Raw genomic sequence first — 57,366 nt, forward strand, 5'->3', positions numbered from 1 at the left:
ATACGGTCCCTCGCGATTCTACTTGGATCGCAGCCTTTCGTCGCTTAGCTTTGCATCAGGGACCAGGGGGAGCGACGGTTTCGTATGGCACTCACCAATCAGGAGCAGCTCGTTCTCGAACTGCGCAGTATCGCCGCCTTGCTCCAGGAGGCCGTCGGCCGCCTCGATTGTTGTGGGCAGGATCTGGCCGCGATCCACGTCCAGACCGCGCTCGACGTCCTGCGCGACAAGGGCGGCGATGACGACTGGAGCATGTTGAGGAACTGATGTCAGGACCGGGGGCTGTCCCGGAGGTTGTCGATGTGCTCGGTTTCTGCGGGGGTCGATTTGCGCGAAAGCGCCGCGTTGCGGCCGGGGAAGCGGCCGAAGCGCTCGATTTCTTCGGCATGGCCGGTGGCATAGCCCAATAAATCCTCGGCGAAGTCCCGCAGGGACCGGAAGCGCTCCACGCTCACGGCCTGGATGGCGGGGTCTTCGGCATGCATCAGCGGCATGTAGAAGAACTGGCGCTGCGCAAAGCTGAGGCTCTCGTCCATCCGCGCGGCAATGCCGGTCATCGCGAGTTCCTGCGCCCGAGGATCTCCGGCGAAGGCTTGGGCGGTGTCGCGGTGGATATGGCGGGAAAGCTGGTCGAGCACGATGATCAGCGCCAGGCGGCCCAGCGGCGCCTCGGCCCAATGATCCAGCTCGCCACGCAGGGCCTGGGCGTGAAGCGCGCCGAAACGGTCACGCACGATAGGGTCGAGCCGCGTTCCCGCGGCGAACCAATCCTGCGGGGTGAGTTCGCGAAACCAGAAATCCAGGATGCGGTCCCGATCGCCGCGCGCATCGTCTGCCATGTCGTGCATGCCTTTCATGGACCTTCCTCCGCCCTTCCTAGTGGGCAACGCCGCACATGTCCCGTCGGCTGCACGCCCAGTCGGATCGGAAACTGCTCTAGGGCTGGCCTGCGAGGGCTTCGGCGATGGTGTCGATCTCCGGTTCGGGGATGCGGCGGGCGATGACGGCCATGGGGTCGCGGGGCTTGTGGGCGTCGATCGTGGTCTCTTCACCGCGCCAGGCCCGGAGGCGGGCGGCGAGGTAGTCGGCCCGCTGGCCGGCGAGGCGCGGGGCGCTCTTGCCGGGGGCGTGGCAATCGCGGCAGGCGGGAAGCTGCCGTTCCGGCAGGCCGCGTGCGAGGATCGGGTGACTTTCGGGCAGGGGCCTGCTGCTCAGGCCCGGTTGCCCGGCGAAGTATCGGGCGGCTTCGCGCATCTCCGCTTCGGTCATGTCGCTGACGGCGGCCTGCATCACCGCGCCGTGACGCTTGCCGGAAGCGAAATCGCGCAGGGAGGTGAGCAGGTAGCCCTCCTGCTGCCCGGCCAGCACCGGGATGTCGCCCTGTCCGCGACCGAGGCCGTCGGCGCCGTGGCAGCCGGTGCAGCGGGCCAGACCTGCCGGACCATGCGGCGCGGGGGCGACGAGCGCGCGATATCGCGCGGCGCTCATGCCCGGCAACTGGCGCAGGAAGCCGACCATGCGGCGCACCTCGTCGGGACGGTCGCCGGTGGGCCAGGCGGGCATGCCGGTGTATTTCACCCCGTGGCGCACGATCCAGAACAGCTCGCGGTCGCTGTATTCGCCGACCGTTTCGGCCAGATCGGGCGCTGGCGGGCTGGCGGCCTGCATGACCGGCGAACGGGGCACGCCCGGCGCTCCGTGGCAGACCTTGCAGGCCTGGTCGAAGTGCCCGGCGGCGCTGATCAGGGCGCGGTCGTCCCGCACCGTTTCCGGGGTCTGGAAGCTGCTATAGGTCCGCGCCGAGTTCTGCATGGTCCAGTGCAGGAACCAGTCGGTAATCGCCCAGTGGCCGGACGACGCCGCGATCGGGAACAGCCCCGACCAGGCAAAGCCCAGGCCCAGAAGGGGGATGGCGAGCAGGCCCAGGAGGAGCCGCTTCCAGGTCAGTCTAATCGTCATGTCGCGGTATCCGGCTCGGTTTTCAGCAGTCCGGCGAGCAGGGCGAGTCCGCCGAGCAGGTAGCTGGCCCCGCCGATCACCAGCATCACCACGCCGCCGAGCTGCTGGTCGGCAAGGGCGTCGAGGCCGAAGGGAGCGGCGTGGTGGTGGCCTCCCATGCCGTGGGCGATGTCATAGAGCGGGCGGGGCGCGAGGCCGATCAATACGCCAAGCAGGGTCATATGCATCGAGGTGAGCAGCAGCGCGCCGATCCCGGCCGCGCGGTGCGGGGTATGGATCACGGCGCTCCAGAGCAGCAGCCCGGCGGCGAGGAACGTGGCGTGCTCGGCGGCGGCGAGCGCCAGCACTTCGTTCGCCGCGCGGCGCAGCGCGGGCAGGTGCCAGGACCAGACGGCGACCAGTTCCACCAGCATCATCGCCATGGGCGTCACCCGTCGAGGCCAGCGTCTGGCGGGATCCCACGGCGTTCCCGCCAGCGCGAACGCCAGCAGCGGCGCTGCCACCGCAACGGCGATCATGTGGCCGGTCATGTGGCCGGTCATGCCCATCGAGGAGACGGCCCAGCCCAGCGGCAGCAGCACGAGGGCGACAAGGAGCGCGGCCTGTTTCACCGGCAATCCCCGATGAAAACCACCGGCAGCGCGGTAAACAGCACGCCCACGAAGCTGAGGCCCGCCAGCAACAGCGTGGACTTCGCCAGGAAGCGCAGGCGGTCTATATCGGTGCCCTGCTCGTGCGGCGGCTCATCGCCGGGCGTGCCGGCCTGGCGGTGGGCGATCCAGCCCGAGAGGGCGATGGCCGCCAGCGCCAGCACGGTCCCCGCCACGAAGAGCGTGGGAAACTCCGCGAAGAAGCCCGCCTTGGCGCAGGACACCGCCGCCCAAAGGTACGAAAACAGGAAATGGCCCGCCCAGACCGTGGGCGGCACGATCAGCGTCCAGAGCGTGACTTGCAGCCGTTCGTGCCACTTGCGCTTCTCGTCGCTCATGCCACCTCCGGGAACAGGCCGATGGTGGCATAGGCGACCACGGCGGTCAGCGCGAAGAAGTGCATGTAGACCGTGACGTTGCGGATATCGGCGTCGTGATGGGGCGTCATCCGCCCGGCAAGACTGCGAGCCAGCACATAGGCCTGCATGATCGCGGCGACGGCGGCGTGGACGCACGTCCAGATCGCCAGGGTCCAGACGATCGCCGGATAGCTGTGCGCAGTCGGGTCCATGCCCGAGAGCCATGGGCCGGCGAGGCCCGCCGGGACGCCCGCGAGGCTCGCCGCGAGGCCGAGCAGCAGGAGCAGCCGGGCCACGGCCACGCCGCCTCTCGCATGGATTTCGCGCGCTGCGACGGTGGCGAGCCACCCTGCGACGCCGAGGGCCAGCGCCACCAGCGGCCAGGCGACGCCGGGCGCGGTGGCCATCTCGGGCGGTGGGAAGGCCTCGTGCCGGGTCCAGAAGAAGAAGTAGCCGAACACCAGCCCGGAAAACGCGGTGGCATCCGCCATCATGGTGATGAACATCGCCCACCACCCCGGCGAGGCCCTGCCCGAAATGTAGAGCGGCAGTTCCATGCCGTGGCCGATCGGCTTGCAGGGCTTCTCCGGAATTTCCGCCGTGCCCGTCCAGAGCCACCAGAGCACCATGCCCAGCGTCGCCACGCCGCAGACCAGCGCCAGCCAGTAAAGGTGATAGGTCGTCAGGATGAACACCCCGCCCAGCGCCAGCGCCGTCAGCATCGGTTTCCAGCTCGGCGTGCCGAGGCGGATGACGGAAACGGGCCGGGCATCGAGCACCGAGGTGATGATCGTCTCGCGCCGCCCTTCCTCGGCATCGGGCAGGAAGTAGCGGCCTTCGTCCACCTTGGCCACGAAGTCTTCCTGGTCCCAGATCGGATAGCGGCTTTCGATCAGGGGGATCGAGCGGATGCCCCAGTCTTCGTCCTCCGGGTGGGCGAGCCATTCCAGCGTGCCGGCGCCCCATGGATTGCGCGGGGCGCGCTGGCGCCAGGGCGAACGGGCGAGGTCCAGCACGATCACCGCCACGCCGGCGGCGATGATGAAGGAACCGATCGTGGAGGCCATGTTCAGCCCGCCCAGGCCGAGATCCGCCGGATAGGTGAAGACCCGGCGCGGCATGCCTTCCAGCCCCGACAGGTGCATGGGGAAGAAGCACAAGTTGGCGCCGACGAAGACCAGCCAGAAGGCGATGCGGCCAAGCCGGTCGGACAGTTTCTTGCCGGTGACCAGCGGCCAGTAATAGTAGAGCCCGGCGAACAGCGGCATCAGCGTGCCGCCGATCAGCACGTAGTGCAGGTGGGCGACGACGAAGTAGGTGTCATGCGCCTGCCAGTCGAACGGTGCGAGCGCCACCATCACGCCCGTCAGCCCGCCGATCACAAAGATCGCCAGGCTTCCCGTGGCATAGAGCAGCGGCGTGGACCAGACCACGCGGCCCGCCCAGAGCGTGACGATGAAGACGAAGATCTGCACCGCCGTGGGGATCGCCACCGCCTCCGACGCGGCCGAGAAGAAGCCGAGGCTGATCTTCGGCAGGCCGGTGGCGAACATGTGGTGGACCCAGAGCCCGAACGAGAGGAACGCCGTCCCCACCGCCGCCAGCACGATCCACGGATAGCCCAGCAGGTGGCGCCGCGCGAACGTGGGCACCAGCATCGCGAACAACGCGATCGAGGGCAGGAAGACGATGTAGACCTCGGGATGGCCGAAGATCCAGAACAGGTGCTGCCACAACAGCGGATCGCCACCGCGCGATGCGTCGAAGAAGGGCCAGTCCAGCAGGCGCTCCATCTCGAACAGCACGTCTCCGGCGATCAGCGGGGGGAAGGCGAACAGGATCATCACCGCCACCACCAGGATGTACCAGGCGTAGAGCGGCATCAGGTTGAGCCGCATCCCCGGCGGGCGGCACTTGAGCACGCCCACGATCAGTTCGACGGCGGCGGCCACCGAAGACACCTCGATGAACGAGAGCCCGAGCATCCAGATGTCCGCGCCCAGGCCCGACAGGTCCGTGCGCGTGGTCAGCGGCGGATACATGAACCAGCCCCCGTCCGGCGCGGCGTCGAAGAAGATCGATCCGGATACGAACACGCCGCCGATCAGGAACGACCAATAGCCGAAGGCGGAAAGGCGCGGGAACGGCAGGTCGCGCGCGCCCAGCAGTTGCGGCAGCAGGATGATCGAGACTGCCTCGAACATCGGCACCGCGAACAGGAACATCATCACCGAGCCGTGCAGGGTGAACAGCTGGTTGAAGGTGCCGGGGCCGACCAGGTCGTTGTCCGGCACCGCCAGCTGGGTGCGCATGATCAGCGCCAGCACGCCCGCGAAGAGCATGAAGGCGAAGGCGGTCAGCACGTACCACTGGCCGACCCGGTTGTTGTTGGTATCGCTCCAGCGCAGGAACAGGCCCTTGGGCGGTGCCCAGACCGCGCGCAGGCGTTGCTCCTGCGCGGCGCGCAAGGCGGGATCGTCCTGGTCGTGCAGGCTCATCGGCCCTCCTCCGGAGCGGGTTGTTTCAGCCAGCGGGCCAGCGCGAGCGCCTCTTCCCGCGACAGATGCGCATAGGCGGGCATTCGCGCGCCGGGCTTGAAGCGATGGGGGTCGCGGATGAAGGCGGCGGTGTTCGCCACCGTCGGCGCGAGGATGCCCGCGCCTAGCGTCAGGCGTTCGCCGTAGCGGGTGAGATCCGGGCCGATATCAGCGGAAGCACCGCCAACGGTGTGGCAGCTTGCGCAGCCCTCGCGCGCGAAAAGCGCGGCGCCGGGGGCGCCTGTGCGGGTGGGCGGCGTGCGGGACGCGGCAAGCCAACGGTCGAAGGCGGCGGGCTCCATGGCGATCACGTCGAAGGCCATCAGCGCGTGGCTCAGCCCGCAGAATTCCGCGCAGACGCCGCGATAGGTGCCGGGCTTCTCTGCCTTGACCACCAGACGGTTGGTACGGCCGGGGATCATGTCCATCTTGCCCGCCAGGCCGGGGATCCAGAAGCTGTGCACCACGTCCCTGGCGGTGAGTTCGAACACCACGGTGCGGCCGACCGGCAGACGCACCTCGTTGGCGGATAGAAGGGGCTCCCCGCCGTCCTCGTAGCGCACGCGCCACCAGAACTGCTCGCCCTCCACATGGATGCGCAAGTCACCTTTATCGGCTGGCAGCGGGCGCATCGCAGGAAGCGCCCAGATCAGCAGCCCGGTTAGCACCACGGTGGGAAAAATCGCGCCGAGCCAGAGCACGAGGCGCATGCCGCCTGCGTGGCTCAGCCTGCCTTCGGGCGCGCGGGCGGCGACGACATAGATGGCCGCGACGCCCAGCGCGATCGCCAGGCCGCCGATTGCCAGCACGATGGTCAGGCCCAGCGTGGAACGCGCTTCCAGGCCGAAGGGCGCCAGCGCGGATTGATGCGCGTTGCAACCGGCCAGCGCCAGCGTCCAGACGGCAATGTATTTTCGCAAAATGCCCGTTTCCCCTGACACGTCCGCAAGCAACGCATCAGGGACGGGGCGGTTCACGACATTCGACGGTTTGCCGCGTTACAAATGGTTGCTGTTTACCCGCTCAGCGATCGGGCGCAGGTCGCGCGCCGCCCACGCCGCCGGTCGCAGCGGTATCGGCGCCGGGGTTCAGGCGCTCGTCCTCCTTGTCGGGATGAAGCTCGGCTTCCCTGGCGCGGGCGGGGTTTTCATCCGGCACGCCCCTGGGGGGCTTTCCCTGCGTGTTGGTCCAGCGCCCATCCGGCGTGGAGGCGGTTCCGGTGACGTTGCGCGAATCTTCGGGTTCGTATTCGGCCATGATCCTTCTCCTTCGCCTTTAGAAGGCGCCGGCCGCCCGATGCGTTCCCGAGACTGTGCGGATCGACGGCCGGGTGATGAACCAATCCTGCCTGCGGGGCGTTGGCATGCCGTGGCACGAAGAAGGAACCCGAGATGAGCGACAAGACACGCGAAGTGAAGGGCGCTGCCCAGGTCATGAAAGGCTATGCCAAGCGGCTGGTGGGCGAACTCACCGGCCGCCCGGACCTCGTTGTCAAGGGCGAGGAGGACCAAACCGAGGCCCTGCGCGATGTCCGAGAGGCGCGGGCGAAAGACGCGGAATGATGAGGAACGGATAAGGCCTGAAACGAAGCGGGCCGGCGACCGGCGCGAGGCGCCAGGGTCGCCGGCCCTGCCAACGGCCGTTACTGGCGCAGGCTGTCAGGGACGATGCCGCCGTTCTTCGCAAGACTGTCCATCACGGCGCGATGGAGGGCGATGTTCTGTTCCGCCGAACCGTGCTCTGCCGCGTGGACGCCCAGTTCGTCCGCCAGTTCCTTGCGCGCGGCGAGGCTGGAATCGAGGTCGAGCAGCTTGAGCAGATCGACGATGGAGCTTTTGTAGTTGCCGCCGTGGTCCGCCTTCATCGACGCCATTTCCTCCAGCACCGCGCCCACGTCCACGGGTTCGGCCGCCGGTTGCGGCGCCGGGGCAGCGGCTGCGGGAGTAGGCGTGGTAGCGGCTGGGGCGGCGGGGGATGGCGCCGGTGCGGGTGCCGCTTTCGCCTTGTTGCGATGGAACACCTTGTCGAAGATATTTCCGAGGATTCCCATAGTCATGCTCCTGACAGGAGGGGACGCTCCGCGATCCGGGCGATCGGGAGCAGTCTGTCCGGGAACGCGCGGCGCATAAGTTGGTTCACGCTTGTGCATAGTGAGGAAGAGGATTTCACCATGAAGCACCGGGTACTACTCGCCGTCTCCGTCGCAGCGCTGGCACTGTCGGCCTGCAAGAAGGAAGCTCCCGCCACCACCGACACCGCGACGGCCCCCGCAACCGGGGTGATGCCCGGCGCCTATCCGGGCACGGACGGCACGTTGGCCACCGCAACCCAGAGCCCGGCCCAGGTCTTCGCCAACGCCGCCGCCGCCAGCGATGCCTTCGAGATCGAGACGTCCAAGCTCGCCATAGCCAAGGCGCAGTCTCCGGACGTGAAGCGCTTCGCAGAAAAGATGATCGATGCGCACACCCAGTCCACGGCGAAGCTGAAGGGCGTGACCGACAAGCTCTCGCCCACGATCACGCCTGACGCCGGTCTCAGCGAAGCGCAACAGCAGAAGCTGGATGCCCTGAAGAACCTGACGGGCGCCGATTTCGACAAGGCCTATGCCTCGGCACAAGTGGATGGGCACCAGATGACGCTCGACAAGCTGAAGGACTATGCCGCGAACGGCGATTCTGCGCCGCTCCAAGCCTTCGCCAAGGAGCTGATTCCAACCGTCACCGCCCATCTCAACATGGCGAAGTCGCTCTAGGACCGTCCGAGCGGCATATATGAAGGGCGCGGCCTGCCCGGCCGCGCCCCTCCGTCCGAGCCCGGCGCCTGTCGCAATGCCGCCATAAAGCAGGGCTAGGCAGGGCCGAAGAGATTTGTCTGCTGCGTTTCCCGCAATTCTGCTAGAGTATCCTCCGTGAGCACCGCGATTCCCCACGACTTCCGCATCGGCGTCGATGCTGCCGACATCGACTTCATGGGGCATGTCAACAATGCCAGCTACCTGAAATGGGTGCAGGACGCCGTTCTGGATCACTGGCGCGCCATCGCGCCGTCCGAAGTGGTGGGCCAGCATCTCTGGGTCGCGCTCAAGCACGAGATCACCTATCGCAAGCCCACGTTCCTGGGCGATGACGTGATCGCCACCGTGCTTCTGGAAAAAGTGCAGGGCGCCCGCGCCTTCTACGAAACCGTCATCAAGCGGGGCGAGGAAGTGCTGGCGGAAGTGAAGTCCAGCTGGTGCTGCCTGGACGCCGCCACTCTCAGGCCGGCCCGCCTGGCGCGCGACGTGATCGACCACTTCTTCGGCAACGACGGCTGACGGAAGCGCCCTGAGCGAGCGGGGCGGAAGCTCCAGCGCTTGGGCTATCTGTTCACCCGTGGTATCAACGCGCCATGTTTCTTGCCGCCGTTCTGCTTGCCGCCGCTACCCCTACGGTGTCCTCGTCCATCAAGGCGCACTCGGATCGCCCCATCGGCGAGGTGGCGGCCTGCGTGGAGACGGAGTTCGATAACGTGGGTGTCAGCGAGAACCTTTCGACCGACGCCGGTCGCAAGGTGGATTTCCGGCTCAAGAAGCAGGGCGATACGCCCACCACGGCGCTGATGTCGTTCGAAGCCCGCCATGACGGAACGCTGGTCCTCTATGGCTTCGGAGACTGGCAGAACGCGGTGGAACCGATGTGGAAGACCCTCGCGCGCGAGTGCTTCCCGGAACTGCAAGCTACCACAAAACCACGCTAATCAGTCTCGCGCAGCGCGCCGAGCACGAGCCTTCGGTAAGTCCTGTCGCGCAGGCCCTCAGGCGTCGCGAGTCCCATGCGGGACAGGGCCTCCTCTTCCGCCGCCGTTGGCACGGCGGCGAGGCCGCGCGCGGCCAGGGAGACGAGCGTTCCGGGGCTGCCGGCGCTTTCTGCCAGGTATTGCAGGGCAGGCAGCAGCCGCTGTTCCACCGGGGTGAAGTCGGTTCCGAACGGATAGGCCGGGAAGTCCGCGCGTGGCAGGGTCTTGCCGATCCGCTCGGGCAGATTGTTTTCCCACTCGGGCGGGATGCGCCAGTCGGGACCGATCTTTCCGGCCGCCCGCGCGCTATCGAGCAGTTCGTGCTGGAAGCGGCTGTCGGCAATGGCGATCAGGCGCTGGACGACGCGTTCGTCGCTCATGCCGCGCAAGTCCGCCACGCCGTATTCGGTGACCACCACGTCGCGAAGGTGGCGCGGGATCGTCTCGTGGCCATAGCGCCAGACGATGTTCGATCGCAGCGTCCCTTCGTGCAGGCGGGTGGCGGGCAGGGTGATGATCGAGCGCGCGCCTTCCAGCTCCAGCGCCTGGGCCACGAAGTTGTATTGGCCGCCCACCCCGCTGACCACGCGGCCGTCCTCCAGGGCATCGGAAATGGTGGCGCCCAGCAGGGTCACCATCATCGCGCTGTTGACGAAGCGGGCGTCGACGCGCGCCGCACGCTTGGCCTGCTCGTCGCCGTAGAGCGCGTTGACGTAGGAGATTTCGCGCATGTGGATGCGCCCTCGGGTGGCTTCGTCCATGTCGCGCAGCGCGGCATAAAAGGCGCGCGGGCCGACGAAGAAGCCGCCGTGAAGCACCGCGCCCTCGACTTCGCGCTTGACGATTCCTTCCCGGATCAGCGCCACGAAGCCGTCCACCAGCATTTCGGTGGGCGCATAGAGCCCGGCGTCGAACGCGCTCCTTTCCACCGGGGGACGGACCTGCCCGGCCACCAGCAAGCCCTCGATGGCGGCGCGGAAACGATCGGGGCGCTGCTGGCGCAAGATCAGTGCATGCGCCACGGCATCGCCGATCTCGCCGATGCCGATCTGAAGCGAGCCGCCGTCGCGCACCAGCGAGGCGACATGGACGCCGATCGCGTGCTGCGCGGGGCTGACGGGCTGCTTGGGCGGGCCGAACAGGGGAAAGCGGGTCTCCGCGCTGTCGAGCATCATCGCGAAGGCATCCGCGCTGAGGTCAGCCGGACCGGTCATGAACGGCAGCTCGTCGTTCACCTGGCCGATCAGCAGGAAGTCGGCCTTGCCTGCCTCCCGCTCACGCAGGAGATCCAGCGTCATGTCGCTGTTGCAGCTCAGGCTGAAGCGATCGCCCCGCCGCGCCACGATCTGGGCGATCACGTTCACGCCCTGGTCGAGGAGATAGCGCACGGCATGGGTATAGTTGGCCGAGATGTAGCTGCGCTGTGCCTCGGGCGTGCCAAGGCGAGAGCCCGCCTGGAAGAAGAACTCGTTGACCTCGACGTTGGGCGGCAGTTCGCTTGCGCGCTGGGCGGCGGCATAGGCGAATTCGGGATAGCCGCCCATGGTGCGTTCGAACACCGGCTCCAGGAAGCGGCGTTCGAGGTCGGAATGGAGGGCGGGCGGCTCCAGCGTGAGCGCGGTGAATATCCGCAGCCGGATCGCCGGATCCCGCCGCGCGCGCTCGAACAGGGCATTGGCGACATGGGGCGACTTGCCCAGCCCCAGCGGCAGGCCCAGCACGATCCGGCCATCGGTAGCGGCAATGATCCGGTCCGCGACCTCTTCCGGATCGGTGAGGTGTGCCGTCACTTCAGCGTGTCCCACCCCGCGTCCGGCTCGAACCGCGCGCCATGCTGGCGGGCAAGTTCGGAAAGTGCCGCCACCACCGCGTCCACGCCGCGCTCGCGGGCGTAGTGCAGGGGGCCGCCCCGGAACGGCGCGAAGCCGGTGCCGAAGATCATGGCGGCATCGATCGCGTCCGGATCGTCGTTCACGCCTTCGCGCAGCACGGCGACGGCGGTGTTGACCATCGGCAGTACCAGGCGGTCGGCCAGAGCGGGATCGGGCGCATCGGCATCCTTTTTCGGGTGCGCTTTCACGGGCTTGCCGTCGCGCCAGACATAGATGCCCTTGCCGGTCTTCTTGCCGAGTTCGCCTGCCTCGACCTTGTCCTTCAGCCATTGCGGCGCATCGGGCAGCGGCCAGCCGAGTTCGCGCTTCAGCATCTCGGCAACGGCCAGTCCGATGTCGAGGCCCACCTGGTCGGCCAGTTCGAGCGGACCGACCGGCATGCCGAAATCGGTTGCCGCCTTGTCGATGACTTCGGGCGCAAGGCCCTCGTCCATCAGGGTCAGGGCTTCGGTCAGGTAGGGCGTGAGCACCCGGTTGACGATGAAGCCCGGCGCGCTCTTCGCGGGGACGGGCAGCTTGCCGATCCGGCCCACGAAAGCGCGCGCCTGCGCGGCGACATCCGCATCGGTGCCGTCATGGCTGACCACTTCGACCAGATCGAGCCGCGAGACCGGATTGAAGAAGTGGATACCGACCAGCCGCTCGGGCCGCCGCAGCCCTTCGCGCAGTTCGGCCAGCGGGATCGACGAGGTGTTGGTGGCCAGGATCGCGCCTTGCTTCATGCGCGGTTCGGCATCGGCATAGAGCTTGCGCTTGAGATCCGCCTTTTCCGGCGCGGCTTCGATGATCAGGTCGGCGCTGGTCACGCCCTGGCCCTCGGGATCGGGGATGAGCCGGTCCAGCGCGTCGCGGATCTTCAGCCGGTCGCCATGGGCGATCTTCTCGTAGAGCGCGGCGGCGCGGCCCACGGCCTTGCCGATCACGTCCGCCTTTACGTCCGACAGGCTGGTGCGCAGGCCCTTCCACGCGCACCACGCCGCGATGTCCCCGCCCATGGCGCCCGCGCCGATGACGTGGACTTGTGAAATCCCGGCGTCTTTCCCGGCCAGTTCCTTCAGCTTCTGGCGCAGGAAGAACACGCGGATCAGGTTCTGGGCGGTGTCCGTCTGCATGAGCCGCGCGAAGGAGGCGATCTCCGCCTGCTTCATCGCCGCCATGTCGCCGCCATGCTCTTCCCAGAGGTCGATCAGGGCATAGGGGGCGGGATAGTGCCGCGAAGGCGCGCGGCCTTCGGCCTGCACGCGCATCTGCCGCGCGGCAAGGCGGCGGGCGGGCGCGCTGTCCTTGATCCTGCCGACCAGCCCTTGCCGCGCCTGCTCCAGATCGCCGTTCACGGCCGCCGCAATGGCCGCTTCGACATGGCGCTCTGGAACCACCGCATCGACAAGGCCCATGCGTTTCGCCTGCCGGTCATGGATCGACTTGCCGGTGAGCATTGCGCTCATGGCCTCGATCGGGTCGCAGAGATGGGTGAAGCGCGCGGTGCCGCCAAGGCCGGGATGAAGGCCGATCTGCACTTCGGGAAAGCCGAAGCGGGTGCCTTCCACGGCGATGCGCTGGGTGCAGGCAAGGGCGATCTCCAGCCCGCCGCCCATGGCATAGCCATGCATGACCGCGATGGTGGGGATGGTAAGCGCCTCCAGCCGGTCCACCACGGCATGGGCCGCCGCGATCCTTTCGCGGATCGCGGCTTCGTCGGTCACGCCGCGAAATTCCGAGATATCCGCACCCGCCAGGAAGCCGTCCCGCTTGGCAGAGCGGATGACCAGCGCTTTCGGCGCGCGCTGCTCGATCCGGTCGAGAATGCGCGCGAATTCCTCCAGCACGGCCTGGGAGAGGGTATTGGTGCCGCTGCCCTGCTGGTCGAGCACGGCCCAGGCCACGCCTGCATCGTCCCGCGCAAAGCGCCAATGGGTGAAGTCTTCGGATGGCTCCGGCGTGGAAACGGGGCCGAGCGTCAGGTCGCGGGCGGCCAGATAGGTCCATGCGGGATCGTTCATCTTGGCCTCCTTCATGCGCGTTCGATCAGCATCGCGCCGCCCTGGCCGCCGCCGATGCATTCGGTGGCGATGCCCCGGCGGCTGCCGAGCCGCTCCATGGCCTGCACCAGATGGAGCGCGATGCGGGCGCCGCTGGCGCCCACCGGATGGCCGAGCGAGATCGCCCCGCCATCGACGTTGATCCGCGTGGGATCGATCGTGCCCGCGGCATTGTCCAGCCCCAGTACTTCTCGGCAGAAACCCTCGTCCTGCCAGGCCGCGAGGCAGGCCAGCACTTGCGCGGCGAAAGCCTCGTTCAGTTCCCAGAGGTCGATCGCGTCGAGCGCCAGATCATGGCGCTTGAGCAGTTCGGTGGAGGCCAGGACCGGACCAAGGCCCATGATCGAGGGATCGAGCGCCGACCACTGGCTGTCGACGATGCGCGCGCGCGGCCTCAGGCCATGCCGCTCCACCGCCGCTTCAGAGGCAAGGATGGTCCAGCAGGCCCCGTCGGTGATCTGCGAGCTGTTGCCCGCCGTCACCTTGCCGTAGGGCCGCTCGAACACGGGCTTGAGCTTGGCCAGCTTGGCGACGTCGCTGTCGGGTCGCACGCCGTCGTCATGGTCGTGGACCGTGCCGTCGCGGGCGAAGGCGGGTTCCAGTTCGCCCTTCAGCCAGCCTTCGGCTTCGGCCCTGGCCAGCCGCTTGTGGCTTTCGACGGCATAGCGATCCGCCGCCTCGCGCGAGATCGAAAAGAGGTGGGCGAGCACTTCGGCGGTCTGGCCCATGCCGAGATCGGTGATCGGATCGGTCAGCCCCCGTTCCAGCCCGACGATCGGCTTCAGGAATTCGGGCCTGAAGTGACTCGCCGCCTTGAGGGCGCCGAGGGGGCCGGACTTGTTGCCCTGCATTTCCGCCAGCCATTCCACCGCGTCCTGCCGGAGCACCAGCGGGGCATGGCTCAGCGCCTCCGCCCCGCCCGCCAGGATCAGGTCGCTGCCGCCGTCCGCGATATAACGGTAGGCGGTGTCCATCGCCTGCATGCCGGAACCGCAGTTGATCTGCACGGTGAAGGCCGTGGTCTGCGTGCCGCAACCCAGGCGCAGCGCGGCGACGCGGGCAGGGTTCGCCTCGTCCGCGATGACGTTGACGCAGCCCAGGATCACCTGGTCGAAGTCCGTTGGCGCGAACGGCTGGCGCAGCAGCAGCGGCCTGCCGCACTGCACGGCAAGATCGACCGGGGTGAAGGGGCCGGGGCCGCCGCGCACTTTCAGGAATGGCGTGCGGGCACCATCGACGATGTAGACCGGGCGGCTCATTCGGCGGGCTCGGCGATGCGAGGGGCGGTCGCGGCTGTACCCGTGCCGTTCCGTCCGGAAAGGTCCAGTTCCTCCGCCGCGAAGTCGTCCACCGCGATTACTTCGGCCACGGCGGCGTCGGCGGCGCGCAGGCTGGCCAGTTCCTCCTCGCTGATCAATCCTTGCTCACGCGCCTTGTCGAGATCCCGGACACGCGCCTTGCGCAGGCGATCGTGGACGGGCTGGGTGGCGACGGTCTGGCGGAACGCTTCGGTCAATCGGCCCACCGCCTCGTCGGCGCCGCCGATATAGACGTTGTCGATCAGTCGCTCGCGCGCGGGGCAGGGTTCCATCAGGATTTCCGCGCATTGGCGGATGGTGCGGTCGGACGGGCCGTTGCGGCCGCGTCCGAAAGGCTGGATGAACAGGCGCAGCATCCAGCCTACCGGGCGCGCCGGGAAGTTGGCGATGATCTCGGCAAAGCGTTGCTCGATGGTGGCGAAGCCGCTTTCCATGCACCAGGCCAGCAGTGGCAGGTCGTCTTCCTGCCGCCCTTCGTCTTCCCAGCGCTTGAGCGCGCCGGACAGGAGATAGAGTTCGGACAGCACGTCGCCCAGCCGGCCGGAAAGCAGTTCGCGCCGCTTGAGTTCGCCGCCCAGCGTGAGGAACGATATGTCGGATACGAAGGCGAAGGCGGCGGCGTAGCGGCTCATCTGGCGATAGTAGCGCGTGGCCTTTCCGGCGCGGGGCGCGGGGGCGAAGGCGCCGCCGCTCCAATTGCGCACGAAGGCGCGTATCGCCGTCTTCAGCGCGTGGCCGACATGCTTCCACAGCACCTGGTCGAAATTGGCCAGCGCCCGCCCGCGATTGGCATCGCCCACCGCGCGGATTTCCTCCAGCAGGTAGGGATGCGATCGAATCGCGCCCTGTCCGAACACCATCAGGCTGCGGGTGAGGATATTGGCGCCCTCCACGGTGATGCCCACCGGAATCGCGCGATACTGGCTGCCCAGATAATTGCGCGGCCCTTCGATGATGGCCTTGCCGCCGTGGACGTCCATGGCATCGTTGATGACCACGCGCATCCGCTCGGTGGCGTGGAGCTTGAGGATCGAGGAGACGACCGCCGGATGGTTGCCCTGGTCCAGCCCCGCGCAAGTCAGCCGCCTTGCGCCGTCCAGTAGATAGGCATTGGCGGCGATCCGGGCGAGGCGTTCCTGAATGCCCTCGAACTTGCCGATCGGCAGGTTGAACTGCGAACGGACGCGGGCATAGGCGCCGGTGGTATGGGCCGCGAAGGCCCCCGCCGCCGCCGAGAGCGAGGGCAGCGAGATGCCGCGCCCGGCCGCGAGCGCGCTCATCAGCATCTTCCAGCCCTGACCGACCCGCTCGGGCCCGCCGATCACGTTGTCGAGCGGGACGAATACGTCATGCCCTTCGTTCGGGCCGTTCTGGAAGCTCTGCATCGAGGGGATGTGGCGGCGGCCGATGGTGACGCCGGGAAGGTCGGTGGGCACCAGCGCCACGGTGATGCCGATGTCCTCCTGGCCGCCCAGCAGGCGCTCGGGGTCGCGCAGCTTGAAGGCAAGGCCCAGGATCGTCGCCACCGGGCCGAGGGTGATGTAGCGCTTGTGCCAGTTGAGGCGGATGCCCAGCACCTCCTCGCCGTTCCATTCGCCCCGGCATACCACGCCCTCGTCGGTCATCGCGGCGGCGTCCGAGCCGGCCTCGGGGCTGGTGAGCCCGAAGGCCGGGACTTCGCGGCCGTCGGCCAGGCGCGGCAGCCAGTGCTGCTGCTGCGCCTCGGTGCCGAAGCGCAGGATCAGTTCGCCCGGCCCGAGCGAGTTGGGCACCATCGCCGTCACCGCCGCCGAGACCGAGCGCGTGGCGATCTTGCGCACGATCTCGCTATGGGCGAAGTTCGAGAAGCCGAGGCCGCCGTACTCCGTGGGGATGATGATGCCGAAGAACTTCTCGCGCTTCAGGTAATCCCAGGCTTCCGGCGGCAGGTCGCGGGTTTCCGAGGTCATGCGCCAGTCGTCGATCATGGCGCAGAGGATGTCGACCGGGCCTTCCAGAAAGGCGCGTTCGTCGTCGGTGAGCGTGGCGGGCGGCATGGCCAGCAATTGCTCCCAATCCGGATTGCCGGTGAACAGCGCGGCGTCCCACCAGGTATTGCCGGCGTCGATCGCCTCGTTCTCGGTGGCCGAGAGCGCGGGCAGGGCCGACTGGACGAGCGAGAGGACCGGCCGGGTCAGGATCTCGCGGCGGGCGGCGGTCATGATATTCGTGGGGGCGGACATCTATCGGCTCCTTCTCCTGCGGGGGACAACGCCTCTCCGCCGGAAATTGCTCCCGGTTAGTTTTTGTGTCGCAGCTCCTCTGGCTTGTGCGCAGCCTTCTTCCCCGACTTTGCGCTCTTGACGATGTATTGCGGGTTGTCCTTGGAAGCCGCGACCTTGTGGCTCTTGATGTGCGTTTCCGAGGTTTGCTTCTTTTCGACGGTGCCGTGGGTGGTACCCTGGCTGGTGTCCCATTCCACCTTGTCGCCCTTGCGGAACTGCTTCGTCATCGCGGCCTCTCCTGCTTGCGGGATATTCGGGGCGAACGCGGCGGGGGGCTCTGGCGTTCCGGGGGCGTTCCGCGCCGGGTATGCGACGACGCTTGCTGGCGCCCCCGGTTTGCGCATATGCCCGCAGGGTCACGACCGGCTCATCCGCTCCGAGGTCTTCCATGTCCCTAGTCAAGAAATCGGCGCTCGCCGCCCGCAAGACCGACGCCAAGAGCGCCCCGGTTGCCGAACCCATCGCTGCCCGCTCTGCCGCGCACACGCCTGCCGCACCCGCCCGCGCGCGGCGGCGCGCGTCCACCGCGCTGGAGCGCATGGACCAGGCGACGCAGGAACTGGCCAGCGGTCTGGCCGAAGCGGCCGGTGCCGCCGCCGAACTTCAGCAGGCCACCGACCATATCTCCAGCTCGGCCGAGGAAGCTGCGGGCGCGGTGCAGGAATCGCTGGGGCTGATCGCCAGCCTGCGCGGCAATTTCCGGGAATCGCGCGAACGTGCGGCGGCGGCGCAGCGGCAGGTCGAACTGGTGCAATCCGGCTTCACCGAAGCGGCCGCGCAGATCGAGGCTTCGGTCTCGGCCATCGTGCTCAATGGCGAACGGCAACTGGGCTCGGTGGCGCTGGTGGAGAAGCTGGAGACGGCCGCCGTGACGATCGTCGCCATCGGCGAGACGGTGGCCGACCTCTCGGACCAGACCGGCATGCTGGCGCTCAACGCGGCGATCGAGGCGGCGCGGGCGGACGAAGCCGGGCGGGGCTTCGCGATCATCGCCGACGAAGTGCGCGAACTGGCCGACGATGCGGAGCGCAACGCGGCCGAGATCCGCGGTTTGGGCGATGGCATCGTCTCCGAAGTCCGCGACGCGGCGGCGCGCATCCGAAGGTCGTCTGCCCTGGCCACGGAACAGGCCGATGGGGGGCGTGCACTGATCCGCGACCTTCAGGCCGCGCGTGAGCGGCTGGCGCTGCTCGTCGAGGGCGCGGAGCAGATCGCGCTCGCCTCGATAGAGGCGGATACGGCTGCAACCGAGGCGGAGAAGGGCGCCGAACAGATCGCCGCCGCCGCCGAGGAGCAGTCCGCCGCTGCCGCCGAGGCGCGGCAGGCGGTGGAGCAACAGGCCGTGTCGCTGGACCAGAGCCAGCAGACGGCCGAGGCGCTTTCGGAACTGGTGGCCCGGTCGTCCGTCGCGCCTGCCGGCAAGACGGATTCCGGCAAAACGGATTCCGGCGAAGTGGCGGAGCAGATCGCGACCGCCGCCGAGGAATTGTCCGCGACGGTGCAGCAGCTTTCGGGCGCCGCCGGCCAGATCCTGGTGGCGGTGGAGCAGATCTCTCGCGGAGCGCAGGTTCAGGGCGCGGCCACTGTGCAGGCCAGCGCGGCGATGACCCAGATCGAGCGATCGGCAACGGCCGCGCAGGCGCGCGCCGAACAGGCCAGCGAGGGCATCCAGGCGGTGATCGCCACGGCGGATACGGGGCGCGATCGCGTGGCCGCGCTGGTGGCGGGCGTGAGCGGCGCGGTGGAGCAGACGCGCGGCGTGCTCGATGCGCTCGGCCGGATCGGGGACATCGGACGTCGGATCGAGAAGATCGGCGACGGCCTTGCCCTGGTGGCGCTCCAGACCAACATGCTGGCCGTGAGCGGGGCGGTGGAAGCCACGCGCGCGGGTAGCGCGGGTCTTGGTTTCTCGACGGTGACGGGCGACATCCGCAAACTGGCGCGCGAGGCGGCGGCCAATGCGCAGGACGTCAAGGATTCGGTGCGCGCGATTCAGGACCAGCTTTCCCTGTTGCGCGGCGATCTCGATCAGATTGCCGCGGCGGGAGAAACAGAGGCCGGGCGGAACCGGGCGATGATCGAGCGTTTCTCCGTCATGGCCGAGAATCTTTCCGAAACCGGGCGCGGCAATGCCGCAATCCTCGATGGGGCGCAGTCGATCCTGATTTCCGTGCGCGAGATCCGCAGCGGCACCGAGCAGATTGCAGAGGCTGCCGAAAGTTCGGCCGGCGCCGCCCGGCAGGCCAGCGTCGCCGCCCGGCAGCAGGCGCAGGCAGCGGAAGAACTGGCCGCCGCCATCGAGGACATCGCCGCGTTGGCCGCCTCGCTCGATACCGCGCGCCCCGGCGCCCTGCGCGAAAATGGGGCCTGACCGGCCTGTGACGGAGCGGGCCGAAGCACGATTTGCGGCTGAATCCGAAGGTGAGGATAGAGTGCTGACCTTCGTCGCGGGCGGTCTGCGCCGGGCGCTTGCCGCGCACCGGGTGCGCGAAATAGCGAGCCTGCCGCGCCTGACGCCGGTGCCTTTCGGTGCGGAGGGCCTGCTTGGGCTGGGCAATTTCCGGGGGCGGATCGTGCCGGTGCTGGCGCTGGACGGCGCCGATGGCGCGGCGGCATCGCGGGTGCTGTTGCTGGATGGCGAAAGGCCGGTCGCGCTGGCCGTGGAGGCGGTGCTGGGCCTGGAGGCTCGCGATGGCGAAACGCTCGATCTGGACGCTCTGCTGGCGGCGTCGTTTCCCGCTCCGGCGCGGCGATCCGCCACCTCAGCGCATCTGTCGGCGGCCGTACAGGAGGCGGGCGAGCAGGAGATGGGGCGCGACGATCGGGTGGCGCTGCTGGCGATGGAGCTTGCAGGACAGCGGTTCGCCCTGCCCGCCAATGAAGTGGAGGCCGTGCTGAAACGCCCCGCAGACCAGGCGGCGGTTCCCGGAGTCCGAGGGTCGGCACTCGGCGCGATCGAGTATCGCGACAGCCTGTTGCCGTTGTTCTCGCTGGCGGCATTGCTCGGCTTCGAAACGCGCCTGAAGGATGCGGGCCGAAAGGGGAACCAGCAGGTCGTCGTCGTGCCGATCGGTGGTGGCAAAGTGGGGCTGGTGGTGGACCGGGTCTGCAATGTCCTACAGGTCGCGCCGGATCGGCTGGAACCCGTGCCGGGCGTGCTGCTGCGCAAGGATGCGGAAGCGGCGATCCGGGCGATCTGCCGCCCCGGCGGCGGCGAACGGCTGATTTCCGTGCTCGATGCCGACCATCTGCTCGATGCGGAGACCACCACGGCGCTGCGGACGCTCGCCCCGGCTCGATCCCTCTCCGACGGCGAAACGCAAGCGGGAGAGCGGCAGTCCTGGCTGGCGTTTCGTGCCGGGGAACACCGGCTGGCCATGCCGCTCGAGGCCGTGGACGGCGTGGCGCGCGTGCCGGTGCTTGCAGCGGTTCCCGATGCGCCCGAATGGCTGGCCGGGCTTGCCAGTCTGCACGGCGCCGCCGTGCCGGTGATCGACCTCTCCGTGCGTCTGGGGAGCCGTGCGAGTGGTGCAGGCGCGAACGACCGGCGCTTGGTGCTCGCCCGCCACGGCGGCGATCCTGCGGGGCTTCTGGTGGACCGGATCGATGGTTTGATCGACCTTTCCCCCCATGCGATCGAGCGTCCCGAGGCGGGCGGCGCGGCGGACGCGACGTTCGAGGGCTACGCCCGCCTGACCGACGACGCGGAAGGGGAAAGGATCGCGCTGCTTGTATCGCCGTGGACGCTGATCGATGCGGCCGGGCGCGCCTTGCTGGCCCGTGCGGAAAAGGCGGCGCGGCCGTGAAGAAGATCAGGTTGCTCATCGTCGACGATTCGGCGCTGATGCGCAAACTGCTGTCTCAGCTGTTCGCGGAGGACGGGGGCTTCGAGGTCGCCGTGGCGCGCGATGGGAACGAGGCGCTGGCGATGCTTGCCGCCTTCGCGCCCGACGTGGTGACGATGGACATCCACATGCCGGAGATGGACGGGCTGGCCTGCCTCGACCGGATCATGGTGCAGCGGCCCTGTCCGGTGGTCATGGTCTCCGCGCTGACGCAGGAGGGCGCGGACGAGACGCTGGAGGCGCTCTCGCTGGGCGCAGTGGATTTCGTGGCGAAACCCGAAGGCCCGATCTCGCTGGAACTGGACCGGATCGCCGATCCGCTGGTGGAAAAGGTCCGCGGCGCCGCTTCCGCCCGGCTGCCGCGCGTGATGCGACTGACGGAGCGGGTGAGGGCGCGGGCCGGAATGGGGCGGGCCGGAACGGAGAGCCGGATCGCGCGAAGGGCGGCGGTGACGGCGCCACGGGCGCAGGGCGCAAAGGCGCAGGGCCCAAAGGCGCAGGGTATAGCGGCCGTGGTGGTGGGCTCTTCCACCGGCGGACCGCCTGCGCTCGATGCCCTGTTGCAACCCCTCCCCGCCGACTTTCCCTGGCCGATCGTGATCGCTCAGCACATGCCGGCCAGCTTTACCGGGCCGCTCGCGCGTCGGCTGGACCGGCAATGCGCGATAGCGGTCGAGGAAGTGACCGGCGCGGTGCCGTTGCGGCCGGGGTGCGTCTATCTTGGCCGGGGCGATGCCGATGTCATCCTGTCGCGGCGCCGCGGCGAGCCGGTGGTGCTTGCGGCGCCCGCCCGCCCCGAACTGCACTGGCATCCCAGCACCGACCGTCTCGTGGATTCGGCCTGCGAAGTGCTGGGGGCCCGCGCGCTGGTGGGGGTGCTGCTGACGGGGATGGGCAACGACGGCGCGCAGGCCATGGCGCGGATGCGGCGGGAAGGTGGCCGGACGATCGCGCAGGATGCCGAAAGTTCGGTGGTTTGGGGCATGCCGGGGGCTCTGGTGGCGCAGGGCGGGGCGGATCTGGTGCTGCCCGTGGACCGGATCGCCGGGCAATTGCTGGACTGGGCGGGCGTCGAGCCGCGCGGCACGACGGAGGAGGAGGCATGACCGGAGCAGGTGCCGACCTGACCCCCGCGTCGGGGCTGGACGAAAGCGACTTCGTCAGGGTCAGCGAACTGCTGCGCGGCTGGACCGGCATGACCTTCGGCCCGAACAAGACCTATTACATCGAGCGGCGCCTGGCCGAACGGATGCGCCGCACCGGCGCGGCCGATACGCGGGCCTACTTCGCGCGGCTGCTCGGCGACGGGGAAGAGCGCCAGAGTCTCATCAACGCGATGACCATCAACGAGACGTACTTCTTTCGCGAGGAGCACCAGTTCGCCGCGCTGGCCAATGCCATCCTGCCGGACCTGGCGCGCACCCGCATCCCCGGCGATCGCATCCGCATCTGGTCGATGCCCTGCGCCACCGGGGAAGAGGCCTATTCCATCGCCATCTGGCTGCTGGAATTCTGGCCGCTGGTGGATGCCTATAATATCGAGATCGTCGGCTCGGACATAGACACCGCCGCGCTGGCTGCGGCCCGGCGCGGCGATTACGGCGAACGGGCGGTGGCCCGCATGCCCGAGCCGTTGCGCTCGGCCTATTTCGAGAGGGCCGGAGCACACTATCGGCTGATCGCGGACTTGCGCGAATCCGTGAGCTTCGCCCCCGCCAACCTGATCGACGCCCGATCCATGGCGGCGCAAGGCGAATTCGACGTGATCCTGTGCCGCAACCTGCTGATCTACTTCGACGAGGCCGGTCGGCAGACGGCGGCAAGCAACCTGCACCGGGCGCTTCGTCCCGGCGGCTACCTGTGCCTGGGCCACAGCGAATCGATGACCCGGATCGACGAGCGCTTCAATCTCGTTCGCCTTGACGACGCGATCGTCTATCGTCGCCCATGATGGACGAATTGCTCGAACAGTTCCTGATCGAAGGGCGCGATCTGGTGGCGCAGGCGCAAGGCGATCTGGCGGCGCTGGCGCGGCAGCCGGAGCGGCGAGACGTTCTGGACGGCCTGTTTCGCGCCGTCCACACGCTCAAGGGCTCCGTCGCCCTGTTCGACATGGCCCCGGCCGAGGGTCTGCTGCATCGGGCCGAAACCCGGCTGGATCTTGCCCGCCGAAATCATGCTCAGGGGGGGGATGCGCCGCTGTCCGCGCCGGATCTGGCTGCCCTGGTCGCTGTGATCGACCAGGTGGACCGTTGGATCGACCTGCTCGAACGCGACGGCAGCCTTCCCGCCGATGCCGAAGCCCGCGCCGCCGGACTGGGCCTGGTGCTCAATGGGGTGCTCGATGGGCCGGACGAGGGCGCCGTGCCGGTTCGAGGGGCTGGGGAGCCGGGTGCAGAGCCTCCCCGGCACGATGCGGCAGAGCATCGTCCGGCGTGGCTGGAGGCGATGATGGCGCAGGCGCCGTCCTTTGGGCATGCCGCCACCGCCTTCCGCTATGTGCCAGATGCCGATTGCTTCTTCCGGGGCGAAGATCCGCTGGCCGTGGTCCGCGCCGTGCCGGATCTGCTGGCGCTGGACCTGTCATTCCCTCCCGACACGCCGGGGATCGACGACTTCGAACCGTTTCGCTGCGTCCTGCGGATCGTCGGCCTTTCCGCCGCGCCGCAGGAGAAGGTGCGCGCCGCTTTCCGCATGATGCCGAACCAGGTCGAGGTGGTCGCCCTGGACGCGGCCGAAGTGGAAGAGAAAGATCCGGCAGGCGACATCGGGGAGGTGCCGGTGGAGCCGGGGGAGAGCGGCGGCATGTTGCGCGTCTCGGCGGCCCGGTTGGACGTGCTTGCGGACGAGGTGGGCCAGATGGCCGTCGCCCTCAATGCGCTGGAAGCGGCAGTGGAGCGCGCGGCGGCTGGCGATCGCGTGCTGGCGGCCGAACTGCGCCGGGTGCAGGGTGCTCTGGCCGGTTCTCTGAACAGACTGTCGTCCAACGTGGCCGAAGTCCGCCGTGTACCGCTCCAGCCCGTGCTGCGGCGGCTGCCGCGTCTCGCTCGCGACCTTGCGGCATCGCTGGGCAAGGACGTGCGCTTCGTGCTTTCGGGCGAGGGCGTGGAAGTGGACAAGCAGGTGGCGGACGCCATCTTCGAGCCGCTGCTCCACCTCGTGCGCAATGCCGTGGACCATGGGATCGAGGCGGCCGACGCGCGCGTGGCAGCGGGCAAGCCCGCTTCGGGCACGATCAGCCTGTCGTTTCAGCGCAGAGGCGATCATCTCGCGGTGAAAGTCAGCGACGATGGCAAGGGCATCGAACCGGTCGCGATTCGCCGCACGGCCGTGGAAAAGGGGCTGATCGGCGAGGAGGAGGCCGCCATGCTGGCCGACCGCCAGGCACTGCGGCTGATTTTCGCGCCGGGCTTCTCCACGTCCCGGTCGGTTACGGGCGTATCGGGCCGGGGCGTCGGCATGGACGCGGTGCAGCGCGCGGTGGAGCGGTTGCAGGGCTCCATCGAGATCGAGAGCGCGCCGGGCCGGGGCACCGATATCGCCATCCGGCTGCCGCTGAACGCGATCCTGACCCGCCTCGTCACGGTGCGCGTGGGCGCCGAGCGATACGGGCTGCGGATGGACCAGATCCACGAGATGCTGCGGGTGGACGCTGCTGCGATCGAGGAACTGGGCCATGGCCGCGCCTGCGTGATCCGCGATCGCACGGTGCCGGTGCTGTCGCTGGCGACGCTGCTGGGCCATGCCGACGGGCTGGAGCACGTCGGAGGCGAAGGTACCGGGGCCGAAGATACCGCAATCGATTGGGCCCGGCTGGTGGTGACGGGAGCTTCGGGCGAGCGGATCGCGCTGCGCGTCGATGCCGTGGGCGAGCGCATCGATGCTGCCGTGCGAGAGCGCTCGGGCCTGCTGGCCGCCATGCCCGCGATCGGCGGCACGACGCTGGATGCCGACGGCGGCGTGCTGCTGGTGCTCGATCTGCCGGAGCTGCTGTCATGAGCGTGATCGTGGAAAACGGCACGATCCGGCTGGTCGGCGCTTGCCCGGTCGAGGATGCGGAACCGCTGCTGGCCGCCTTGCAGGACGATCCCCTGCGCAAGGTCGATGTCTCCGCCATGACGGCCGCGCACTCTGCCGTTATCCAGCTGCTGGCGCTGTTCGCCCGCGAAATCGAGGGGGCGTTTGCCGATCCAGTGCTCGGCCCAGTGCTCGGCCCAGTGCTCGGCCCCGCGATAGGCGGCACGTCGGCGCTGGCGAAGCGAATTCAACCGCGATAACAAAAGTTATACCTGTGCGGCTCGTGTCGCCCTATAGATCGGCCGAAAGCCTTCGGGAACGCCAAAGAACAGGAGCAGTTGCGTGTCGGTTACCGTGATGATCGTGGATGACAGCAAGCTCGCGCGGATCGTTGCATCCAAGGCCCTGGCGCAGCTTCAGCCGGAATGGAGCAAGGTGGAAGCGGGCAGCGCCGCGGAAGCGCTGGACGTCATCGGGCAGGAAGCCGTCGACGTCTCGCTGATCGATTTCAACATGAGCGAGAAGGATGGCCTGGAACTTGCGGCCGAGTTGCGCGCTATGCGCCCCGAGATGCCGATCGCGATCATAACCGCCAACATCCAGGACGAGATCATCGCCCGCGCTCGCGAAGTGGGGGCGGCGTTCATCGCCAAGCCGGTCACCAGCGAGGGACTTTCGGGCTTCCTGTCCGGCGCCGCGCTCAAGCTGCGAACGGCCGGGGCATGATTCCGGAGCAGGTCGCTCTCACCGAACTCGAACGCGATGCGCTGACGGAAATCGTCAACATCGGCGTCAGCCGCGCCGCATCCAGCCTGCGCAAGATGATCGGCGAGCAGGTGCTGCTTTCCGTTCCCTCGATCGAAGTGGTGAGCCACCATCGCGCCGCCCGCCTCATCAGCGAGCGGGAGGTAGCCGATCTCATCGCCGTGCGGCAGGACTTCAAGGGGCCCTTTTCCGGCCGGGCGTTGCTGATCTTTCCGGAAACCAACAGTCTCGAACTGGTGCGCGCCGTGACCGGCGGCGAGCTGAGCCTCGAGGAAGTGCTGGAGATGGAGCAGGAGGCACTGGCCGAAACCGGCAACGTGATCCTGAATTCCTGCCTGGCAACGATGGCGAACATGCTCAAGCGTTCGCTGACGATGACCATCCCCGAAGTGCTGCGCGGCAACGGCGCCACCTTGTTCGAAGTGGATGAGGCGGGGGCCGAGGAAGGCCTGGTGCTGTTCCTCTACATCGATTTCGCCGTGCGCATGCGCGACATCCGCGGCTATATCGCCATGCTGATGGACATTCCCTCGCTGGCGACCCTCAAGGAACTGCTGGACGAATTCATCGCCTCCGTCGTGGGCGATGATGCCTGAAACGGGGGCCGGGGCGGGGCCTGACTTTGGGCCGGACTTTGGGCCTGACGCTGGCAGTGGGGGCAGTGCGCTGAACCACGAGCAGCTCCGGGCCGTGCTGGCCGCAGCCGGGGCCAGCGGATCGTGGGACTGGGAGATCGCGGCAGACCGTCTCTTCCTGGACGCCAGCTTCGCGGAGCTTTACGGACTGCCTTCGGAAGACCTGTCCCAGGGCTTCCCCACCGGCACGTTCTTCAAGGCCATCCATCCCGACGACCGCGCGCGTATCCGCATCGCCGTGGCCGGGATGCTGGCCGGGGCGTCGCTGTTCTCGAAGGAGTTCCGCGTCGTCACCACCGCCGGCAAAGTGCTGTGGATGCACGGCCGGGGACAGTGCCACCTCGACGTGGACGACGAACCCGTGCGCTTCACCGGTCTGCTGGTCGACGTAACCGAACGCAAGCGCACCGAGGAACGCCTGCGCATCGCCCAAAGCGCGGGCGGGGTGGGGACGTTCGAATATAGCGACGGTTTCGCCACCGTTTCCGTCTCCACCGAATTCTGCAAGCTGCTGGGCCTCCATCCGGCGGACCGCCTGCCGGTGCGGACGATCAATTCCGTCGTGAGCGAAGGCGCGCTGTCGCTGATCCCCGAAGGCGTGCAGGCGGCGCTGCCGGATACGCTCTCCGGTGAGTTCCTGATCCGCCGGGGCGAAGACGGCGAACCGCGCTGGATCGCGCGGCGCGGCGAAGTGCAGCGCGAGGCGGACGGCAAGGGCTATCGCCTGCTTGGCGTCATCTACGACGTGACCCTGGCGAAGCAGCAGGAAGCCGCGTTGCGGGAACTTGCGGAGACGCTGGAGCAGCGCGTCGCCGCCGAAGTGGCCGAGCGGCGCCATGCCGAGGACGTGCTGCGCCAGGCGCAGAAGATGGAAGCGGTGGGCCAGCTGACCGGCGGCATCGCCCACGATTTCAACAACCTGCTGACCATCATCATCGGCAGCATCGACATGGCATCGCGCCGCGCCGCGCCTTCGGCCGATCCGCGTATGCGGCGCTCGCTGGAGCAGGCCATGAAAGGCGCCGAACGCGCTGCCGCGCTGACGCACCGGCTGCTCGCCTTCTCGCGCCGGCAGCCGTTGGACCCGCGCGCAGTCAATGTGCGCGATCTGCTGGAAGGCATGTCCGATCTGCTCTTGCGCACGATCACCGAAGCGATCTCGGTGACCATCGATACGGCCGGAGAGGCCGTCGAAGGGAGCGAAAGCGGCCTGTGGATGGTCGAGGCGGATCCGCACCAGCTTGAGAACGCGATCCTCAACCTGGCGGTCAACGCCCGCGACGCCATGGTCGATGGCGGATCGCTGCGGATCACCGCGCGAAACGAGACCCATTCCGGCCAGGACGGAGAGATGCCGGCAGGAGACTACGTCGCCATCGAGGTGGCCGACGATGGTATCGGCATGGACGAGGCGACGCTGGCGAAAGTGTTCGATCCCTTCTTCACCACCAAGGACGTGGGCAAGGGCACCGGGCTGGGCCTGTCGATGGTCTACGGCTTTGCCAAGCAATCCGGCGGGGGCATCGACATCGCCTCCCGCCCCGGCGAGGGGACGCGCGTGGTGCTGCACCTGCCGCGCTGCCATGGCGGCGCGGTGGAGGATCATGGCTACCACCAGGATCACGCCGAATCCGGCCACGCTTCCGAAACGGTCCTGATCGTAGAGGACGACGAGGACGTGCGCCGTTATGCGGTGGGGGCGCTGTTCGACCTCGGTTATCGGGTGGTGGAAGCGGCGGACGGCTTCGCCGCGCTGGATCTGTTGCGCAAGGAGCCGGGCCGGATCGACCTCCTTCTCACCGATGTGGTCATGCCGCGCATGTCCGGCAGCGAACTCGCCCAGCGTGCGCGCGAGATCGTGCCGGGGCTCGCGGTGCTCTACATCTCGGGCTATCCGCACGATGCGATCATGCATGAAGGGCGGCTGGGCGAAGGCGTCGAACTGCTGTCCAAGCCTTTTACGATGCAGGCGCTGGCGGCAAAAGTGCGGGAATCGCTGGACCGCTAAGGATGGGAGCATCCTGGCCGGTCGCGGGTTACATGCCGGACACTCTTGGGAGAAACGCCATGACCCGCAAGACGCTTGCCGACCTTGCCGAGAAGATGAAGGACATAGACTTCACGATGCTCTCCACCCACGGCCCCGGCGGCACGATCGCCGCGCGGCCGATGAGCAACAATCGCGAAGTGGAATACGACGGCGATTCCTGGTTCTTCACCACCGAGGACACCGCCATGGTCACCGAGATCGCCGGAAATCCCCGCGTCGGCCTGAGCTTTCAGGGTAAGGCCGGTATCCTGGGGATGCGCCCCTTCTTCATCGCCGTGGAAGGGAAGGCCGAACTGATCCGCGACAAGGGGCAGTTCGCGGAGCACTGGACCAAGGGGCTTGACCGCTGGTTCGAACAGGGCGTGGATACGCCGGGCCTCGTCCTGATCCGCGTCGGCGCGGAGCGGGCGCATTATTGGGACGGCGAGGACGAAGGCGAAGTGATCGTCGATCGCGGTTCCTATGTCGGCGGCCCATGATCCGTCTCTGCGTGATCCGCGCTGAGGTATGAAGGTCTTTCTGGATTTCGAGGCCTCGTCCCTGGCGAAGCGGAGCTATCCGATCGAGGTCGCCTGGGTCTTCGCGGATGGCCGCGCCGAAAGCCACCTGATCCGCCCGGCGCCCGGTTGGACCGACTGGGACGCCGAGGCCGAGGCGATCCACGGCATCTCGCTCGCGCAATTGCAGCGCGAGGGAGAGCCCCACGATGCGGTTGCCGCACGGATGGTGGAGCAGCTTTCGGGACATGATCTCTACGCCAGCGCGCCGTCGTGGGATGCCAAGTGGCTGAATGCCCTGCTGCGCAGCGTCGGTTTCCCCAAGCACCATCTGCGCCTGCGCAAGACCGGAGACATGATCGCGCGGGAGGTTGCCGCTATCCTGGCTGGGCAGGAGGTTCGGGAGGCGGTCGAGGCGATTCTTGAGAAGGCTGCTGCGGCTCGCAACGGGCCGCCGGCCCATCGTGCCCTGCCGGATGCACAGGCCGATCGCCTGCGCTGGCTGGCGGCGCTCGACGAAGCGAACCGTCGTCCCGGACTTGATCCGGGACCGCTGGCAGTTCTTTAGGAGCACCCTTGCGGAAAGACGCCCCTGCCGAGAAGTGGGCCGTTCACCGCCAGCGGTCCCGGATCAAGTCCGGGACGACGTAATCGGCACCGCCGGCCTGCGGATTTGCCAAGTTCGATCAGGAGGCTATCATCTCGCGCATGATCTTCGACACGCGCCGGACCGGAGAGCCGACGACAGCCCACGTGGACGACGCGCACGAGGATGCAGGCCATAGGCCGCTGACCAAGCGCTCCATGATCGTGGCGGCCTTCTCGACGATCGTCGAGTGGTACGATTTCACGCTCTACCTCTATCTGGCGACGGTGCTGTCGCGGGTGTTCTTCGGCGGCGGCGAGAACGCGCTTTCGGTGACCTTGGGCGGCTTTGCCGTGGCTTACCTGATGCGGCCGCTGGGCGCGGCGGTGTTCGGCCATGTCGGGGATCGCCATGGGCGGCGGCGGATGATGCTGGCGTCGATGGCGCTGATGACGGCGGCCATGCTCGCCACGGCGGCGCTGCCCACCCATGCGGCGGTCGGGGCCGCGTCGGGCTGGCTACTGCTCGCCCTGCGCTGCGTCATGGCCTTCTCCGTGGGCGGCGAATATACCGGCGTGGTCGCCTACCTGATGGAGGGCGCTGACCGGCGGCGGCGCGGTTTTGTCACCTCGTGCGCGGCGGCGGCCAGCGAATTGGGCGGACTGCTGGCGGCGGGCGTATCCGCCATGGTGGTCCACACCCTTGCGCCGGATGCGCTGGACGCTTGGGGTTGGCGTATCCCCTTCCTGGTCGGCGCGGCGCTGGCCGGCGCGGTTCTGCTGGCGCGTGCGACCCTGGAGGAATCCCCGGAGTTCGAGCGACAGGTGCTGCGCCGCAGCGTTCCGGACCGCCCCTTGCGGCATGTCCTGTCCCGCCACCGACCGGCCATCGCGCGCGGCTTCGCCATTTCCGCGCTCGGCTCGATCACTTACTACGTGGGTATTACCTATGTCCCGGCCTTCGTGACCGAATCCGGCGTCATGGCGGAGAGCCAGGCGCTGTGGCTTTCGACGGCGGCGGCCTTCGTCGTCATCTTCGTCACGCCCTTCGTCGGGATTCTGTCGGACCGCATCGGGAGGCGTCCTGTCCTGCTGGGAGTCGGGGCGATGTCGATGCTGTTGCCGGCCGCCGCCTTCGCCGCCATGGGCGAGGGATCGCACGGCGCCGCGCTGATCGGGGCGCTGCTGCTGGCCTCGCTGGGCGGGGCGGTCAGCGCCGTTGGCGCCGTGGCCACCGCCGAGCAGTTTCCCGGCGAAGGTCGCCTCACCGGCCTTGCGCTGGGCGCCACGGCTGCCACGGCGGTGTTCGGCGGGCTCGCGCCTTTCGCGGCCCAGCTGCTGGTGACGGCCACCGGCTGGCCCGCCGTGCCCGGTGTGATGATCGCGGTGGTCGCGCTCTGTGTTTTGCCCGTTTTCGCGCTGATGCCGGAAACCAGGCCGAAGCAGCCGTCGTCCCGGACTTGATCCGGGACCGCTGGCCATGACCAGCCCACCTCCAGGCAGGACGCCCCTCCGCACACTTGCTCCTAAAGAACTGCCAGCGGTCCCAGATCAAGTCCGGGACGACGTATGCACGCAAGATTTCACAAAGCGTGAAATCCGGCTTTGCCATTTATCCATGGAACTTTAACCGCATCCCGGCCATTTACGTCGCCGCATCGCAGCAAAGTGCCGGATTCGCATTCGGCCTCTGCCCTAAACGAGAGTGATCCATTCATGACGGCTTTGACTGAAACGCGCTACGTCTATCGCTTCGGTGGCGGCGTCGACGATGGCGGCAAGGGCGACAAGAACCTTCTGGGCGGCAAGGGCGCGAACCTCGACGGCATGGCCGCGATCGGTCTGCCGGTTCCTCCCGGTTTCACCATCACCACCGAGATGTGCACCCGCTACTACAACGATGGCGGCGTCTATCCCGAAAGCGTGAAGGCCGAAGTGGCAGAGGGCATCGCCCATATCCAGCAGGTGACCGGCAAGACTTTCGGCAATGTCGCCGATCCGCTTCTCGTTTCGGTCCGTTCCGGCGCGCGCATCTCGATGCCGGGCATGATGGACACCGTGCTCAACCTTGGCCTGAACGACCAGACGGTCGAAGGCCTCGCCCAGACTTCGGGTGACGAGCGCTTCGCCTGGGACAGCTATCGCCGTTTCATCCAGATGTATTCGGACGTCGTGCTCGAACTCGATCACGGCGCCTTCGAGGAAGCGCTGGACATCGCCAAGGAAGATCGCGGCTACGACCTCGACACCGAGATGACCGCCGCCGACTGGAAGATCCTGGTCGCGGAATACAAGGCGATCGTCGAGAAGCTCTGGAACAAGCCGTTCCCGCAAGACGTGCACGACCAGCTCTGGGGCGCGATCGGCGCCGTGTTCGGCTCCTGGCAGTCGGACCGCGCCAAGGTCTATCGCCGCCTGAACTCCATCCCCGGCGAATGGGGCACGGCCGTCAACGTGCAGGCCATGGTCTTCGGCAACATGGGCGAGACCTCGGCAACCGGCGTTGCCTTCACCCGTGACCCGGCCACCGGCGAGAACGCCTATTACGGCGAATACCTCATCAACGCCCAGGGCGAGGACGTCGTCGCCGGCATCCGCACCCCGCAGTACCTGACCAAGGCCGCCCGCGAGCGCGCCGGGGCCAAGCCGCTGTCGATGGAAGAGGCGATGCCGGAGACTTACGCGGAACTCGCGGGCGTGTTCGAGATCCTCGAAAAGCACTACCGCGACATGCAGGACATCGAGTTCACGGTTCAGCAGGGCAAGCTCTGGATGCTCCAGACCCGCTCGGGCAAGCGCACCGCCAAGGCGGCGCTGAAGATCGCCGTCGACATGGCGCGCGAAAACCTCATCACCGAAGAGGAAGCCGTCGCCCGCGTCGATCCCGCCGCGCTCGACCAGCTTCTGCACCCTACGCTCGATCCCAAAGCGCCGCGCGACGTGCTCACCAAGGGCCTGCCCGCCTCGCCGGGCGCGGCTTCGGGCGCGATCGTGCTTGATGCCGATACGGCCGAGAAGCTGGCCGAACAGGGCAAGGCGGTGATCCTCGTCCGCGTCGAAACCAGCCCCGAGGACATCCACGGCATGCACGCGGCGCGTGGCATTCTCACGGCGCGCGGCGGCATGACCAGCCACGCCGCCGTGGTGGCGCGCGGCATGGGCCGTCCCTGCGTCTCCGGCGCCGGCAGCCTCCAGATCGACAACGTGGCGCGCACCATGCGCATCGACGGCCGCGTCCTGAAGGAAGGCGACACCGTCACCATCGACGGTGCCACCGGCGAAGTCATGGCCGGCGAAGTGGCCACCGTGCAGCCGGAACTCGCCGGTGACTTCGGCACGCTGATGGAATGGGCCGACAAGGTGCGCCGCCTCAAGGTCCGCGCCAATGCGGAAACGCCGCTGGATTGCCGCACCGCGCGCGAATTCGGCGCCGAGGGCGTGGGCCTGTGCCGCACCGAGCACATGTTCTTCGATGCCGCCCGCATCACCGCCGTGCGCGAGATGATCCTGGCCGAGGGCGAGGCCGAGCGCCGCACCGCACTCGCCAAGCTGCTGCCGGAACAGCGCGACGACTTCGCGGAAATCTTCACGGTCATGGCCGGCCTGCCGGTGACGATCCGTCTGCTCGACCCGCCGCTGCACGAATTCCTGCCCCATGCCGAGGCGGAATTCGAGGACGTGGCCCGCGCCGCCAATGTCAGCGTCGAAACGCTCAAGCGTCGCGCCGCCGAACTGCATGAGGTCAACCCGATGCTCGGCCATCGCGGCTGCCGCCTGGGCGTGACTTACCCGGAAATCTACGAGATGCAGGCCCGCGCGATCTTCGAGGCGGCGCTCATCGTCAAGGACCGGACCGGCGAAGCGCCGATCCCCGAAGTGATGATCCCGCTGGTGGCCACCGCCAAGGAACTGGACCTGATGAAGGCGATCGTCGACCGCGTGGCCGCCGAAGTCTTCAGCGAACGCGGCGCCACCGTGGACTACCTCGTGGGGACCATGATCGAACTGCCGCGCGCCGCGCTCAAGGCGGGCGAGATCGCGGAAATCGGTGAGTTCTTCTCGTTCGGCACCAACGACCTTACCCAGACCACGATCGGCATCAGCCGCGACGATGCCGGTAAGTTCCTGACGCATTACGTGGACAAGGGCATCTTCGCCCGCGATCCGTTCGTCAGCATCGACGTGGACGGCGTGGGCGAACTGATCGAACTGGCGGCGGAACGCGGCCGCAAGACGCGCCCGGACATCAAGCTGGGCATCTGCGGCGAGCATGGCGGCGATCCGGCCTCGATCGCCTTCTGCGAGAAGATCGGCCTCGATTACGTCTCCGCATCGCCCTACCGCGTGCCGATCGCGCGTCTGGCGGCAGCCCAGGCGGCGCTGGCAGGGAAGTAAGAGTACAACCGCGTCGGGGAGGAGGAGCGACCCGACCGGCTATGCGGATCGCGCGCGAAAGCGTGCGGTCCGCATTTGTTTATGGCGCTGCGGATCGCCGCGTCATAGTGCGGCTCCTGTTTTCGTCATTGCGAGCGTAGCGAAGCAATCCAGGGCGGCTCTGCGTGACTCTGGATTGCTTCGCTACGCTCGCAATGACGAGATGGAGGCGAAAGTCGCGATGACGGGCGCGCAGGGCTTGCTCGTTGCAACCAGCCCATGCGCCCCGGCTCTCAGCGCCCGGCGGAACGCTCCACCAGGAAGTCGATCAACAGCCGGGCCGGGCCGCTCAGGCTGGCGCCGTTGGCGGCCAGCAGCATCTGCCGCTGCGCCCAGGGCTCGTCCAGCTCGACCAGCTTGAGGCCCATCGGCACGATGAAGTTCCGGGCCGCCTCGCTGGGCAGCACGCCGATCCCGAAGCCCGCCTGGATCATCCGGCAAACCGCGTCATAGCTGTCCACGGCGGCGCGCAGGCGCAGGGGCCAGCCCTGTTCGTCGGCGGCGCGAGCCAGCAGGCGGGTATTGGCGGTGTCATAACCCATCTGCACGAATTCGTGCTCGGCCAGATCGTGGAACCGCACCGAATGGGTGCCGAACAGCAAGTGCGGCGGGGCGACCACGGCGAGGCGGTCGCAGCGATACTTCCAGGTTTCGAGCCCGAGCTGACCGGGCTCTTCCATGATCACGCCGACCTGTCCCTCGCCCGCGCGGAGGCGGCTGACGATCTCGGCGGAGTAGACCTCCTGGATATTGAGCCGGATCTTGTCGTTGGCGTGGCCGAACGCCGCGAGGTCGGCGGGCAGGAACTGCGTGATCGCCGAGGTGCAGGCGAGGATGTCCACGCTGCCCTTCAGGCCGTTCGCGTAGTCGGAGAGGTCCGAGGCGGCCAGCCCCACTTCGCGCAGGATGCGGATGGCATGGGCCAGCAGCGCATCGCCCGCAGCCGTCGGCGTCACCCCGCGCCCGTTGCGCACCAGCAGCTGTACGCCGAGATCCTGCTCCATCTGCGTCAGGCGGCGGCTGATCGCGCCGATCGCAAGGTTCGCCTCGTCCGCCGCGCGCGACAGGCTGCCGAGTTCCGCAACCCGGATGAAGAGTTGCAGGGTCGTCAGGTTCAGCATCGGCAGTCGCATGTCTGGGCCATGCGTCGGCTATAGGCTGCAATAATGTCTGCGGCTAGGCGAGCGCTACGCCACGCCGAAAGACCGTGCGCCCGGACGGCGGCGCTGCCACCGCCGCTGCCGCGTTCGGCGCGGCCAGCGCGACGAAGCTCGCCTCCGCGTCCACTTCCACGCCGCGCCCTTCGCGACCGAGCGCGCGGGCTGATTCCGTCGTTGCCATGGCGAGGGCGACGCCGAGTTCCTCGTCATTGTAAAAGCCGGAGCGATAGCCGATCAGCATGGCGCGCTGGAGCATGTCGCCGTTGCCATAGGGCCACCAGGCGTCGCGGATGTTGTCGTTGCCGGCGAAGACCCGGACGCCGTATTCGCGCAGGCGCAGGATCGGCGGGAAGGCGCGGTCTCCCGGCGCATTGGTCATGATCGAGACCCCCGCATCGGCAAGCGCGCGGGCAACGCCGTCGAGCGTGGGCTCGTCCACGTCGCCCAAGGCATAGGCGTGGCTCACCGTCACGCGGCCGCCGAGGCCCAGCGCAAGGGTACGGGCGGCGATGCGGTGGAGTTGCGCCACGCCGGGAAGGCCGGCTTCATGCAGGTGGATGTCGATCTTGGCACCGCGCCGCTCGGCAATGCCGAACACCACCTCGAGATGACCCTTGGAATCGCCGTCCATCCCTTCCGGGTCGATCCCGCCCACCACCTCGGCGCCCTCGCGAATGGCGGCGTCCAGGATGTCGGCGGTGCCGGGGCAGGTGAGGATGCCTGCCTGCGGGAAGGCGACCAGTTCGATATCCACGCGATCCCGCCAGTTTTCGCGCGCCGCCATCACCGCGTGGAGATGCGAGAGGCCGGTCGTGGCGTCCACGTCGACATGGCTGCGCATCGCCACCGTGCCGAGGCTGGCCGTCTGCGCGATCAGCACGTCGGCACGGACGCGGGCCGGGCGCACGTCGGCCAGCATGGCTTTTTCGACTGCCAGCCGCTCTCGCAGGCTGGCGGCGGGGCGATGCGGCTGCCAGGGCTCGCCGAAGAAGCTCTTGTCGAGGTGGATGTGGCCGTCGACGAAGCCCGGCAGCACCAGCTGCCCGCCAAGATCGACGCGCTCGACCGTCTCGGGCGCGGCCAGATCGGGTCCGATCGCCGTAAAGCGACCGTCCGATACGGCGAGATCGGCGGCGCTCCCGTCGGGCAGCAGGGCATTGGTGAAAAGGCGCTCGATCATTGGCCGGATCCGGGCTGTTCCGCCGCATTCCATGCCGCGACTTTGGCCTTCGTTTCCGCCAACATGCCGTCCAGCACGGCGCGATCGTAGAGCTTGCCGTTCATCACCACGGCGTGGATGGCACGGGTGGCGGCGATGTCCTTCAGGGGATCGCGGTCCAGCAGCACCAGGTCCGCCGCCTTGCCGGGCGCGACGGCGCCGTAGCGGTCCAACTGGCCGAACCAGGCGGGCCCGGCGCGGGTGGCGGCGGACAGTGCCTGCGCCGGGGTGAGGCCCTTGTCGACGAAGAGGCTCAGTTCGTCATGCAGGCCGATGCCGGGGTAGTTGAACGAGTTGAGGAAACCCGCATCGGTGCCCGCGATCACCGTGGTGCCCGCCTTTACCAGCATCGGCAGAACGGCGGCCATGCGGTCGAAGTGCTCATGGCGCGCCGCGATGGCGGCGGCGTCCGCCGTTGCGGCGCGATCGACGCGCCATGCGTAAGTCTTGCGCAGCCTGGGGCCGATATAGGCCAGATAGGGATCGTTCGCGTGATCGTCCTGATCAAGCCAGGCGATCACGCGGCTGCCGTTGAGCGTCGGCGTCACGAAGACGCCCTTGGCCGCGAAAGTGCGGTAGGAGGCCATGGCGGTAGCGGGGTCGAAGCCCGTGTTCAACCGGCGGTTCGCCTCGGCGCGATCGATGCGTCCGGCGGCGAAGTCGGCGGCGATCGCGGCTTCGTCCTTGACGCCAGCCTTGTAGGCATAATCGAGGTGTTCGATGGAGCTTATCCCGGCATCCACCGCCTGCCCCACGGTAAGGGCCATCGGAATGTGCCCCGAAGTCCGCAGTCCGCGCGCCTTGGCCTGCGACACGGCGTAGAGGAACAGTTGCGGGTCCAGCGTGCTGTCGGTGATCTTCACGAAGTCCACCTTGTCCCGGTCCTGAAGGCGGGCCAGCGCCGCGTCGACATCGCTCTTGCTGCCGACTTCGATCGTGCCCTTCCAGACCGGCTTGATGCCCTCGATCTTGGCGCCGGAGGTCAGCAGGCGCGGGCCGAACAGAGTGCCGCCGGCAATCTCGCCGCGCCATTGCAGAACCTGCTCCGGCAGGTCGCCCGAACAGTCGCGGATGGTGGTTACGCCATGGGCTACATAGAGCGGCAGCAGCGCCTTGTTTTCCTCGATCAGGTCCGGCCCGCCGCCGAAGTGGACATGCATGTCCCACAGGCCGGGGATCACGAACCGCCCTTTCGCCTCAACCACGTCGCGCGCCTGCCATTCGCGGGCAATCGCGCCGTCCTTGCCCACGGCCACGACGTCGCGGCCGCGCAGGACCACGGCCTGGTCCTTGATCGCGCGGGCATGTTCCACGTCGATCACGGTGACGTGGCGGATCATCGTGTCGGCCTGTTCGGCCGCCAATGCGGGCGCGCTTGTGGCCAGGAGCGTGGCGATCAGGGGGGCGAGAAGCTTCATGGAGGCGATCCTTTCCCGACCGATTGTACCGGAGGGAATGCGTCATTCACAAATTAGATGTTGGAATATTCGTCATCCATTATGGTAATGATGGCGGATGCTCGATCCCCGTCTCCTGCGCAGCTTCGTGGCCATCGTCGAAACCGGCCACTTCACCCGCGCGGCCGAGCGGCTGGGTATGACGCAATCCACGATCAGCCAGCAGCTCGGCCGGCTTGAGGAACTGGCGGGGCATCCGTTGATCGATCGCGCCGCCCGGCCGGTAAGGCCCACCGCGCTGGGAGAGCGCCTGCTGGGCCATGCCCGCCGCATCCTCCAGCTCGATGCCGAGGCGCGCAGCCTGCTGCGCGATCCGGCGGGGACGGCGGCGATCTCGATCGGCCTGCCGGAAGACCTGGCCACGCCTGCCCTGGCGCGCGGACTGGCCGGCTTCGCCGCGCGGAACAGCCGCATCAGGCTGGACGTGGTCACCGGCCTCAGCCGCGACCTCGCCACCCGATACCGGCAGGGCGAGTTCGACATCGTCGTGGTCAAGGAAGACCGGCCCGCGCCCGATTGCCGCGCCAGCTTCCCCGAGCCGCTGGGCTGGTTCGCCGCGCCGGAGCCCGGCGTGGAGGCGGGCGATCCTTTGGCGTTGGTGACGTTTCCGGTCGGTGGCCTTTACCGCGAAACGATGTTCCGCCAGCTCGAAGCCGCCGGTCGCCGCTGGTACGTGGCCTTTTCGGGCAGCAGCCTGCAAAGCGTGATCTCGGCGGTATCGGCGGGCATGGGGCTGTCGCTGCTGCCCCTCTCGGTGACGCGGGGGCAGGATGTGCGGCGTCTCAGCGGACGGGATGGCGAAGGGCTGGGCGAGGTGCCGCCCATGGTCGTATCGCTCTATGCGCGAGAGGATCAGGCGCCGATCGGGGAACTCGTCGAGATGGTTCTGGCGGTGCTGGAACGCAGGTAGTTCAGTCTTCCAGGATCAGGCTGTGATCGCGGGTCTCCTTCATGCGGATATATACCACCAGCGAAATGCCGATCATCACCGAGACATAGATGTAGAAGGCCTGCTCGATCCCGGCCTGCTTGAACGACAGCGCCACGAACTCGGCGGTGCCGCCGAACAGGGTATTCGCCAGCGCATAAGGCAGGGCCACGCCCAGGGCGCGGATATGCGCGGGGAACAGCTCCGCCTTCACCACCGCGTTGATCGAGGTATAGCCGGTCACGATCACCAACCCTGCCATGACCAGCAGCCCGGCGACGATGGGGTTGCGCGTCTCGGCCAGGGTGGCGAAGATCGGATAAGTGCAGAGCACGCCCAACACCCCGAAGCCCACCATCAGCGGCTTGCGGCCCACCCGGTCGGAAAGGGCGCCGGCCAGCGGCTGGAGCAGCATGAACAGGAACAGCGTCACACCGTTGATCTGCGACGCCGTCTCGCGGCTGAGCCCGCTGGTGTTGACCAGGAACTTCTGCATGTAGATCGAATAGGCGTAGAAGGCGATCGTGCCGCCGGCGGTCAGCAGCATCACCGTCAGCGTTTCGCGCGGGTGGCGGCGGATCAGTTCGAGCAAGCCCGATTGCGGCGCGCCTTCCGTTCTTGCGTTCTCGGCGCGGGCCTTCTCGAAGCTGTGCGTCTCGGCCATGCCCCGGCGCAGGCGGAACACCAGGATCGCCAGCAAGCCGCCGATCACGAAGGGAATGCGCCAGCCCCAGGCGTCAAGCTGGGCCTCGGTCAATAGCGCCTGGAGCACCAGCAGCACGCAGATCGCCACGAGCTGCCCGGCGATCAGGGTGACATACTGGAAGCTGGAGTAGAACCCGCGTCGGGAGCGTCCCGCCATTTCCGACAGGTAGGTGGCGCTGGCGCCGTACTCGCCGCCGATGGAAAGCCCCTGCATCAGCCGGGCCAGCACCAGCAGTAGCGGCGCGCCGATGCCGATCGTCCGGTATGAAGGCGTCACCGCGATCAGCAGCGATCCCGCGCACATCAGCGCCACGGACAGGGTAAGGCCGCTCTTGCGCCCCTTGCGGTCGGCATAGATGCCCATCAGCCAGGCGCCGACCGGACGCATCAGGAAGCCCACCGCGAAAATCGCCGCCGCGCTCAGCAACTGGGCGGTGCGGTCCTCGGCCGGGAAGAAATGCGGCGCGAAATAGAGCGTGAAGGCGGAGTATGCGTACCAGTCGTACCATTCCACCAGATTGCCGGTGGAGCCCGCGACGATGGCCTTCAGCCGCTGCCCGCGATCGGGAGGAAGCAGGGCGGAGCCGGGGGAGGGCACTGTCGACATCGGGTTCGCGCTTTCTTTGCTGGTACGCCCGCCCTCGGCAAGGTCCGCAAGGGGTTATGGCAATTGGCGCGGCAGGTCCAGCCGAGCCCTGTCCCTTACCTTCGTCATTGCGAGGAGGCGAAGCCGACGCGGCAATCCAGAGCGGCGCAAGGCTGCCCTGGATTGCTTCGCTACGCTCGCAATGACGGAATTGGAGAGGACGGTCCGCGCACGCTCACGCTCACGTTCGCTCTCGCCGTCTCAGCCGCGCGCCCGGCCCAGAGCCTGCACGGCCTGTTGCAGCTGGGCGAAGGTATAAGGCTTGTTGAGCATGAACGCGGGCTCATAGGGCAAGTCCCAATGGCCGCCGCCGCTGGCGATGGCGAAAGGCACGGACCGGGCGGCCAGTTCGGCCAGGATCGGATCGGCCCGCTCGCCCGCCAGGTTCATGTCGATCACCGCCACGTCGAATTCGTCGCTGCGACCGGCCGCCAGCGCTTCCGCCAACGTTCCGTGCGGGCCGATGACCCGGCAGCCGAGATCGTCCAGCATCTCTTCCAGCAGCATCGCCACCAGCACTTCGTCTTCCGCTACCAGCACGCGCAGGCCCTGCACGTCCGAACTCCCTTCGATCATGGCGTCAATCCTCGATGCATTCGCGTATCCGCTTCGCCAGCGCATCCATGGCGAAGGGCTTGGTTATCATGGCCATGCCGGGCTCCAGGAAACCCGCTGCGAGGGCGGCATTCTCGGCATAGCCGGTCATGAACAGCACCCGCAATCCCGGCCGCGCGGTGCGGCCACCGTCCGCCACTTGCCTGCCGTTCAGGCCCGGCAGGCCGATGTCGGTGATGAGCAGGTCTATGCGCCGGCCGGATTGCAGGATTTCCAGGCCGGAAGGTCCGTCCGCCGCCTCGATGGCATGGTAGCCGAGTTCGTCCAGCACTTCGACGATAAGGCCGCGCACGACCGCCTCGTCTTCCACCACCAGCACCACTTCGCCCGCTACCGCCTCGGGCAGGTGGCCGCTGCCGCCTTCTGCGTCCGCCATCTCCTCTGCACCGCGATGACGGGGCAGGAACACCTTCACGCTGGTGCCGACGCCTTGCTCGGAGTAAATCTGCGCATAGCCTTCCGACTGCCGCGCAAAGCCGTAGATCATGGACAGGCCGAGGCCGGTGCCCTGCCCCATCGGCTTGGTAGTGAAGAACGGCTCGAACGCGCGCTCGGACACCTCGCGGCTCATACCCACGCCGGTATCGCTGATGGCGATGCAGACGTATTGCCCGGCCTTCAGGTCGCGCTGCTGGGCCACGTAATGATCGTCGAGATGGGCATTGCCGGTCTCGATCGTCAGCTTGCCTCCATCGGGCATGGCGTCGCGCGCGTTGATCACCAGGTTGAGGATGGCGTTTTCGAGCTGGTTGGGGTCGCAGCGGGTCTGCCAAAGTCCGCCGGACAGGACGAATTCCAAATCGATATGCTCGCCCAGCGTGCGGCGCAGCATGTCCTCCATCGAGGCGATCAGCGGGTTGGCGCGGACCGGGCGCGGGTCCAGAGGCTGGCGGCGCGAGAAGGCCAGCAGGCGGTGGGTGAGCGCGGCGGCCCGTTCGGCGGAAGTCCTCGCGCCTTGCAACCAGCGTTCGAGTTCCCCCGTGCGGCCTTGCACCAGCCGATTGTGCATCATGTCCAGGCTGCCGGTGATGCCTTGCAGCAGGTTGTTGAAGTCATGCGCGATGCCGCCGGTAAGCTGGCCCACGGCCTCCATCTTCTGGCTCTGGCGCAAGGCGTCCTCCACCGCGCGCTGCTCGGTGATGTCGCGCCCCACCGCGTGGATGCGGCCCCCGTCCGGCACCGCGGTCCAGGCGATCAGGCGATAGTCGCCGTCGCGCGTGCGGTGGCGGTTCTCGAAAGCGATCATGCCGGCGCCAGGATCCTCGGAAGCGGCCGTGTCTGCCTGATCGGGAGCAGCCGGGTCCGATCCGGCCACCAGCTGGGCCAGCGCCGAGGCCGTCGCCGCGCGATCGTCCGGGTGGACGAAGGCGGCGATCCGGCGGCCCAGCATCTCGCCCTCGTGCCAGCCCAGCATGCGTTCGGCCGAAGGATTGACGGCGGTGATCAGCCCGGCGTGATCACAGACCAGCATGAGGTCGCGGCTGATCGACCAGAGCCTGTCGCGATCCTGGGCATAGGCGGCCTCCGCCTGTTTCTGGGCCTCGATGTCGGTATTGGTGCCGATCCAGGCCGTAACCTCGCCATGACCGTCGATCAGCGGCAGCGCCCGGCACAAGTGCCAGCGATAGCCCTGCTGGTCGTCGAGCAGGCGGAACTCGGTTTCGAAGACCTCGCCGGTCGCCACCGAGTGTGCCCACTTCCTATGCGATTCCGGCCGATCGTCGGGATGGATGACCTCGTTCCAGCCGTCCGAGCCCAGGCTATCGCGGGTCCGGCCCGTATAGGTATAAACGCGGTCGTTGAACCAGTCGATCTGGCCATCCGTTCGCGCGGTCCAGACCTGGATGGGCATGTTCTGCGCCAGCGTGCTGAACTGCGCCTCGCTCTTCTCCAGCGCGCGCTGGATGCGGCGACGGTCCGTCACGTCCTGTACCACGCCGATCATGCGCACCGGGCGGCCTTCCGGGTCGAACTCGAAATCGGCCTTGCGAGCGATCACCCGCTCCTCGCCGGTGTCGGCGCGGCGGATGCGGTACTCCACGTCCAGCGGAGTGCTGCCCTGCTGGCGTCGCGCCCAGGTGGAAATCAGGTAGCGATCTTCCGGCACGACAAGCTGCTCGATCCGCTCCGTCGGAGGGGCGTTTTCCGGTTCGTCGGCGGGTTCGATCCCGAAGATGCGCCAGAACTCGCCGGTGCCGTCGATCTTGTTGGCCAGGATATCGATGGAAAACAGGCCGACGCGTCCCGCGCTTTGCGCGCGTTGCAGTCGTTCCTCGCTCTGGTTCAGGGCTTCCTGCGCGCGGTGCTCGGGGGTGCGATCGCGCATCAGCTTGACGAAGCCGATCGCCTCGCCAGCGGCATCGCGAAGCGGGGTCATCTCGCTGAGACCCCAGAACCGCTGCCCGGACTTGCGCAAGTGCCAGCGCGCATCATGGGCGCGCCCGGTTGCCAGAGCCTCTCGTCGCTTGGCGGCGGGACGGCCCAGCGCGCGGTCTTCCGGGGTGAAGAACGTGGCCATGGGCTGGCCGAGCATTTCCGCCTCGGTCCAGCCCAGCATGGCGGCGGCCCCCGCGTTCCACAGGGTGATGCGCCCTTCGGGATCGGTGGCGACGATGCCGTAGTCGATCGCGCTGTCCAGGATCTGGCGGTTGAACGCCTCGCGTTCGTGAAGCTGGCCCTCGGCACCGACGCGCTGGACGTGCGCCCAGGAACGCTCGGTCACTTCGCGGATCAGGCTGAGTTCGTATTCGCTCCAGTCGTGCGCCTTGCGGTCGTGGATCGCCATCAGGGCGATCAGGTGGCCTTCCTTGACCAGCGGCATGCAGACGGTGGCGGTGATCCCGATGTCCTGGAACGTGCGCGCTTCCTCGGGCGCGAGTTCGGCGCGATTGTCGGCGATGATCAGCGGCCGTCCGGCATTCAGCTCGCTCACCGCGCGGACGCCGAAAGCAGACAGCTTGTAATGGCCGACGATCGAGGGCGAGCCCGGCGCGTTCCAGTCGCCGCGAATGGTGAAGCCGTCGCCATCCTCGTCCATGTCGGCATAGGCGCAGTTCGACAGGTCGAGGTGTTCGGCGGTCATGCGGGTGGTGATCGCCAGGATCTGGTCGGCATTGCGGCAATCGCGCAAGGCCCGGCCGAGATCGTCGAGGAAGCGCAGCCGCGTCTCGCTTTCCTGAAGCGCCAGGCGCGCGGCGTGGGCCTCGGTGGTTTCCACCACCACGGCGATCACCCCGGCCGGGGCGCCGTCGTCTCCCGGTATCGGCGAATAGTCCAGATTCATCCAGACCTGCTCGGGCCGTCCGTCGCGGTGGAGCGTCAGCACATGGTCGCGATAGCTGAGGGAGCCACCGGCAAGGCCCACTTTGAGGACGTTGTCGTTGAAGTCGGCCACTTCCTCCCAGCCGTCGCGGACGTTGGAGCCCAGCAGACGGCTGTCGCGGCCTCCCGCGAAGCGGGAATAGGCGTCGTTGTAGATCATGACGCCGCTTTCGCCCCAGAGCAGCACGAGCGGCACGGGCGAGGGCAACATGAACCCCACCGTCTGTTTCAGGCTGGACGGCCAGGATGCGATCTGGCCGAGCGGGGTGGCGGCCCAGTCATGCACGGCGATACGGCGCGCGAGGTCTCCGCCGTGGGACAGGAACCCTGCGGCAAAATCCTCGCCGTGCTTCATCGACCCCACCTCCTGTGCGCCTGCGCGCGATCCCCGTCATAAGTCCTGTGAAGGACTGCGCCACGGCTCCCCGCGCAACCATGGCGATGTGCAGAACACTTACGCCGGTTTCCGGTTCCCGCAGCCTGAAATATCGGTTGAATGACAAGGAAGTGTTCACGCGCCTATACCCTGCTCGCCGGTCCTTGTCCGCCTGCCGTTCAACGACTTGTCGGCACGGGTTGCGCGGTTAACGCTTCGTTCGCCAAGCCATCCTAAAGCGATCGGCGTGCGGCCTGGAGTAAGGGTCGGCGCAAACAGCGGAGCTTGTTCCTTGGCGCGTTCCTCCCTTCGAATAGTGGCTTTCGCGGGCATCGTGCTGCTGGGCGCGGCGCTGGTCTGGACCTGCCTGCAACGCGGGCCCTGGTATGACGAGTTCTATACCCAATACGTCACGCGCCCCGGCCTGCCCTGGGGCCATGCGTTGCGGGAAAGCTGGCTGGCCGACAACCATCCGCCGCTCTACTACATCCTGGCCCGCGCGAGCGCATGGCTGGGATCGATCCCGCACCACCGCCTCCTTAACGTCGCGCTCGGCGCGCTGGCGCTGGCGGGAGGCGCGGCGATCGTGCGCGACGTGCCGCGTCTCGCTCCGGCAGCGGCGCTGCTGGTGCTGGAACTCGCGGCCAATCCCTGGTCGCTGATCGCGGGCAGCGAACTCCGCTCCTATTTCCTGTCGCTCTGCGCGGGCGGGGTGTTCGCGCTGGGCCTTTGCGCCATAAGGCTGAGCGGGCAGGCGGGCTCGGCCGGGCGGCAGGCGGCCTTCTGGCTCTCGGCGCTGCTGGCGTTCAATACCCATATCATCACTTCGCTGGCCGCCGCGGCCCTGGCCCTGCCGTTCCTGCTGGCGGCGGTGCTGCGGCGGGACTGGCGGCAGGCGCGCGCGATCGGCGTTCCGGTGGTGGTCGCGGGGCTGGTCTTCGTGGCCGTCACCGCGATCCAGTTGCCGGTCTGGCTCTCCAACACCACGGTGTTCTGGATCGCGCCCGGTTTCGATTCCGCGCGCTGGTCTATGGAATGGGCACTGCTGCGCACGCTGGAGGCGAACCCGGTGGTCCTCGTCGGCGCGCTGGCGGGTGCGGTGCTGCTGGTGCGCGACGTGTTCGTCCAACGGAAACGGAGTCCAGAGGCAGGCGCGTTGGCATTGCTGGTGGTCGGCACGGTACTGGCCGCGATCGGGCTGGTGGGCCTGCATCTCCTGCGGCCGATCCTGATCGAGAAGTACCTGATGGCGATCGTCGCTGCCGTCTCGGTGGGCCTTGCGCTGGCCGCCGGGCGCTTGCTGGAGGCGCTGTCTCCGCGCGCCCGGATAGCGGCACTGGCGGCGGCGCTGGGCGCGGCGGCCCTGGCCTTGGCCCACAACGTGCCGCTGGCGGCGGAGCGGGTCAGCTGGCTTTCCACCGGCCACGCCATTGCCGAGGAAGTGGCGCGATGCCCCGGCACGGTCGTGCACACCGATCCCTACTGGAACGACGAGGTCATGGCGATGCTGCCGCGCGACAACGCGCATGTGGTGCCCTTCGCCTATCGCTACGTGGCGGATAGCTTCGGCTTCCGGCTGGCGCCTCCCGGATCGCGCGCCGTCGCCACCGCATGTCCCACGGTGTTCTGGGGCGAGCACGACAGCAAGGGCCGGTTCGACGCGGCGGCAGTCGGCGCCCGTCTGCGCGAACAGGGCTTTGCCGTGGAGGGCATGGATTTCCGGCGCATTGGCGACGGCTGGATCGCCGTGGTGCCGCCCCGTAGACCCTAGAAGGCGACGTCGATGCGGATCGTGTCGGTATAGGCGCCGCCAGGCGGAGTGGTCTGGCCCGTGAGGATCGCCGCGCGATAGGTATAGCTCTGGGACGTGAGCGAATCGTAGACCCCGGCATTCGCGTCCGCCGTGGCGCTGGCGCGCCGGGCCGTGCCGGTGGCGCCCCAGCGCTCGGTGGAGGCGGCGGTCTTGTAGATTTCGTATTGCAGGTAGTTGGCCGTGGTTCCCGCCCGCATCCGCCGCACACCGCCCGAGGCGTTGCTGCCATCGTCGAGGCCGACCGTGTAGGCGGTGCCCGCGCTGCACCGGATCAGGATCGTCCGGGTGATCGGGTTGAAGCTGCCCACCAGCGGCGCCGAGCCGAACGCGGCGGCGGGGGCGGTGATGATGCAGTCGTTCTGCACGGTCAGCGTGACGGTGATGCGTACCGCCGTTCCGGTGCCCCAGTTGATGGCGGTGCCAAGTCCGGGGCGTACCAGGCCGGGGCTGGACGAGTAGCTGAGACACACGGCCACCCCCACCGAGCAGACCGAGTAGTACCAGCGCACGTCGAGGAACCCGGTGTAAGTGCCGGCGGGAAGTGCCGCGGTGGGTGTGGTGCGGAAATAGATGGGGATCGAATTGTTGGTGCCGCCGAACAGCGTCAGCAGTGTCGTGGAGGACAGGTTCTGCAAGACCCCGGTGGTCAGGGGCGTGCCGTTCTGCGTCAGCGAAGCGACGAAAGGGACCGTCTTGCCGCCCGGTCCGGTGAGCAGGAAGGTCGAGGCGTCGACGCGGAAGGCAACGTAGTGCGTGGCGAGCAGCGCCAGGGTGACGTCGCATTGCAGCCCTGCTGAGCCGCTGCCCTGCTGGGCGGTGCTCGCGGCAGTGTAGGAACTGACGCTGCCGAGGTTGGTGCTGGTGGAAGAGACCGTGCAGGCGGCGGCTCGATCGGTCGCGAGCATCGCCACGAGCAGGATGGCGAGGGCGGAGAACAGGCGGTTCAGGGGCAGGCGGGTCAGGGACATGTCAGAGTTCCAAGGTCCAGAATCCCGTCTCCCGGATCGCCTGCCGCGAACCGGACCCGGCAATGCCTTCCCTCGCTCAGGACGATGTCCAGGGTGTTCGTCGCCGCCACGCGTTCGAGGTAGAGCATGCCGTCCCAGCCCACGTAGGTCTTGCCGCTATCGTTGAGCACGGCCACGGTTCCGGCCGGGAGCGGCTGGCCTGCGGCGTCCACGATCACCGCGCGCGCGGCAGCGACGCGCTCTACCGGGAAGCGCACCACATAGCCGCTGCCCGCGGCCACCGCCACGCGTTGGCTCACCCGGTCGGCCTGGACGCTGGGCGGCAGGGACAGGGTGTCGATGTCGTAGTGGGCGGGATACCAGGCGCTGGCGGTGGGGACGAGAAGCTGTCCGTTGCGGTCGGTCCTGCCGATCACCTGGTTCTCGTAGCGCACCGGAATGCCCGCCTCGCCATTGGTGGAGACGAGCGCGAATGCATCTGTGACGCGGTTGGCGGCGAACAGGCCGCCGTCCATGAACACCAGCGCGCCGCTGGCGCCGAACCAGCCGGTCATGTCGCCCCGCCCGTAAACGCCCGCGCGAAGCTGGATCGGCTGGGTGCGCCAAGCCAGGTCGCCCCGCAAGTAGGGCTTCTCGCCCGAATCGCTATAGGCGCTGGCGTTCCAGCCGAAGCCGCCTTCGCTGGGTATCGGACGGGTGTAGTCCGCGCGCAGGCCGGTGCGGCCGCGATCGTCCCGCGTCACCCCGCCGCTGACGTTGCCGCTGCCCAAGGGAACGGTCAGTGTCAGCGCGCCGGACCAGCGGTTGCCGACGCCGCCCGCAAATGTGCGTGAGAGCGTGGCGTAGAGACGGCTCTGGCCCCAAAGCGGCAGCGTCCACGAGAGATTGGCGAGCCGCGCGTTGCGGGCGTTTTCCTGCCTGAGGTCGAAATAGCCCACGCCCAGGGTGCCGGTGCTGCCCAGCGCCAGGCTGGCAGTGGCGGCGGTCTGGCGTTCCCAGCCGCGCTCCCGGCCCGGCTCGTCGCGGACCCCGACGCCCTGGCCGCCACCTTGCCCGCCACCCTGATCGTATTCCCAGCCGCGTTCGTCCCGCTCAAGCCGCCCGAGGTCGAAATAGTCGCGGTCGTGCCGGGTGTGGCGCAGGCCGATGGAAAAGGTTCGCGCCTGGAATTCGTAGCCGACCGACAGTTCGCCGCCTGTCCCAGTACCAAAGCTGCGGCTGTAGGACGCGCTGACCACGCCCAGGTTGCCGATCCGGGCCACGGCCCCGGCGCCGAGGAGGTGCAGATCCTGCGTCGTTTCTCCGCGCAGTTCCAGCGTCAGGGCGCTGGTCAGGCCGTGGCGGAGGTAGGCGGTGGCGGCCAGCGCGCCATAGTCGAAGCTGCGCAGGCCGTAGTTGCGGCGAAAGGCGCCGGCGGCGGCGGAATAGTCGGTAAAACCGGGTCGCAGCAGCGTGCTGCTGACGTAGAACGGCACCGAAGTGACGACGCTGCGACCGTGAACGTCGGTGACGATCAGGTTCGCCTGCCCGCTGCCGGTGATCGGCGGCAGGGTATCGAGCGCGAAAGGGCCGGGATTGACGCGGCTGCCGGCGATACGTTGCCCGTTGACCACCAGATCGACGGTGGAGGGCAGCGTGGCGCTGCCGCCGAACTCGGGCAGGGGATAGGTGATGACGTCGGGCCGGACCGAGAAATCGCGCGAGACTTGCGCGCCGCCCAGCCTTACCGCCGGAGCCCAGGACAGCGACCGGGTGATCACGTCTCCCGCCTCCACGGTGGTCATGCTGCGCTCGTCCGACCAGCGCCAGTAGGTGTCGTAGCGCATGTAGGCGCCGCCCGCGCTGAAGCCGGAACGCGTGCGCAGCGCGCCGGTGGTGGAGAACACGCCCGCCGGGCCGAACAGCCGTGCTTCGTGCCAGAGCGAGGCCTGGAAGGGGATGCCCCCGCCTCCGCCCACACCTCCAGTGGCATAGGCGTCGTAATTGAGCAGGCCGCCCATGTCGCGCATCGCGGGGCGGAACACGCGGTCCCCCTGGCCGATCGTCTGGGCGGGTAGGTACCTGGGCAGCACGGTGAGCAGGAGTTGCTGGCGGCCCGCGTCGTAATCCGCCGCCACACCGTCCAGGCTGTCGAGGAACAGTAGGTCATCGGCGGACTGCACGATCATGCCCGCGCGCAGCAAGTCCGCTACCTTTACCTGAAAGCGCGCGCCCTGCTTCAGGACCGAAGCCGTGACGCCGTTATCCATGCCGTTCACGATCAGCGCCAGTTCCAGCCGCTGGTCGGCGTCGAAGTCCACGCTGTCGGGCGGCGGCGGCAGGTCGGAGAACACCGCGTCGGCTGGGACGGCAGCAAGCGATGCGAGCGGGGCGGCCGTGCAGTCCGGTGCCAGGATGAGCCCCGCCAGCGCGGTCATCGCCGGAAGGCCGCTCCTGTTCGATATCCATGTCGGTGGTGCCCGCGACGGGGCGGCGGCTGACATTCCCGTTCATTCCGACCCTGTTATGTCCTCCCGAAGCTTCCGCCCGATCACTCGGGCAGTCGCTCGATGCGGGCGGATCCCTTTCCATTCAGCGTTGCCGAGAGTTCGCCCTGAGCATCGACGCCGTCCGGCAACGGCCAGCGCATCGTGGCACCGGGCAAGACGTAGCCGAACAGGCCCTCGTTCAGCCGCTTGCCGCTGCCCGAAAGAACCACATCGCTGAGCCGCGCATGGCCGCTGCCGGTGTTGCGGATTTCCAGGAAGCGGCCGCTCCCTTCCGAGACCGCTCGCCATGCCAGGTGGGGCGGCGGTGGCGGCGCCTGCTTCCGTCCGCCTTCGGCCTTGGCGTAGGAGAACAGCGGCAGTGAGTAGCGCATGCGAAAGGTCACCGCGGCTCCGGCCGCCGCTCCCTGCGCGGCGTCGGCGGTGGGGATCTGGTCCACGACCACGCGATAGGGTTTCTCCGGCTGGCTGGGCGGCGGCACTAGGCGAGTGAGGCGCACGAGCTGCCGTTCGCCGGGTGCGATGCTGAGGATCGGCGGGGTGCCCAGGATGTCCTGCTGCGGCGCATAGACGTTCTCGCCATTGCGCTGGTCCCAGGCATAGACCCGCACTTGCAGGGTGATCGGCGCCTTTCCCGGATTTTCCAGCCAGAGCGCGGCGGCCGGTTCGTCGCCCTGGATCACCGGGCCGACCGGCCAGATCAGCAGCGAACCGGCGGGTTGCGCTAGCGCCCCCGCCGAAAGCGAGAAGCCCGACAGGATCGCCGCACCGAGGGTCAGGACGGCTTTGCTCATGGTCGGCTCCTTGGGCGGGGGTTTCGGTTCACCACGTCAGCGTGACCGTCAGGGTGTCGGTGTAGGTGCCCGGCGGCATCGTTCCGGAGGGCGTCAGCGCCGCATAGATCGGCAGGCGCACGTCCTGGCTGTTGGTGGACGTGACGCTGGTCCCGTAGCCCGTCCCGGCGACGATCGGCAGGGTGCAGGCAGCGTCGCGGCACAGCGCATAGGGCATGCGCGGGGTGGTGCCGGTGCCGGTCCGCTGGAGGTTGCGCTGGCCCGACGCGGCGTGGCTGCCGCCGTCGATGGTCATGATCAGGTTGACCCCCGGCGTGCAGCGCAGCCTGATCGCTTGGCCGGTGGTGGTCGTGGCCGTGCGCCGCTGGGTGGAGAAGGTGGACACGGTGCCGAAATCCAGCGTGCCGATCCGGCCCGCATTGCCGCTGGCGCCGAGGCCGTCCACCAGGCAGCCGGGAGCGACCGTGGCGGTGACATCGAACTGTGCCGTCGTCGCCGCTTCGGCGCTCTGGCAGGCGAACGTCGACGCGATGGCTAGGCAGGGAAGGCACCGAAACGTCGGGAAAGGGCGATAGCAGGACATCGCCGGTCTATGGGTTCACGCCCTAGAGTTCGAGCACGACAGTGACGATATCGGCGTAGGATCCCGGCGTCAGGCCCGCTTCTCCGAAGGCGCGGCCATAGACGTTGACCGTCTGGACCGATCCGTCGCTGGGCAGGACGATGTCTCCGCCTACGGGAATGACGGCGGTGCGCCCGGCGTCGGTGTAGAGGTTGTAGGTCACGAACTGGCCCGGTGTCGTCTGGTTGACCATCGCATGGACGCCCGCCCCCGCGCCCGATCCGTCGTTCTGGCCCGCGTTGAACGAGAGCGTGGGCGTCACGCCGTTGCTGCACTGGACGGTGAAGCCGGTGGCGCCGCTCAGGACTTGCGCATCGACCTGGGTGAAGAGGGTGTTCTGCGAACCGAAATCGAGCGTGCCGAAGGCGACGTTGGCCGAACCGTCGTTGTAGTTCTGGCCGTTGATGATGCACCCGGCGGTCAGCGTGATCGTGGCGTTGATGGTTCCGTTGATGTCGGCATGGGCGGGGACCGATGCCAGGATTCCCAGCGACAGGCCGCTTGCGGCGATGGCAGTCCTCAACACGATGGCACCTCTCTGTTCTGCCCGGCATCGTGCCGGCATGCATGAGCGAAATGCGGCGCCGCCCCACTGGTCATGAAGACGGCCAGAAAGCGGGCGGGGTTGTCGTTCCGATAACATCTGGAAATTAGGCGCAGTTTCGCAGCAGAAGGATAGAACTGCCGCCGGATCGGCTGTTTAATCATAATGTCGTTTCGGCCTTGGGTGCCGCCGAATAGAAAATGCTTGCTGCTCAGCCCACTGTCTATGCGTTCGGCTTTTTAAAACTGCCGATCGATTTAGGGCCGGAATGAACAGGGTTTACCATCCGTTCGACTGGAGGCGAGGAGCGTGTCGGCTGCCAGAGTGGATCAGGCCGATTCGCAGGCGCGGCACTTGGCCTGGCGGCAAAGCCTCTCTAAGGGCTCGGGCCGCACCGGTTGTTGCCGGACGAGCGGGAAGTGATTTCGAATGACAGTGACAAAAGACCTGACCCAGCTTGGCAAGCTGGTCGCCGCGCGGCACGGCTGGGCGGAAGCCAAGGCGTTCAAGGCCTATGCCATGCCGGATGCCGACAAGGCCCGGCTTGCGGCTTGCGCGGTGGAGATCCTCAAGGTCTTCCGGAATGCCGGTGCGGATGCGGCCGAGGCGGGCGAAGGCAAGCCGCTGGCGGCCTGGCTGAGCGCGGCTCTGGCCGTGCAGCTGGAACGCCACCTGTCGGCGCCGGTTCATGTGGTTGCGGGCGTGCTCTCGGTGGACGGGAAGCCGGTATACGGAATTCCCGAGCCGGTGGACGGTCCGGCCGTGTTCGGTGCCGAGGAACTGCGCTGGGGCGGGCATGTCTGGGTCATGGTGGGGCCTTACGTGGTCGATATCGGCATTTTCCGCGCGGCCTATTCGGCCGATTGCCCGGCGGGGCTGGCCCGTCACGTCCACTCGGTATTCGGGCAGGACAAGGGGCTCTACGTGGACCAGTGGCGGCGCACCCGGCGAACGGGCCTTGGCTACGAGCCGCAATATGTGCTTTCCCGCGACGAGGTGACGCGGCTCATGGGCGGGGCTTACAGGATGATCGCGCCGGAATAGGGCCGGCTATCCGGCCGCTTCCAGCAGGCGCTGCGCGATCGCGGCAAGCGACAGGCTTTCGGCGCGCGGCGTGAGCGCGAGGGCGGCGCTGGGCATGACGGGATAGGCCGCCTCCGCCGGGTCTTCCACGAAGGCGGTGCCCCCGGCTTCGGCCACGGCCCTCAGGCCTTCCGCGCCGTCATGGTTGGCGCCGGTCAGCACCGCGCCGATCAGGCCCGCGCCATAGGCATCGGCCGCGCTCTCGAACAGCACGTCGATCGAGGGGCGCGAGAACTGCACAGGCCCTTCGGTCGAGAGCGAAACGGTGCGGTCGGCCTCGATCAGCATGTGGTAGTCGGGTGGTGCGAAAAGGATCGTGCCCGGCGCGATCGGCTCCTTGTCGTCCGGTTCGCGCACCGCCAGTCGGCATTTCTCCGCGAACAGCGCCGCAAGCACGTTGCGCCTTTGCGGCGGCACATGGACCACCACCAGCACCGGCAGCGGATAATCCGGGGGCAGGATGGGAAGAATGCGCGAGAGCGCCTGCACCGCCCCGGCCGAAGCCCCCAGGACCACCGCGCCCCGGCCTGTCGGTTGAGGTCCAGTCGGTTCAGGCCCAGGGGACGTCACGGCTCGCGCTTCTGGTAGATCTTCTCCTCGCGCACGAAGTCGCTGAACGCCCCGGCGTGGCAGGAGAAGCGCAGGCTTTCCCGTGCGCCGAGGCCCAGGAACCCCTTGCGCGCCAGCGAGTCCCGGAACAGCCCCACGGCGCGGTCCTGCAAGGTGCGGTCGAAGTAGATCATGACGTTGCGGCAGGAAATTAGGTGCATTTCCGCGAAGACCGCGTCGGAGACGAGGCTGTGGTCGGAAAAGACCACCCGGTCGCGCAGGCTCTTGTCGAAGGCGGCGTGGCCATAGGCGGTGGAATAGTAGTCCGACAGCGAGGACTTGCCCCCCGCAAGCTGATGGTTCTCGGTGAAGGTGCGGATGCGGTCGAGCGGATAGATTCCGCGCGCCGCCGCATCGAGCGCATCCTGGCTGATGTCTGTGGCATAGAACAGGGTGCGGTCTTCCAGCCCTTCCTCGCGGAACAGGATGACCAGCGAATAGAGCTCCTCCCCCGCGCTGCATCCGGCGATCCAGACCTTGAGCGAGGGATAGGTTCGCAAGTGCGGCACCACTTTCTCGCGGATGGCGCGAAAGTAGGCGGGGTCGCGGAACAGTTCGCTGACCTGCACCGTCAGGAAGCCCAGCAGGCGCGAGACCGTGGCGGGATCGCGCAACATGCGGTCCTGAAGCGCGGAGAAGGTAGGCAGTCCCATCTGGTCGCGCGCCTGGCGCAGGCGACGTTTCAGCGAGCTTTGCGCATAGTTGCGGAAGTCGTAGTGATAGCGGCTGTGGAGCGCCTCCAGCAGGAGGCGGATCTCGATATCCTCGATCTTCTCCTCGTCCATCAGCGTTGGCCTTCGCGCTTCCGGTTTCGCATCAGCGCGGCATCCAGACGCGGACCAGCGAGAGCAGCTTGTCCACGTCGAGCGGCTTCGACATGTAGTCGTTGGCCCCCGCGTCGATGCAGCGCTCCTGATCGTCGGGCATGGCTTTGGCGGTGAGGGTGATGATCGGCAGCCGGGCCCAGCGCGGATCCTGCCGGATCTCGCGCGTGGCGGTAAGGCCGTCCTTCACCGGCATCATCACGTCCATCAGCACGAGGTCGATGCGATGGACGTCATCGTCGGCGGAGCGATCCAGCGCGTCGATCGCCTCCTGCCCGTTGCGCGCGATCTGCACGACCGCGCCCTGCGGTTCGAGGATGTTGGTGAGCGAGTAGACGTTGCGCACGTCGTCCTCCACCACCAGGATTCGGCGGCCTTCCAGGATCGCGTCGCGGTTGCGTGCCTGCTGGATCATCGTCTGCTGCTCGGGCGGTAGCTCGGTGACGACCTGGTGCAGGAACAGCGAGACTTCGTCGAGCAGGCGCTCGGGCGAGCGGGCGCCCTTGATGATGATCGAATCGGAATAGCGGCGCAGGCGCTGCTCGTCGTCGGGGGTCAGGTCGTGCCCCGTATAGACGATCACGGGCGGGAAGGCATAGGTGCCCTCGCGACTGAGCGTTTCCAGCAGGGTGAAGCCGCTGGCATCGGGCAGGGCGAGGTCGAGCACCATGCAGTCGAAGGTCTGGCTGGCCAGCAGTTCGAAGCATTCGGCGGCGGTGGCGGCGGCCACCGTCTCCACCTCGCCAGAGCTGAGCAGGCGGGCCACGGCGTCGCGCTGGACGGGATCGTCCTCGACGATGAGCACCCGCCGCGTCGGGGAATCGAGCCGGGCCGCAAGGGTTTGCAGCACGCCCGAAAGGTCTTCCCGCTTCACTGGCTTAACCAGGTAGCCGACGGCGCCCAGCGAGAGCGCGGTCTGGGTATGATCGGTGCCGGAAACGACGTGGACCGGGATGTGCCGCGTCTCGACATCGCGCTTCAGGCGGTCGAGCAGGGCGAGGCCGGACTGGTCGGGCAGGCCGATGTCGAGCACCACCGCGTGGGGCTGGAAGCTGCGCGCGAGTTGCAGTGCTTCCTCGGCCGTGCCGGCGACGAGGCACTGGAAACCCATCTCCCGCGCCATGTCGCGCACGATGCCGGCGAAGGAGGAATCGTCCTCGACCACCAGCAGCACGCGCTGGGCCATGCTTGCGGTTTCGCGGTCGTCCTCCACCTGCCGCAGCAGGGTTGCCGGCTCAGGCTTATGCGAGGCCGATCGCGAGGGAGGCATCGTTGCGGCGGGAGCGGCAGGCATGGCCATGGCGACGCCGTTCGGCGTGATCCGCGCGGATCCTTCGATCGCCGGATCATGGGCCAGCGGCAGGCGCAAGGTGAAGCGACTGCCCTGTCCGGCCACGCTGGTCAGCGAGATCGCGCCGCCGAGCAGGCGGGCCAGTTCGCGCGAGATCGAGAGGCCGAGGCCGGTGCCGCCGTACTTGCGGTTCACCGTGCCGTCCGCCTGGCGGAAGGCCTCAAAGATCGCGCGTTGCTGGTCTTCGGGAATGCCGATGCCGGTGTCGGTTACGGACAGCAGCAGGGCATCGCTTCCGTCCGGCTCGATGTCCAGCCCCACGCGCCCGGTCTCGGTGAACTTGAAGGCGTTGGAGAGCAGGTTCTTGAGGATCTGCTCCAGCCGCTGGCGGTCGGTATCGAGCGTGGCGGCACAGCCCGGCGCGACGCGAACATCGAAATCCAGCCCGCGCGTCCGGGCGACCGGCTGGAAGAGCTGGCGCATGTCGCTCGTCAGCCGTTCCAGCAGCACCGTTTCCGGCCGGATCTGCAAGTGCCCGGCCTCGATCTTGGACAAGTCGAGAATGTCGTTGATCAGCGCCAGCAGGTCGTTGCCCGAGGACTCGATGGTGCGAGCGTACTGCACCTGATCGCCGGTAAGATTGGCCTGCGGATTGTCGCCCAGCAGCTTGGACAGGATCAGCAGCGAATTGAGCGGCGTGCGCAGTTCGTGGCTCATGTTGGCCAGGAAGTCGGACTTGTAGCGGCTGGCCTGTTCCAGTTCCTGGGCCTTCAGCTCCACCACGGCGTTGGAGCGGGCAAGATCGTCGCGCTGGTGCTCCAGCTGCTGAGCCTGTTCCTCCAGCTGCGAGTTGGTCTGCTCCAGTTCGACCTGCTGATGCTCCAGCCGCACCTGCGATTCCTTGAGCGCGCGGCCCTGCTCTTCGAGTTCCTCGTTGGAAACGCGCAGTTCCTCGCTCTGGACCTGGAGTTCCTCGGCATGGTGCTGCAATTCGGCGCGATAGCGGGCCGAGCGCAGGGCGACGCCCGCCGCGTTCGAGATTTCGGCCAGGAAGGCCAGGACATGTTCGTCCACCGGCTGGAGGAAGCCGAGTTCGATCACGCCGTGGACCGTTTGGTCGGCAACTGCGGGCGCGATCAGCAGGTGGCGCGGCTTGTCGCTTCCGAAGGTGGAGCCGATCGTCAGGTAGCTGTCGGGAATGTCGGCCAGCAGCACCGGCGCGCCGTCCGCCGCGACCTGGCCGAGCAGACCCTCGCGCATCGAGAAACGCTCGACGATCCCGGCATCGGCGGGAACGCCATAGGCGGCGACACGGCGGAAGTGATGGCCATCTCCCGAGAACACCGCGCCCGCCTGGGCACCCACGAACCGCACCAGGAAGGCCAGCATGTTTTCGCCAAGCTGCTCCACTGGCTGGTCTCCCAGCACCGCCGAGGCAAGGGCGACCTGGCCCGCCTGAAGCCATTCGCGATGTCCCGCCGCGATCGCCGCCCGCCGCATCAGGAAACCGATCACCAGCGTCAGGGCGATACCCAGAAGACAGGAAGCGATGCCGCTGGCCCAGGCCGACTTGTAGGCCTGTTCCATTTCCGCCAGGCGCTCCTGTCGCAGGCGCGCCTCATCCTGCTGCATCAGCCCGAGCTGGCTGCGGATGGCATCCATCTCGACCTTGCCGCGATCCGAGGCGACCAGCAGCAAGGCCGCTTCCAGGCCGCCGTTCTGGCGCGCCACGATCGTTTCCCTCAGTTCCGCCAGCTTGGCGTCGATATGACGGCGCAGCGGTGCGAGCCGCCCTTGCTGATCGGGGTTGTCGCGAGTGAGGTTCCCGATCGTCCTGAACTGGCCCCCGACTTCGGTCAGCGCGCTGCGATAGGGATCGAGATAGCTCTCCCGCCCGGTCAGCAGGAAGCCGCGCTGGCCCGTCTCCGCATCTTGCACGGCCGACAGCAGGCCGTTCAGCGCCACGATGACTTCGTGGGAGTGCACGATCTTCTGCGTGTCGTCCCGCAGCACGCGGACGTTAAGGTACGCCACCGTCCCGCTGGCCAGGAAGAACAGGATGGCCACGGCCAGGCCGAACGCGGTCTTGGGGTCGAGGCCGGGCTTTACGCGCGTCCGCGCGACGTCGCTGCCGAAGGTCTGCTTGGCAGGCCCGGTCTGCGGAAACGGGGCCTGCGGAAATGGTGAATGCATGGGCCTGCCAGGAAGAAGAGCGCAAGGAAAGCGCTTCGCTTGCGGGGAAACGCGCCCGCAATCAAGGCGTTCCTTGGCCCGGCCCGATTAT

General features: G+C 67.8%; 48 protein-coding genes. 21 read left to right on the top strand and 27 right to left on the bottom strand.

Annotated features, from left to right (window positions below; genetic code table 11):
* Positions 1 to 84 precede the first annotated feature (84 nt).
* Positions 85 to 267 (top strand): hypothetical protein, encoded by a 183-nt coding sequence (locus tag RT424_RS08235; RefSeq protein ID WP_313436179.1) that lies wholly within the window; start codon positions 85 to 87, stop codon positions 265 to 267.
* Positions 268 to 269: 2 nt separating this feature from the next.
* Here RT424_RS08235 and RT424_RS08240 read toward each other — a convergent pair whose 3' ends face one another.
* From RT424_RS08240 to RT424_RS08270, 7 genes are all read right to left on the bottom strand, one after another.
* Positions 270 to 857, bottom strand: a complete 588-nt coding sequence (locus RT424_RS08240; RefSeq protein WP_313436181.1) for a DUF924 family protein — start codon at positions 855 to 857, stop codon at positions 270 to 272.
* A 79-nt stretch (positions 858 to 936) separates the two neighbouring features.
* Complete coding sequence (locus RT424_RS08245; RefSeq protein WP_313436184.1) at positions 937 to 1,959, bottom strand: c-type cytochrome; 1,023 nt, start codon at positions 1,957 to 1,959, stop codon at positions 937 to 939.
* Positions 1,956 to 2,570, bottom strand: coding sequence for a cytochrome c oxidase assembly protein (locus RT424_RS08250; protein ID WP_313436187.1), 615 nt, complete (start codon positions 2,568 to 2,570; stop codon positions 1,956 to 1,958). Before RT424_RS08250 ends, RT424_RS08245 begins: the two co-directional genes overlap by 4 nt.
* The gene (locus RT424_RS08255; protein WP_313436190.1) at positions 2,567 to 2,947 is read right to left on the bottom strand and encodes a hypothetical protein; all 381 of its coding nucleotides are present in this window, start codon (positions 2,945 to 2,947) and stop codon (positions 2,567 to 2,569) included. Before RT424_RS08255 ends, RT424_RS08250 begins: the two co-directional genes overlap by 4 nt.
* Positions 2,944 to 5,466 carry a cytochrome c oxidase subunit I gene (gene ctaD / locus RT424_RS08260; protein ID WP_313436192.1) on the bottom strand — a complete coding sequence of 841 codons (2,523 nt, stop codon included), beginning with the start codon at positions 5,464 to 5,466 and terminating at the stop codon, positions 2,944 to 2,946. The genes RT424_RS08255 and ctaD overlap by 4 nt, the downstream gene beginning before the upstream one ends.
* On the bottom strand, positions 5,463 to 6,425 hold the full coding sequence (gene coxB, locus RT424_RS08265; protein WP_313436194.1) for a cytochrome c oxidase subunit II: 963 nt from the start codon (positions 6,423 to 6,425) through the stop codon (positions 5,463 to 5,465). Before coxB ends, ctaD begins: the two co-directional genes overlap by 4 nt.
* A 103-nt stretch (positions 6,426 to 6,528) precedes the next feature.
* Complete coding sequence (locus RT424_RS08270) at positions 6,529 to 6,762, bottom strand: hypothetical protein (protein WP_313436197.1); 234 nt, start codon at positions 6,760 to 6,762, stop codon at positions 6,529 to 6,531.
* Positions 6,763 to 6,896: 134 nt separating this feature from the next.
* On the opposite strand from RT424_RS08270, the gene RT424_RS08275 reads away from it, so the two are divergent.
* Positions 6,897 to 7,067 (top strand): hypothetical protein, encoded by a 171-nt coding sequence (locus tag RT424_RS08275; protein ID WP_313436200.1) that lies wholly within the window; start codon positions 6,897 to 6,899, stop codon positions 7,065 to 7,067.
* 80 nt (positions 7,068 to 7,147) lie between these two features.
* On the opposite strand, the gene RT424_RS08280 is transcribed toward RT424_RS08275, so the two are convergent.
* Positions 7,148 to 7,555 carry a DUF3597 family protein gene (locus RT424_RS08280; protein WP_313436202.1) on the bottom strand — a complete coding sequence of 136 codons (408 nt, stop codon included), beginning with the start codon at positions 7,553 to 7,555 and terminating at the stop codon, positions 7,148 to 7,150.
* A 120-nt stretch (positions 7,556 to 7,675) separates the two neighbouring features.
* Between RT424_RS08280 and RT424_RS08285 the strand changes: the two genes are divergently transcribed.
* From RT424_RS08285 to RT424_RS08295, 3 genes are all read left to right on the top strand, one after another.
* Positions 7,676 to 8,257: a DUF4142 domain-containing protein gene (locus tag RT424_RS08285; RefSeq protein ID WP_313436205.1), complete on the top strand. Its 582-nt coding sequence runs from the start codon at positions 7,676 to 7,678 to the stop codon at positions 8,255 to 8,257.
* A gap of 156 nt (positions 8,258 to 8,413) precedes the next feature.
* Positions 8,414 to 8,818 (top strand): thioesterase family protein, encoded by a 405-nt coding sequence (locus tag RT424_RS08290; protein WP_313436207.1) that lies wholly within the window; start codon positions 8,414 to 8,416, stop codon positions 8,816 to 8,818.
* A 74-nt stretch (positions 8,819 to 8,892) separates the two neighbouring features.
* Positions 8,893 to 9,240 carry a hypothetical protein gene (locus RT424_RS08295; protein WP_313436210.1) on the top strand — a complete coding sequence of 116 codons (348 nt, stop codon included), beginning with the start codon at positions 8,893 to 8,895 and terminating at the stop codon, positions 9,238 to 9,240.
* On the opposite strand, the gene RT424_RS08300 is transcribed toward RT424_RS08295, so the two are convergent.
* Genes RT424_RS08300 through RT424_RS08320 form a run of 5 tightly spaced genes read right to left on the bottom strand, consistent with a single transcriptional unit; the run spans position 9,237 to position 17,020 of the window.
* On the bottom strand, positions 9,237 to 11,069 hold the full coding sequence (locus RT424_RS08300) for an acetyl-CoA hydrolase/transferase C-terminal domain-containing protein (RefSeq protein ID WP_313436212.1): 1,833 nt from the start codon (positions 11,067 to 11,069) through the stop codon (positions 9,237 to 9,239). The two genes, RT424_RS08295 and RT424_RS08300, sit on opposite strands and share 4 nt — an antisense overlap.
* Complete coding sequence (locus tag RT424_RS08305) at positions 11,066 to 13,171, bottom strand: 3-hydroxyacyl-CoA dehydrogenase NAD-binding domain-containing protein (RefSeq protein ID WP_313436215.1); 2,106 nt, start codon at positions 13,169 to 13,171, stop codon at positions 11,066 to 11,068. The genes RT424_RS08300 and RT424_RS08305 overlap by 4 nt, the downstream gene beginning before the upstream one ends.
* Positions 13,172 to 13,182: 11 nt before the next feature.
* A complete protein-coding gene (locus RT424_RS08310; RefSeq protein ID WP_313436217.1) occupies positions 13,183 to 14,469 on the bottom strand; it encodes an acetyl-CoA C-acetyltransferase in 1,287 nt (428 codons plus the stop codon).
* On the bottom strand, positions 14,466 to 16,751 hold the full coding sequence (locus RT424_RS08315) for an acyl-CoA dehydrogenase (protein ID WP_313436220.1): 2,286 nt from the start codon (positions 16,749 to 16,751) through the stop codon (positions 14,466 to 14,468). The genes RT424_RS08310 and RT424_RS08315 overlap by 4 nt, the downstream gene beginning before the upstream one ends.
* A gap of 56 nt (positions 16,752 to 16,807) precedes the next feature.
* On the bottom strand, positions 16,808 to 17,020 hold the full coding sequence (locus tag RT424_RS08320) for a DUF2945 domain-containing protein (RefSeq protein ID WP_313436223.1): 213 nt from the start codon (positions 17,018 to 17,020) through the stop codon (positions 16,808 to 16,810).
* A 161-nt stretch (positions 17,021 to 17,181) separates the two neighbouring features.
* Here RT424_RS08320 and RT424_RS08325 point away from each other — a divergent pair, with 161 nt between their 5' ends.
* The 13 genes from RT424_RS08325 to ppdK all read left to right on the top strand — a co-directional run bounded on the left by RT424_RS08325 (position 17,182) and on the right by ppdK (position 33,582).
* Positions 17,182 to 19,164: a methyl-accepting chemotaxis protein gene (locus RT424_RS08325; protein ID WP_313436225.1), complete on the top strand. Its 1,983-nt coding sequence runs from the start codon at positions 17,182 to 17,184 to the stop codon at positions 19,162 to 19,164.
* A 61-nt stretch (positions 19,165 to 19,225) separates the two neighbouring features.
* A complete protein-coding gene (locus tag RT424_RS08330; protein ID WP_313436228.1) occupies positions 19,226 to 20,599 on the top strand; it encodes a chemotaxis protein CheW in 1,374 nt (457 codons plus the stop codon).
* Complete coding sequence (locus RT424_RS08335; protein WP_313436231.1) at positions 20,596 to 21,744, top strand: chemotaxis response regulator protein-glutamate methylesterase; 1,149 nt, start codon at positions 20,596 to 20,598, stop codon at positions 21,742 to 21,744. Before RT424_RS08330 ends, RT424_RS08335 begins: the two co-directional genes overlap by 4 nt.
* The gene (locus tag RT424_RS08340) at positions 21,741 to 22,589 is read left to right on the top strand and encodes a protein-glutamate O-methyltransferase CheR (RefSeq protein ID WP_313436233.1); all 849 of its coding nucleotides are present in this window, start codon (positions 21,741 to 21,743) and stop codon (positions 22,587 to 22,589) included. The genes RT424_RS08335 and RT424_RS08340 overlap by 4 nt, the downstream gene beginning before the upstream one ends.
* A complete protein-coding gene (locus tag RT424_RS08345; RefSeq protein WP_313436236.1) occupies positions 22,589 to 24,637 on the top strand; it encodes a chemotaxis protein CheA in 2,049 nt (682 codons plus the stop codon). The genes RT424_RS08340 and RT424_RS08345 overlap by 1 nt, the downstream gene beginning before the upstream one ends.
* Positions 24,634 to 24,915 (top strand): hypothetical protein, encoded by a 282-nt coding sequence (locus tag RT424_RS08350; RefSeq protein WP_313436239.1) that lies wholly within the window; start codon positions 24,634 to 24,636, stop codon positions 24,913 to 24,915. Before RT424_RS08345 ends, RT424_RS08350 begins: the two co-directional genes overlap by 4 nt.
* A gap of 82 nt (positions 24,916 to 24,997) precedes the next feature.
* A complete protein-coding gene (locus RT424_RS08355) occupies positions 24,998 to 25,381 on the top strand; it encodes a response regulator (RefSeq protein WP_313436241.1) in 384 nt (127 codons plus the stop codon).
* Complete coding sequence (locus RT424_RS08360) at positions 25,378 to 26,016, top strand: chemotaxis protein CheX (RefSeq protein ID WP_313436244.1); 639 nt, start codon at positions 25,378 to 25,380, stop codon at positions 26,014 to 26,016. Before RT424_RS08355 ends, RT424_RS08360 begins: the two co-directional genes overlap by 4 nt.
* Positions 26,006 to 28,063: a PAS domain-containing protein gene (locus RT424_RS08365; protein WP_313436247.1), complete on the top strand. Its 2,058-nt coding sequence runs from the start codon at positions 26,006 to 26,008 to the stop codon at positions 28,061 to 28,063. Before RT424_RS08360 ends, RT424_RS08365 begins: the two co-directional genes overlap by 11 nt.
* A 59-nt stretch (positions 28,064 to 28,122) precedes the next feature.
* Positions 28,123 to 28,584 (top strand): pyridoxamine 5'-phosphate oxidase family protein, encoded by a 462-nt coding sequence (locus RT424_RS08370; RefSeq protein ID WP_313436249.1) that lies wholly within the window; start codon positions 28,123 to 28,125, stop codon positions 28,582 to 28,584.
* A 28-nt stretch (positions 28,585 to 28,612) separates the two neighbouring features.
* A complete protein-coding gene (locus tag RT424_RS08375) occupies positions 28,613 to 29,170 on the top strand; it encodes a transcriptional regulator (RefSeq protein WP_313436252.1) in 558 nt (185 codons plus the stop codon).
* A 236-nt stretch (positions 29,171 to 29,406) separates the two neighbouring features.
* A complete protein-coding gene (locus tag RT424_RS08380) occupies positions 29,407 to 30,651 on the top strand; it encodes an MFS transporter (protein WP_313436330.1) in 1,245 nt (414 codons plus the stop codon).
* A gap of 252 nt (positions 30,652 to 30,903) precedes the next feature.
* Entirely contained in the window at positions 30,904 to 33,582 is a 2,679-nt protein-coding gene (ppdK, locus tag RT424_RS08385; protein ID WP_313436255.1) for a pyruvate, phosphate dikinase, read from the top strand.
* A gap of 272 nt (positions 33,583 to 33,854) precedes the next feature.
* Here the strand turns inward: ppdK and RT424_RS08390 are convergent, their stop codons facing one another.
* Genes RT424_RS08390 through RT424_RS08400 form a run of 3 tightly spaced genes read right to left on the bottom strand, consistent with a single transcriptional unit; the run spans position 33,855 to position 37,418 of the window.
* On the bottom strand, positions 33,855 to 34,754 hold the full coding sequence (locus RT424_RS08390) for a LysR family transcriptional regulator (RefSeq protein ID WP_313436258.1): 900 nt from the start codon (positions 34,752 to 34,754) through the stop codon (positions 33,855 to 33,857).
* 43 nt (positions 34,755 to 34,797) lie between these two features.
* Positions 34,798 to 35,961: an amidohydrolase family protein gene (locus RT424_RS08395; RefSeq protein ID WP_313436261.1), complete on the bottom strand. Its 1,164-nt coding sequence runs from the start codon at positions 35,959 to 35,961 to the stop codon at positions 34,798 to 34,800.
* Entirely contained in the window at positions 35,958 to 37,418 is a 1,461-nt protein-coding gene (locus RT424_RS08400; RefSeq protein ID WP_313436263.1) for an amidohydrolase family protein, read from the bottom strand. The genes RT424_RS08395 and RT424_RS08400 overlap by 4 nt, the downstream gene beginning before the upstream one ends.
* 97 nt (positions 37,419 to 37,515) lie before the next feature.
* On the opposite strand from RT424_RS08400, the gene RT424_RS08405 reads away from it, so the two are divergent.
* Positions 37,516 to 38,367 (top strand): LysR family transcriptional regulator, encoded by an 852-nt coding sequence (locus RT424_RS08405; protein ID WP_313436266.1) that lies wholly within the window; start codon positions 37,516 to 37,518, stop codon positions 38,365 to 38,367.
* Position 38,368: 1 nt separating this feature from the next.
* Here RT424_RS08405 and RT424_RS08410 read toward each other — a convergent pair whose 3' ends face one another.
* The 3 genes from RT424_RS08410 to RT424_RS08420 all read right to left on the bottom strand — a co-directional run bounded on the left by RT424_RS08410 (position 38,369) and on the right by RT424_RS08420 (position 44,027).
* Complete coding sequence (locus RT424_RS08410; RefSeq protein WP_313436269.1) at positions 38,369 to 39,697, bottom strand: MFS transporter; 1,329 nt, start codon at positions 39,695 to 39,697, stop codon at positions 38,369 to 38,371.
* A gap of 240 nt (positions 39,698 to 39,937) precedes the next feature.
* Positions 39,938 to 40,312 (bottom strand): response regulator, encoded by a 375-nt coding sequence (locus tag RT424_RS08415; RefSeq protein WP_313436271.1) that lies wholly within the window; start codon positions 40,310 to 40,312, stop codon positions 39,938 to 39,940.
* Between the two features lie 4 nt (positions 40,313 to 40,316).
* Positions 40,317 to 44,027: a PAS domain S-box protein gene (locus RT424_RS08420; protein ID WP_313436274.1), complete on the bottom strand. Its 3,711-nt coding sequence runs from the start codon at positions 44,025 to 44,027 to the stop codon at positions 40,317 to 40,319.
* 313 nt (positions 44,028 to 44,340) lie between these two features.
* Here RT424_RS08420 and RT424_RS08425 point away from each other — a divergent pair, with 313 nt between their 5' ends.
* The gene (locus RT424_RS08425; RefSeq protein WP_313436277.1) at positions 44,341 to 45,819 is read left to right on the top strand and encodes a hypothetical protein; all 1,479 of its coding nucleotides are present in this window, start codon (positions 44,341 to 44,343) and stop codon (positions 45,817 to 45,819) included.
* On the opposite strand, the gene RT424_RS08430 is transcribed toward RT424_RS08425, so the two are convergent.
* From RT424_RS08430 to RT424_RS08450, 5 genes are all read right to left on the bottom strand, one after another.
* Positions 45,816 to 46,829, bottom strand: a complete 1,014-nt coding sequence (locus RT424_RS08430; protein ID WP_313436280.1) for a spore coat U domain-containing protein — start codon at positions 46,827 to 46,829, stop codon at positions 45,816 to 45,818. The two genes, RT424_RS08425 and RT424_RS08430, sit on opposite strands and share 4 nt — an antisense overlap.
* Complete coding sequence (locus RT424_RS08435) at positions 46,820 to 49,246, bottom strand: fimbria/pilus outer membrane usher protein (protein WP_313436283.1); 2,427 nt, start codon at positions 49,244 to 49,246, stop codon at positions 46,820 to 46,822. Before RT424_RS08435 ends, RT424_RS08430 begins: the two co-directional genes overlap by 10 nt.
* A gap of 113 nt (positions 49,247 to 49,359) precedes the next feature.
* Positions 49,360 to 50,109 (bottom strand): molecular chaperone, encoded by a 750-nt coding sequence (locus tag RT424_RS08440; RefSeq protein ID WP_313436285.1) that lies wholly within the window; start codon positions 50,107 to 50,109, stop codon positions 49,360 to 49,362.
* 28 nt (positions 50,110 to 50,137) lie between these two features.
* Positions 50,138 to 50,692 carry a spore coat U domain-containing protein gene (locus RT424_RS08445; RefSeq protein ID WP_313436288.1) on the bottom strand — a complete coding sequence of 185 codons (555 nt, stop codon included), beginning with the start codon at positions 50,690 to 50,692 and terminating at the stop codon, positions 50,138 to 50,140.
* Positions 50,693 to 50,714: 22 nt separating this feature from the next.
* Positions 50,715 to 51,254, bottom strand: coding sequence for a spore coat U domain-containing protein (locus tag RT424_RS08450; protein WP_313436291.1), 540 nt, complete (start codon positions 51,252 to 51,254; stop codon positions 50,715 to 50,717).
* A gap of 450 nt (positions 51,255 to 51,704) precedes the next feature.
* Between RT424_RS08450 and RT424_RS08455 the strand changes: the two genes are divergently transcribed.
* Complete coding sequence (locus RT424_RS08455; protein ID WP_313436293.1) at positions 51,705 to 52,319, top strand: hypothetical protein; 615 nt, start codon at positions 51,705 to 51,707, stop codon at positions 52,317 to 52,319.
* A 6-nt stretch (positions 52,320 to 52,325) separates the two neighbouring features.
* Here the strand turns inward: RT424_RS08455 and RT424_RS08460 are convergent, their stop codons facing one another.
* Genes RT424_RS08460 through RT424_RS08470 form a run of 3 tightly spaced genes read right to left on the bottom strand, consistent with a single transcriptional unit; the run spans position 52,326 to position 57,275 of the window.
* On the bottom strand, positions 52,326 to 52,874 hold the full coding sequence (locus RT424_RS08460) for a chemotaxis protein CheB (protein WP_313436296.1): 549 nt from the start codon (positions 52,872 to 52,874) through the stop codon (positions 52,326 to 52,328).
* Between the two features lie 50 nt (positions 52,875 to 52,924).
* Positions 52,925 to 53,752 (bottom strand): CheR family methyltransferase, encoded by an 828-nt coding sequence (locus tag RT424_RS08465; protein WP_313436298.1) that lies wholly within the window; start codon positions 53,750 to 53,752, stop codon positions 52,925 to 52,927.
* Positions 53,753 to 53,783: 31 nt separating this feature from the next.
* Entirely contained in the window at positions 53,784 to 57,275 is a 3,492-nt protein-coding gene (locus RT424_RS08470; RefSeq protein WP_313436301.1) for a response regulator, read from the bottom strand.
* Positions 57,276 to 57,366 lie beyond the last annotated feature (91 nt).

Source organism: Novosphingobium sp. (assembly GCF_032093395.1).
Classification (GTDB): domain Bacteria; phylum Pseudomonadota; class Alphaproteobacteria; order Sphingomonadales; family Sphingomonadaceae; genus Novosphingobium.

Coding starts and splice junctions, on each gene's coding strand:
- RT424_RS08310 (WP_313436217.1), bottom strand. CDS start 14,469: ATGAGCCGCCCGGTCTACATCGTCGATGGTGCCCGCACGCCATTCCTG.
- RT424_RS08470 (WP_313436301.1), bottom strand. CDS start 57,275: ATGCATTCACCATTTCCGCAGGCCCCGTTTCCGCAGACCGGGCCTGCC.
- RT424_RS08270 (WP_313436197.1), bottom strand. CDS start 6,762: ATGGCCGAATACGAACCCGAAGATTCGCGCAACGTCACCGGAACCGCC.
- RT424_RS08340 (WP_313436233.1), top strand. CDS start 21,741: ATGACCGGAGCAGGTGCCGACCTGACCCCCGCGTCGGGGCTGGACGAA.
- RT424_RS08455 (WP_313436293.1), top strand. CDS start 51,705: ATGACAGTGACAAAAGACCTGACCCAGCTTGGCAAGCTGGTCGCCGCG.
- RT424_RS08275 (WP_313436200.1), top strand. CDS start 6,897: ATGAGCGACAAGACACGCGAAGTGAAGGGCGCTGCCCAGGTCATGAAA.
- RT424_RS08255 (WP_313436190.1), bottom strand. CDS start 2,947: ATGAGCGACGAGAAGCGCAAGTGGCACGAACGGCTGCAAGTCACGCTC.
- RT424_RS08440 (WP_313436285.1), bottom strand. CDS start 50,109: ATGAGCAAAGCCGTCCTGACCCTCGGTGCGGCGATCCTGTCGGGCTTC.
- ppdK (WP_313436255.1), top strand. CDS start 30,904: ATGACGGCTTTGACTGAAACGCGCTACGTCTATCGCTTCGGTGGCGGC.
- RT424_RS08370 (WP_313436249.1), top strand. CDS start 28,123: ATGACCCGCAAGACGCTTGCCGACCTTGCCGAGAAGATGAAGGACATA.
- RT424_RS08295 (WP_313436210.1), top strand. CDS start 8,893: ATGTTTCTTGCCGCCGTTCTGCTTGCCGCCGCTACCCCTACGGTGTCC.
- RT424_RS08360 (WP_313436244.1), top strand. CDS start 25,378: ATGATTCCGGAGCAGGTCGCTCTCACCGAACTCGAACGCGATGCGCTG.
- RT424_RS08445 (WP_313436288.1), bottom strand. CDS start 50,692: ATGTCCTGCTATCGCCCTTTCCCGACGTTTCGGTGCCTTCCCTGCCTA.
- RT424_RS08245 (WP_313436184.1), bottom strand. CDS start 1,959: ATGACGATTAGACTGACCTGGAAGCGGCTCCTCCTGGGCCTGCTCGCC.
- RT424_RS08240 (WP_313436181.1), bottom strand. CDS start 857: ATGAAAGGCATGCACGACATGGCAGACGATGCGCGCGGCGATCGGGAC.
- RT424_RS08405 (WP_313436266.1), top strand. CDS start 37,516: ATGCTCGATCCCCGTCTCCTGCGCAGCTTCGTGGCCATCGTCGAAACC.
- ctaD (WP_313436192.1), bottom strand. CDS start 5,466: ATGAGCCTGCACGACCAGGACGATCCCGCCTTGCGCGCCGCGCAGGAG.
- RT424_RS08410 (WP_313436269.1), bottom strand. CDS start 39,697: ATGTCGACAGTGCCCTCCCCCGGCTCCGCCCTGCTTCCTCCCGATCGC.
- RT424_RS08235 (WP_313436179.1), top strand. CDS start 85: ATGGCACTCACCAATCAGGAGCAGCTCGTTCTCGAACTGCGCAGTATC.
- RT424_RS08420 (WP_313436274.1), bottom strand. CDS start 44,027: ATGAAGCACGGCGAGGATTTTGCCGCAGGGTTCCTGTCCCACGGCGGA.
- RT424_RS08430 (WP_313436280.1), bottom strand. CDS start 46,829: ATGTCCCTGACCCGCCTGCCCCTGAACCGCCTGTTCTCCGCCCTCGCC.
- RT424_RS08380 (WP_313436330.1), top strand. CDS start 29,407: ATGATCGTGGCGGCCTTCTCGACGATCGTCGAGTGGTACGATTTCACG.
- RT424_RS08390 (WP_313436258.1), bottom strand. CDS start 34,754: ATGCGACTGCCGATGCTGAACCTGACGACCCTGCAACTCTTCATCCGG.
- RT424_RS08375 (WP_313436252.1), top strand. CDS start 28,613: ATGAAGGTCTTTCTGGATTTCGAGGCCTCGTCCCTGGCGAAGCGGAGC.
- RT424_RS08465 (WP_313436298.1), bottom strand. CDS start 53,752: ATGGACGAGGAGAAGATCGAGGATATCGAGATCCGCCTCCTGCTGGAG.
- RT424_RS08415 (WP_313436271.1), bottom strand. CDS start 40,312: ATGATCGAAGGGAGTTCGGACGTGCAGGGCCTGCGCGTGCTGGTAGCG.
- RT424_RS08395 (WP_313436261.1), bottom strand. CDS start 35,961: ATGATCGAGCGCCTTTTCACCAATGCCCTGCTGCCCGACGGGAGCGCC.
- RT424_RS08350 (WP_313436239.1), top strand. CDS start 24,634: ATGAGCGTGATCGTGGAAAACGGCACGATCCGGCTGGTCGGCGCTTGC.
- RT424_RS08345 (WP_313436236.1), top strand. CDS start 22,589: ATGGACGAATTGCTCGAACAGTTCCTGATCGAAGGGCGCGATCTGGTG.
- RT424_RS08285 (WP_313436205.1), top strand. CDS start 7,676: ATGAAGCACCGGGTACTACTCGCCGTCTCCGTCGCAGCGCTGGCACTG.
- RT424_RS08400 (WP_313436263.1), bottom strand. CDS start 37,418: ATGAAGCTTCTCGCCCCCCTGATCGCCACGCTCCTGGCCACAAGCGCG.
- RT424_RS08280 (WP_313436202.1), bottom strand. CDS start 7,555: ATGGGAATCCTCGGAAATATCTTCGACAAGGTGTTCCATCGCAACAAG.
- RT424_RS08435 (WP_313436283.1), bottom strand. CDS start 49,246: ATGACCGCGCTGGCGGGGCTCATCCTGGCACCGGACTGCACGGCCGCC.
- RT424_RS08325 (WP_313436225.1), top strand. CDS start 17,182: ATGTCCCTAGTCAAGAAATCGGCGCTCGCCGCCCGCAAGACCGACGCC.
- RT424_RS08320 (WP_313436223.1), bottom strand. CDS start 17,020: ATGACGAAGCAGTTCCGCAAGGGCGACAAGGTGGAATGGGACACCAGC.
- RT424_RS08305 (WP_313436215.1), bottom strand. CDS start 13,171: ATGAACGATCCCGCATGGACCTATCTGGCCGCCCGCGACCTGACGCTC.
- RT424_RS08315 (WP_313436220.1), bottom strand. CDS start 16,751: ATGTCCGCCCCCACGAATATCATGACCGCCGCCCGCCGCGAGATCCTG.
- RT424_RS08365 (WP_313436247.1), top strand. CDS start 26,006: ATGATGCCTGAAACGGGGGCCGGGGCGGGGCCTGACTTTGGGCCGGAC.